At 71.7% G+C, this 57181-nt stretch carries 49 protein-coding genes and 1 tRNA gene (1 of these 50 cut by a window edge); 31 read left to right on the top strand and 19 right to left on the bottom strand.

The window, feature by feature from the left end:
• The first annotated feature begins 91 nt into the window (after nt 1–91).
• From ACYVK7_RS03230 to ACYVK7_RS03185, 10 genes are all read left to right on the top strand, one after another.
• The gene (locus ACYVK7_RS03230; protein WP_460886231.1) at nt 92–1153 is read left to right on the top strand and encodes a PQQ-dependent sugar dehydrogenase; all 1062 of its coding nucleotides are present in this window, start codon (nt 92–94) and stop codon (nt 1151–1153) included.
• A 146-nt stretch (nt 1154–1299) separates the two neighbouring features.
• Complete coding sequence (locus ACYVK7_RS03225; protein WP_460886230.1) at nt 1300–1665, top strand: hypothetical protein; 366 nt, start codon at nt 1300–1302, stop codon at nt 1663–1665.
• A complete protein-coding gene (locus ACYVK7_RS03220; RefSeq protein WP_460886229.1) occupies nt 1665–2321 on the top strand; it encodes a nucleotidyl transferase AbiEii/AbiGii toxin family protein in 657 nt (218 codons plus the stop codon). Before ACYVK7_RS03225 ends, ACYVK7_RS03220 begins: the two co-directional genes overlap by 1 nt.
• A gap of 104 nt (nt 2322–2425) precedes the next feature.
• Nucleotides 2426–4144: a methionine--tRNA ligase gene (gene metG / locus ACYVK7_RS03215; protein WP_460886228.1), complete on the top strand. Its 1719-nt coding sequence runs from the start codon at nt 2426–2428 to the stop codon at nt 4142–4144.
• A 7-nt stretch (nt 4145–4151) separates the two neighbouring features.
• Nucleotides 4152–5153, top strand: a complete 1002-nt coding sequence (locus ACYVK7_RS03210; RefSeq protein ID WP_460886227.1) for a TatD family hydrolase — start codon at nt 4152–4154, stop codon at nt 5151–5153.
• Between the two features lie 93 nt (nt 5154–5246).
• Nucleotides 5247–6416, top strand: a complete 1170-nt coding sequence (locus ACYVK7_RS03205) for an aggregation-promoting factor C-terminal-like domain-containing protein (protein WP_460886226.1) — start codon at nt 5247–5249, stop codon at nt 6414–6416.
• A gap of 224 nt (nt 6417–6640) precedes the next feature.
• A complete protein-coding gene (locus ACYVK7_RS03200) occupies nt 6641–7978 on the top strand; it encodes a ubiquitin-like domain-containing protein (protein WP_460886225.1) in 1338 nt (445 codons plus the stop codon).
• A gap of 371 nt (nt 7979–8349) precedes the next feature.
• Nucleotides 8350–9702 carry an aggregation-promoting factor C-terminal-like domain-containing protein gene (locus ACYVK7_RS03195; RefSeq protein WP_460886224.1) on the top strand — a complete coding sequence of 451 codons (1353 nt, stop codon included), beginning with the start codon at nt 8350–8352 and terminating at the stop codon, nt 9700–9702.
• A 61-nt stretch (nt 9703–9763) separates the two neighbouring features.
• Nucleotides 9764–10624 (top strand): 16S rRNA (adenine(1518)-N(6)/adenine(1519)-N(6))-dimethyltransferase RsmA, encoded by an 861-nt coding sequence (rsmA, locus tag ACYVK7_RS03190; RefSeq protein ID WP_460886223.1) that lies wholly within the window; start codon nt 9764–9766, stop codon nt 10622–10624.
• Complete coding sequence (locus ACYVK7_RS03185) at nt 10621–11574, top strand: 4-(cytidine 5'-diphospho)-2-C-methyl-D-erythritol kinase (protein ID WP_460886222.1); 954 nt, start codon at nt 10621–10623, stop codon at nt 11572–11574. Before rsmA ends, ACYVK7_RS03185 begins: the two co-directional genes overlap by 4 nt.
• Nucleotides 11575–11592: 18 nt before the next feature.
• Here the strand turns inward: ACYVK7_RS03185 and ACYVK7_RS03180 are convergent, their stop codons facing one another.
• Both ACYVK7_RS03180 and ACYVK7_RS03175 read right to left on the bottom strand, forming a co-directional pair.
• Entirely contained in the window at nt 11593–12402 is an 810-nt protein-coding gene (locus ACYVK7_RS03180; RefSeq protein WP_460886221.1) for an acetylxylan esterase, read from the bottom strand.
• Nucleotides 12403–12487: 85 nt separating this feature from the next.
• On the bottom strand, nt 12488–13477 hold the full coding sequence (locus ACYVK7_RS03175; protein ID WP_460886220.1) for an acetylxylan esterase: 990 nt from the start codon (nt 13475–13477) through the stop codon (nt 12488–12490).
• A gap of 202 nt (nt 13478–13679) precedes the next feature.
• Here ACYVK7_RS03175 and ACYVK7_RS03170 point away from each other — a divergent pair, with 202 nt between their 5' ends.
• Nucleotides 13680–15551, top strand: a complete 1872-nt coding sequence (locus ACYVK7_RS03170) for an ABC-F family ATP-binding cassette domain-containing protein (RefSeq protein WP_460886219.1) — start codon at nt 13680–13682, stop codon at nt 15549–15551.
• Nucleotides 15548–16015 (top strand): Lrp/AsnC family transcriptional regulator, encoded by a 468-nt coding sequence (locus ACYVK7_RS03165; RefSeq protein WP_460886218.1) that lies wholly within the window; start codon nt 15548–15550, stop codon nt 16013–16015. The genes ACYVK7_RS03170 and ACYVK7_RS03165 overlap by 4 nt, the downstream gene beginning before the upstream one ends.
• Nucleotides 16016–16049: 34 nt before the next feature.
• On the opposite strand, the gene ACYVK7_RS03160 is transcribed toward ACYVK7_RS03165, so the two are convergent.
• Entirely contained in the window at nt 16050–16976 is a 927-nt protein-coding gene (locus ACYVK7_RS03160; protein ID WP_460886217.1) for a S66 peptidase family protein, read from the bottom strand.
• Nucleotides 16977–17033: 57 nt separating this feature from the next.
• Nucleotides 17034–17576, bottom strand: coding sequence for a MarR family winged helix-turn-helix transcriptional regulator (locus ACYVK7_RS03155; protein ID WP_460886216.1), 543 nt, complete (start codon nt 17574–17576; stop codon nt 17034–17036).
• Between the two features lie 51 nt (nt 17577–17627).
• Between ACYVK7_RS03155 and ACYVK7_RS03150 the strand changes: the two genes are divergently transcribed.
• The 3 genes from ACYVK7_RS03150 (at nt 17628) to ACYVK7_RS03140 (ending at nt 19746) form a co-directional block, all read left to right on the top strand.
• Nucleotides 17628–18347, top strand: coding sequence for an SDR family NAD(P)-dependent oxidoreductase (locus ACYVK7_RS03150; protein WP_460886215.1), 720 nt, complete (start codon nt 17628–17630; stop codon nt 18345–18347).
• A gap of 183 nt (nt 18348–18530) precedes the next feature.
• Nucleotides 18531–19061: a peptidoglycan-binding domain-containing protein gene (locus ACYVK7_RS03145; RefSeq protein WP_460886214.1), complete on the top strand. Its 531-nt coding sequence runs from the start codon at nt 18531–18533 to the stop codon at nt 19059–19061.
• A 1-nt stretch (nt 19062) separates the two neighbouring features.
• Nucleotides 19063–19746, top strand: coding sequence for a hypothetical protein (locus ACYVK7_RS03140; RefSeq protein WP_460886213.1), 684 nt, complete (start codon nt 19063–19065; stop codon nt 19744–19746).
• Between the two features lie 66 nt (nt 19747–19812).
• Here ACYVK7_RS03140 and lat read toward each other — a convergent pair whose 3' ends face one another.
• Nucleotides 19813–21120, bottom strand: a complete 1308-nt coding sequence (gene lat / locus ACYVK7_RS03135; RefSeq protein ID WP_460886212.1) for an L-lysine 6-transaminase — start codon at nt 21118–21120, stop codon at nt 19813–19815.
• Between the two features lie 56 nt (nt 21121–21176).
• Nucleotides 21177–22448, bottom strand: coding sequence for an MFS transporter (locus tag ACYVK7_RS03130; protein ID WP_460886211.1), 1272 nt, complete (start codon nt 22446–22448; stop codon nt 21177–21179).
• 160 nt (nt 22449–22608) lie between these two features.
• On the opposite strand from ACYVK7_RS03130, the gene ACYVK7_RS03125 reads away from it, so the two are divergent.
• A complete protein-coding gene (locus ACYVK7_RS03125) occupies nt 22609–23037 on the top strand; it encodes a hypothetical protein (protein WP_460886210.1) in 429 nt (142 codons plus the stop codon).
• Nucleotides 23038–23153: 116 nt separating this feature from the next.
• On the opposite strand, the gene ACYVK7_RS03120 is transcribed toward ACYVK7_RS03125, so the two are convergent.
• A complete protein-coding gene (locus ACYVK7_RS03120) occupies nt 23154–23657 on the bottom strand; it encodes a MarR family winged helix-turn-helix transcriptional regulator (protein WP_460886209.1) in 504 nt (167 codons plus the stop codon).
• Between the two features lie 103 nt (nt 23658–23760).
• Between ACYVK7_RS03120 and ACYVK7_RS03115 the strand changes: the two genes are divergently transcribed.
• A complete protein-coding gene (locus ACYVK7_RS03115; RefSeq protein WP_460886208.1) occupies nt 23761–24804 on the top strand; it encodes a maleylacetate reductase in 1044 nt (347 codons plus the stop codon).
• Nucleotides 24805–25618: 814 nt separating this feature from the next.
• Here the strand turns inward: ACYVK7_RS03115 and ACYVK7_RS03110 are convergent.
• On the bottom strand, nt 25619–26221 hold the full coding sequence (locus ACYVK7_RS03110; RefSeq protein ID WP_460886207.1) for a TetR/AcrR family transcriptional regulator: 603 nt from the start codon (nt 26219–26221) through the stop codon (nt 25619–25621).
• A 221-nt stretch (nt 26222–26442) separates the two neighbouring features.
• Between ACYVK7_RS03110 and ACYVK7_RS03105 the strand changes: the two genes are divergently transcribed.
• From ACYVK7_RS03105 to pth, 6 genes are all read left to right on the top strand, one after another.
• Nucleotides 26443–26517, top strand: a tRNA-Gln gene (locus tag ACYVK7_RS03105).
• A 94-nt stretch (nt 26518–26611) separates the two neighbouring features.
• A complete protein-coding gene (gene glmU, locus ACYVK7_RS03100) occupies nt 26612–28192 on the top strand; it encodes a bifunctional UDP-N-acetylglucosamine diphosphorylase/glucosamine-1-phosphate N-acetyltransferase GlmU (RefSeq protein ID WP_460886312.1) in 1581 nt (526 codons plus the stop codon).
• Complete coding sequence (locus ACYVK7_RS03095; protein WP_460886206.1) at nt 28192–29178, top strand: ribose-phosphate diphosphokinase; 987 nt, start codon at nt 28192–28194, stop codon at nt 29176–29178. The genes glmU and ACYVK7_RS03095 overlap by 1 nt, the downstream gene beginning before the upstream one ends.
• Before the next feature lie 81 nt (nt 29179–29259).
• On the top strand, nt 29260–30465 hold the full coding sequence (locus tag ACYVK7_RS03090) for a glycosyltransferase (RefSeq protein ID WP_460886205.1): 1206 nt from the start codon (nt 29260–29262) through the stop codon (nt 30463–30465).
• Between the two features lie 220 nt (nt 30466–30685).
• The gene (locus tag ACYVK7_RS03085) at nt 30686–31291 is read left to right on the top strand and encodes a 50S ribosomal protein L25/general stress protein Ctc (protein ID WP_460886204.1); all 606 of its coding nucleotides are present in this window, start codon (nt 30686–30688) and stop codon (nt 31289–31291) included.
• A gap of 187 nt (nt 31292–31478) precedes the next feature.
• Entirely contained in the window at nt 31479–32087 is a 609-nt protein-coding gene (gene pth / locus ACYVK7_RS03080) for an aminoacyl-tRNA hydrolase (protein ID WP_460886203.1), read from the top strand.
• 76 nt (nt 32088–32163) lie between these two features.
• Here pth and ACYVK7_RS03075 read toward each other — a convergent pair whose 3' ends face one another.
• Nucleotides 32164–33831, bottom strand: a complete 1668-nt coding sequence (locus ACYVK7_RS03075; RefSeq protein ID WP_460886202.1) for a Coagulation factor 5/8 type domain-containing protein — start codon at nt 33829–33831, stop codon at nt 32164–32166.
• Nucleotides 33832–33990: 159 nt separating this feature from the next.
• On the bottom strand, nt 33991–34713 hold the full coding sequence (locus ACYVK7_RS03070; protein ID WP_460886201.1) for an SDR family NAD(P)-dependent oxidoreductase: 723 nt from the start codon (nt 34711–34713) through the stop codon (nt 33991–33993).
• Between the two features lie 109 nt (nt 34714–34822).
• Between ACYVK7_RS03070 and ACYVK7_RS03065 the strand changes: the two genes are divergently transcribed.
• Nucleotides 34823–35746, top strand: coding sequence for a helix-turn-helix domain-containing protein (locus tag ACYVK7_RS03065; protein WP_460886200.1), 924 nt, complete (start codon nt 34823–34825; stop codon nt 35744–35746).
• Here the strand turns inward: ACYVK7_RS03065 and ACYVK7_RS03060 are convergent.
• Nucleotides 35718–36824 (bottom strand): acyltransferase family protein, encoded by a 1107-nt coding sequence (locus ACYVK7_RS03060; protein WP_460886199.1) that lies wholly within the window; start codon nt 36822–36824, stop codon nt 35718–35720. The genes ACYVK7_RS03065 and ACYVK7_RS03060 overlap by 29 nt on opposite strands.
• A 172-nt stretch (nt 36825–36996) precedes the next feature.
• On the opposite strand from ACYVK7_RS03060, the gene mfd reads away from it, so the two are divergent.
• From mfd to ACYVK7_RS03030, 6 genes are all read left to right on the top strand, one after another.
• Entirely contained in the window at nt 36997–40617 is a 3621-nt protein-coding gene (mfd, locus tag ACYVK7_RS03055) for a transcription-repair coupling factor (RefSeq protein ID WP_460886311.1), read from the top strand.
• Between the two features lie 174 nt (nt 40618–40791).
• Nucleotides 40792–41667 carry an ABC transporter substrate-binding protein gene (locus tag ACYVK7_RS03050; RefSeq protein WP_460886198.1) on the top strand — a complete coding sequence of 292 codons (876 nt, stop codon included), beginning with the start codon at nt 40792–40794 and terminating at the stop codon, nt 41665–41667.
• A 290-nt stretch (nt 41668–41957) separates the two neighbouring features.
• Nucleotides 41958–42260 carry a helix-turn-helix transcriptional regulator gene (locus tag ACYVK7_RS03045; protein WP_460886197.1) on the top strand — a complete coding sequence of 101 codons (303 nt, stop codon included), beginning with the start codon at nt 41958–41960 and terminating at the stop codon, nt 42258–42260.
• Nucleotides 42261–42273: 13 nt separating this feature from the next.
• Entirely contained in the window at nt 42274–43569 is a 1296-nt protein-coding gene (locus tag ACYVK7_RS03040) for a type II toxin-antitoxin system HipA family toxin (protein WP_460886196.1), read from the top strand.
• 103 nt (nt 43570–43672) lie between these two features.
• The gene (gene kynA, locus ACYVK7_RS03035; RefSeq protein WP_460886310.1) at nt 43673–44476 is read left to right on the top strand and encodes a tryptophan 2,3-dioxygenase; all 804 of its coding nucleotides are present in this window, start codon (nt 43673–43675) and stop codon (nt 44474–44476) included.
• Between the two features lies 1 nt (nt 44477).
• A complete protein-coding gene (locus ACYVK7_RS03030) occupies nt 44478–45329 on the top strand; it encodes an amidohydrolase family protein (protein WP_460886195.1) in 852 nt (283 codons plus the stop codon).
• A 105-nt stretch (nt 45330–45434) separates the two neighbouring features.
• Here ACYVK7_RS03030 and ACYVK7_RS03025 read toward each other — a convergent pair whose 3' ends face one another.
• The gene (locus ACYVK7_RS03025; RefSeq protein ID WP_460886194.1) at nt 45435–48806 is read right to left on the bottom strand and encodes a discoidin domain-containing protein; all 3372 of its coding nucleotides are present in this window, start codon (nt 48804–48806) and stop codon (nt 45435–45437) included.
• 232 nt (nt 48807–49038) lie between these two features.
• Here ACYVK7_RS03025 and ACYVK7_RS03020 point away from each other — a divergent pair, with 232 nt between their 5' ends.
• Nucleotides 49039–50313 carry a kynureninase gene (locus ACYVK7_RS03020; RefSeq protein ID WP_460886193.1) on the top strand — a complete coding sequence of 425 codons (1275 nt, stop codon included), beginning with the start codon at nt 49039–49041 and terminating at the stop codon, nt 50311–50313.
• Nucleotides 50314–50365: 52 nt separating this feature from the next.
• On the opposite strand, the gene ACYVK7_RS03015 is transcribed toward ACYVK7_RS03020, so the two are convergent.
• The 7 genes from ACYVK7_RS03015 to ACYVK7_RS02985 all read right to left on the bottom strand — a co-directional run.
• A complete protein-coding gene (locus ACYVK7_RS03015; RefSeq protein ID WP_460886192.1) occupies nt 50366–52018 on the bottom strand; it encodes an AMP-binding protein in 1653 nt (550 codons plus the stop codon).
• Nucleotides 52019–52105: 87 nt separating this feature from the next.
• Entirely contained in the window at nt 52106–52894 is a 789-nt protein-coding gene (locus tag ACYVK7_RS03010; RefSeq protein ID WP_460886191.1) for a serine hydrolase, read from the bottom strand.
• A 57-nt stretch (nt 52895–52951) separates the two neighbouring features.
• Nucleotides 52952–53665 carry a type 1 glutamine amidotransferase gene (locus ACYVK7_RS03005; RefSeq protein ID WP_460886190.1) on the bottom strand — a complete coding sequence of 238 codons (714 nt, stop codon included), beginning with the start codon at nt 53663–53665 and terminating at the stop codon, nt 52952–52954.
• The gene (locus ACYVK7_RS03000) at nt 53662–54873 is read right to left on the bottom strand and encodes an ABC transporter ATP-binding protein (RefSeq protein ID WP_460886189.1); all 1212 of its coding nucleotides are present in this window, start codon (nt 54871–54873) and stop codon (nt 53662–53664) included. Before ACYVK7_RS03000 ends, ACYVK7_RS03005 begins: the two co-directional genes overlap by 4 nt.
• Nucleotides 54866–55978: an ABC transporter ATP-binding protein gene (locus ACYVK7_RS02995; protein WP_460886188.1), complete on the bottom strand. Its 1113-nt coding sequence runs from the start codon at nt 55976–55978 to the stop codon at nt 54866–54868. The genes ACYVK7_RS03000 and ACYVK7_RS02995 overlap by 8 nt, the downstream gene beginning before the upstream one ends.
• Nucleotides 55975–56904, bottom strand: a complete 930-nt coding sequence (locus tag ACYVK7_RS02990) for an ABC transporter permease (RefSeq protein WP_460886187.1) — start codon at nt 56902–56904, stop codon at nt 55975–55977. Before ACYVK7_RS02990 ends, ACYVK7_RS02995 begins: the two co-directional genes overlap by 4 nt.
• Nucleotides 56897–57181, bottom strand: the end of a protein-coding gene (locus ACYVK7_RS02985; RefSeq protein WP_460886186.1) for an ABC transporter permease. The gene runs 720 nt beyond the window's last position; 285 of the gene's 1005 nt are visible here — the last part of the coding sequence; its start codon lies off the right edge, out of view; the stop codon is at nt 56897–56899. Before ACYVK7_RS02985 ends, ACYVK7_RS02990 begins: the two co-directional genes overlap by 8 nt.

Genomic DNA, 57181 nt, shown 5'->3' with positions numbered 1-57181 from the left:
TTCGCCGAGCGCCTCGGGGAGCTCTACCGCCTCGGGAAGTCCCACCGCCTCGGGCGGGGCGCCGACCGGCGATGACCCCTGGGACGGCCCGGTGACGGCCGACGTCGAGGTCGTGGCACAGGAGCTGGCGGTCCCGTGGGGCATGGCCGCGCTGCCCGGCGACCGGTTCCTCGTCACGATGCGTGACGACGCGACGCTCGCCGTGGTGCACCCGAGCGGCGACGTGGAGCCGGTGACCGGGGCAGGCTCGCAGCAGCTCGCCGACCAGACCGTCGCCGGCGGCGAGGGCGGGCTCCTGGGGGTGGCCGTGGACCGGGAGGACACCGGGCCGCTGTTCACCGTCTTCCTGTACCGCACCGGGGAGCAGGACAACGCCGTGCTGCGCGCCGAGCTGGACCTCGACGACATGGTGCTGGGCGACCTCACGACGATCCTGGACGGCATCCCCCGCTCCTCCAACCACAACGGCGGCCGGATCGCGCTCGGCCCCGACGGGTTCCTGTACGCCGCCACGGGCGACGCCGGAGACACCGCCACCGCGCAGGACCCGGCGTCGCTGGGCGGCAAGATCCTGCGTGTCACGGACGACGGCGAGCCGGCACCCGGGAACCCCGACCCCGGCTCGCCCGTGTGGTCCATGGGGCACCGCAACGTGCAGGGCCTGGGCTGGGACCCGAGCGGGCGGATGTTCGCCGGCGAGTTCGGGCAGGACCACCTCGACGAGCTCAACGTGATCGAGCCCGGCGGCAACTACGGCTGGCCGGACGTCGAGGGCCCTGGCGAGGGCGCTGACGACCAGGACGGGTTCACCGACCCGGTCGCGTGGTGGCCCACGTCGGAGGCCTCGCCGTCGGGCATCGCCGTCACCGACGAGGCCGTGTACCTGGCGTCGCTGCGGGGCGAGCGCCTGTGGCGCGTGCCGCTGCTCGGGGACCCGTCCGCCGTGGCGGACGGCGAGAGCCCGGGGTTCGGGGAGCCACAGGCGCTGCTGGAGGGCGAGTTCGGCCGGCTCAGGGCGGTCCACGCGGCGGGCGACGGTGAGCTGTACGTGCTCACGAACAACACGGACGGCCGGGGGCAGCCGATGACGGAGGACGGTCGGCCGGTCGACGACCGGCTGCTGCGGATCCGGCTGACGCCGCCGGGGGAGTGACGTCGCCGAGTGACGTCGGCGGAAGCGGCTCGGGCCGCGCCGCACAGTTGCAGACGACTAGGGCTGTGCATAACCTGTCGGTGAGAGCCGGCCTCGTCGTAGGCTCGAGGCAGAGGTCAGCACGAGCCCGGGAGGGGGTGAGCAGGATGCCCGCAGAACCTCGCGTGCACCGCACGGTGCCGCGCGGCTACGTCTATGCCGACCACATCCCGTATGCCACCCCGGACTCGCTGAGCGACCTGCGGGGGCCGACCTCGGGGGTGGTCACGGTGGGGCCGCACATCGACACGAGCATGAACCCGGTGTACGAGGTCTCGAACGTGCGGCGGGCCAGGGAGCTCTACAGCGCGACCGTTCGCGATGGTTCGGTCGACGACCAGGTGGCGATCCTGGACCGAGGTCTTCTGCTGCGGCTGTGGCCCCGGTTGGACCTGCCCGCCAGGTGCCGGGCTGTCTGGGAGCACAGGTTCCCCGAGCTCGCGGCACGCTCCAGAGCGGCGCGGGTCGCCTGATGCTCCCGTTCCATGAGCGCCTCGCCCGGATCGGGCTCGAGGCGCTGGAGAGCTACGGCTTCGTGCTCGCCGGTGGTTACGCGATCTCGACCAACGGCATCGGTGACCGGCCGTCGGCCGATGTCGACCTGTTCACCAACGTCTACGAGCCCAGTCTCTTCGAGATCTCGGTCGCCAAGCTGCGTGCGGCGTTCCTCGGTGTGGGCATGTCCGTGCACGACAACCGGATCGGTCAGACCTTCGCGGACTTCAGCGTGACCGACGACGCGACGCACGAGACGAGCTCGATCCAGATCGGGGTGAACTATCGGGAGTTCGCTCCCGCGACGTTCGAGATCGGCCCGGTGCTCGATGTCCGGGATGCGGTGGCGGGGAAGATGAGCGCCCTGTGGTCGCGTGGCGAGACCCGTGACTTCATCGATATCGACGCGGTGGTGCGTTCGGGACGGTTCTCTCGGGACGAGGTGCTCGCGATCGGGGACAGGCAGGAAGCGCTGCCGTTCGACCGGGGAATGCTGGCCGATCGCTTCCGCTCGGTGCGGGCAAAGAGCCCCGAGTCTTTCGAGGCGTACGAGGTAGGCGCCCACTGGCGCCGCGAGATCGTCGACCGCTTCCTCGACTGGGCCGACGAGATCGACCCCGCCGTCGTCCGCTGACCCGGCGGGACCCGTCACCACAGCCACGCGCGTAACCGGCTGGTTCCGGGGCTCTAGGATTGGAGAGAAGTTTTTCCCGTCCTTACGAATTGGAGCATCCAGCGATGGCTCGCCACCTTGTCACCAGTGCGCTTCCGTACATCAACGGCATCAAGCACCTGGGGAACATGGTCGGGTCGATGCTCCCGGCCGATGTCTACGCGCGGTATCTGCGCCAGCGCGGCCACGACGTGCTGTACATCTGCGCCACGGACGAGCACGGCACGCCCGCGGAGCTCGCCGCCGCGAAGGCCGGCCAGCCCGTCGCCGAGTTCTGCGCCCAGGCGTACGAGACTCAGAAGGAGATCTACGACGGCTTCGGCCTGACGTTCGACTACTTCGGCCGCAGCTCGTCGCCGCAGAACGCGGAGATCACCCAGCACTTCGCGCGGCGCCTGCACGAGAACGAGTTCATCGAGGAGCGCGCCATCCGGCAGGTCTACTCGCCGGTCGACGGGCGCTTCCTGCCCGACCGCTACGTCGAGGGCACGTGCCCCCACTGCGGTTACGACAAGGCGCGCGGCGACCAGTGCGAGAACTGCACCCGCGTGCTGGACCCGACCGACCTGATCAACCCCCGCTCGGCGATCAGCGGCTCCACCGAGATCGAGGTGCGCGAGACGACGCACCTGTTCCTGCTCCAGTCGAAGCTGCAGGGCGAGGTCGAGGCGTGGATCGACGAGAACAGCAAGGAGTGGCCGCTGCTCTCGACGTCGATCGCGCGCAAGTGGCTCGCCGAGGGGCTGCACGACCGCGCCATCACGCGTGACCTGGAGTGGGGCGTCCCGGTCCCGGCCGACACCTGGCCGGAGCTCGCCGCCGACGGCAAGGTCTTCTACGTCTGGTTCGACGCCCCGATCGAGTACATCGGCGCCACCAAGGAGTGGGCGGACGCCGCCGACGGCGAGAACCGGGACTGGAAGTCGTGGTGGTACGAGGCCACCGACGTCCGCTACACGCAGTTCATGGCCAAGGACAACGTCCCGTTCCACACGGTGATGTTCCCGGCCACGCAGCTCGGCGTCCGCGAGCCGTGGACCATGGTCGACTACGTCAAGGGCTTCAGCTGGCTCACCTACTACGGCGGCAAGTTCTCGACGTCGCAGCAGCGCGGCGTCTTCACCGACGCCGCGCTGGAGATCCTCCCGGCCGACTACTGGCGGTACTTCCTGATCGCGAACGCGCCGGAGTCGGACGACTCCTCGTTCACGTGGGAGCACTTCGCCGGCACGGTGAACAAGGATCTCGCCGACACGCTCGGCAACTTCGTGAACCGGGTCCTGACGTTCTCGGCCAAGCGGTTCGGCGAGACGGTCCCAGCGGGCGGTACGCCGGGTGCGGCTGAGGAGAAGCTCGGGGCGGAGGTCGCGCGGCTGCTCGCGGAGCTCGAGGAGCACATGGAAGCACTCCAGTACCGCAAGGCCGCGGGCGCCCTGCGCGCGCTCTGGTCGGCGGGCAACGCGTACCTGGTCGAGAAGGAGCCCTGGAAGCAGGTCAAGACCGACCAGGATGCCGCGGCCGTCACGCTGCGCACCGCGATGAACCTGATCCACCTGTACGCCGTGGTGTCCGAGCCGTTCGTCCCGGCGAGTGCGGCGGCGCTGCGGGGCGTGTTCGCCCTCGACGGCGACACCGCCACCTGGGTGACGCCCGAGGCGGCGTCGTCGCTCGACGTGGTTCCTGCGGGGGCGACCTTCTCGGTGCCGCCCGTGCTGTTCGCCAAGATCAGCGACGAGGACCTGGAAGGCTTCCGCGAGCGTTTCGGCGCCGGGCCGGTGGACTGACCCGGAGATGGCGAAGCGCACGCGCGAGCGCGGGTTCCCGGCCGAGCCGGAGCCGCTGCCCGTCCCTGTGGTGGACAACCACACCCACCTCGACAGCATCGCTGCCGTGCTCCCGGCCACGGCGCCGGACGGCGAGCCGGGCGACGCCTGGCCGCCGACGGTGGCGGACCACCTGGCCCGCGCGGCGGCGGCTGGCGTCGACCGTGTGGTCCAGGTGGGCTGCGACCTCCCGTCGGCCCGCTGGACCGCCGCCCTCCTCACCTCGTTGAGTGCTGGCTTTTCGCCCCCTGTCGGGGCTGGAACAGGGCGAAAAGCCAGCACTCAACGGGTGGCGGGGGTGGTGGGGGCTCTTGCCGTGCATCCCAACGAAGCCGTGCTGCATGCCGGCGTGCTCGAGGTGGGGCCCGACGGGCTCACGCCCCAGCCCGCGGCGCACCACGCGGTGGGGCTCGACGACGCGCTCGCCGAGATCGCAGACCTCGCGAAGGGAAACGACCGCGTCCGCGCCATCGGCGAGACGGGCATGGACCTGTTCCGCACGGGCCCGAGGGGTGAGCAGGTACAGCGGGAGAGCTTCCGTGCGCACATCGCCCTGGCCAAGGAGCTGGGTCTGGCCCTGCAGATCCACGACCGGGACGCGCACGCCCAGGTCATCGAGGTCCTGCTGGCAGACGGGGCGCCCGAGCGCACCGTCTTCCACTGCTTCAGCGGGGACGCCGAGATGGCTCGTGTCTGTGCCGAGAACGGCTGGTACCTGTCGTTCGCCGGGCCGGTCACGTTCAAGGCCAACCACGACCTGCGGGCGGCGCTGACCGCCGCGCCACGGCAGCTGGTCCTGCTGGAGACGGATGCGCCGTACCTCACGCCGCACCCGTTCCGGGGCCAGCCGAACGGCCCGTTCGCGGCCGCGCATACGGCCCGTTTCATGGCGGCTCACCTCGAAGAAGACCTCCGAAAGCTGTGCGCGGACATTGCCGCGAATTCGGAGCGCGTCTACGGCAGCTGGTGAGAACGGCCGGTTGATGCGAAGAATGTGGCATTTCATTTCCTGCCCACATGCCTTTTCCCGCACGGTTTGTTCCGTTACGGTCTGGTGCTCGTGGTGAGGTACGCACGGCCGTGGCTCGCGAGCCGAGCGGCCCGCTGGGTGGTCCGAGGTGTCGTCGTCGGCACGCTCGCCGCTGTGAGCGGTGTGTACGTCGCCAACGCGAACACCCTGACGATCGACTACAACGGCAACGTGCGCACGGTCGGCGTCTACGGGAGCACCGTCGCCGAGGCGCTCGCGTCACAGCACATCGAGCTGGACCGGGACGACGTCGTGCAGCCCGTCGGCGGGTCCGCTGTCGGGTCGGGCGACACCGTGGTGGTCCGCACCAGCCGTGAGGTGACGGTCGAGCTCGACGGGCAGGTCATCACGCTCCGTACCACCGCAGGCACCGTCGGCGAGCTGATGGCGGCCCTCGGGCCGCGCGGCGACGGCGCGCTCGCCACGGCGTCCCGCAACACCCGGTTGGACCGCGACCCGGTCCGGTTCTCCACGGTCAAGCAGGTGAACATCGCCGTTGACGGCTCGGTGCTCGAGTTCCACACCGCCCGGTCGACGGTGCGCGACGTGTTCGAGGAGGCGGGCATCTCACTCGCCGGGGGCGACGTCACCTCCGTGCCGCTCGACGCGGCGGCGGTGGACGGCATGGTGATCATGGTCAGCCGCGACGTGTCGTCGTCGCGCACGGTGACCGAGGTGCTGCCCTTCAAGACCGAGACGGTCGAGGACTCGAGTCTCCCGCAGGGATACGAGTCGATCCGCACCGCGGGCGTACCCGGTGAGGTCGAGATCAAGTACGCGGTCAAGACGGTTGGTGGTGCCGTCATCGAGCGCACGGAGGTGGACCGCAAGGTGGTCCGGGAACCCGTCGACGAGGTGGTCGTGGTGGGGACGATGGACGTGGCGACCGCGCCCGTCGACCCGGGCTCCGCCAGGGCCCTCGGCCAGGCGATGGCCGCGGAGCGCGGCTGGGGCGCCGACGAGTTCTCCTGCCTGGACCAGCTCTGGCAGAAGGAGAGCGGCTGGCGCTGGAACGCCGACAACCCCTCCAGCAGCGCGTACGGCATCGCGCAGGCGAACCCGGGCTCCAAGATGGCGACCGTCGGCAGCGACTGGTTGACCAACCCGGCGACCCAGATCGAATGGGGACTCGGGTACATCTCGGGCCGTTACGGGACCCCGTGCGGCGCATGGGCGCACTCGGTCGAGATCGGCTGGTATTGAGCCGCCCTTTCACCCGAAGACATTTGGGGTATTGCCGAGCGTTCCGGGCCATTTGCCGGCCGAATCGCCGAAAATCATCGAATAGGGCTTGCATTCGGTAACGGCGGGGTTACCGTCTCAAGGACCGCCGGATCGGTCGGTCGGGCCCGCGCCCCGCGCGGGAGGCGCGTGCGAGTCGTGCCGCCCCGGCCTCCGTGCCCGGACCGCTCGAGGACTGGACTCGCGTGACATCTCCGCATCCGGCTCAGGGCAGCCCCAGCAACTCAGTCATCAACCCTGAGGTCGACGGCGACGTCGGCATCACCGAGCTCTTCGGCCCGCCACCACCGGCGGACGAGGTCTTTCCCGCCGCGATGTTCGCGGCGGCCGGCACCGAGGCCGGCGTCATGTCCGACGTGATGGCCAGCCTTCCACCCGGCCATCCCTCCGGTCCGATGCCGGTCGTGGCCGTCGACGGCACCGTGCTGGGGCCCCCGCCCCCGCCTCCGCCCCCGCCGCCGCCCGAGCCGGAGCCGCCCAGGCGCCGCCGTGCCGTGGCGGTCCTCGCGAGCGTCGCGCTGGTCGCGATCGCGGGCACCGGGGGCGTCGCCGCCTACGGCGCGGCCCACAAGACCGTCACGCTCGACGTGGACGGCACGGTCACCACCGTCGAGACGTTCCAGGGCGACGTGGCCGACCTCCTGACCGACGAGGGTGTCGAGGTCAGCGGACGGGACTCCGTGACACCGAGCCTCGACGGAACACTGCGGGAGGGTGGCACCGTCGTGGTCCGCTACGGCCACAAGGTCACCCTGCGGGCCGACGGCGAGCGGCGGACCGCCTGGGTCACCGCGCTCGACGCCGACGAGGCACTGGCCGGTCTCTCCGAGGGGGCCGACGAGGTGGTCCTGCTCCCGGCCCGGGCGGACGGGACCGTGACGCTCCCTCTGCGGCTCGACGCCGACAGTCCCGTGAACCTGGTGGTGCGCGGCAAGACGCAGCAGGTGGCCGACGGCGACGTGATGCTCGACGAGCTGCTCGCCGCGCAGGACGTGTCGGTCGACGGGGACGACCGGGTGGCCGTCGAGCGCGACCGGGCGGCGGAGGCGGGCGCGCCCACGCTGACCGTCGTGGTCACGGAGGTGCAGAGCGTGATCGAGGAGACCTCGAGCGAGCTGCCGTTCGACACCGTGACGGCGACGGACCCGAACCACTACGCGGACCTCGGCCCGTACGTGGCGTCCGAAGGTGCGGTCGGCAAGCGCGTCACCTCGTGGGACGTCACCAAGGTCGACGGCAAGGTCGTGGACAAGGAGAAGCTGAACAGCTGGGTCGCGCAGGCACCCGTGGACAGGGTGATCATGTACGGCACCAAGGAACGACCCGAGCCCGAACCGGAACCGAAGCCGAAGCCGAAGTCGGAGTCGAAGCCCGAGTCGAAGTCCGAGCCCAAGCCGAAGTCGAAGTCCGAGCCCGAATCCGGGTCCCGGTCGAAGCCGAACGACGAGCCAGCGCCGGACTCGAAACCGGGGTCCGACGCGAAGCCTGAGCCGGCCAAGAAGCCCACGCCCGGCCAGCACTGACCAGCAGCCGACCTTCTGTCGACCCCCCAGGTGTGCCTCGCGGACTTGGACGCCCGTCCAGGACGAGTGACCGAGAACACACCGGGAACATCTCAAGACACTTGGCCGAGCGGTAACAAATCAGTTACGTTCGGTTGTCCTCGCTGGCGTGGGGGTGTGACGTGGTGTAGGCCACACGCATCTCAACGGCGGCAGGGCGGCACTGGCCGCGGCACGTCGCGGGTAGTGCGAGACCGCCGGATCGGCCGGTCGAGACCGCGACGGCTCGCAAGAGTCGCCTGGCCCCCAGGCCGCATCGTGGTAGGGACTCCCGCGCACGCGGGCGCCCCGGCTCGCCGCCCGTGCCCGGGACGTCCGACGACTGGACACGAGTGAACCCCCGTTTTGAGCAGCAGAGTTCTGGCTCCATCCCCAGCATCAACTCAGAGTCCGAGGCCCTGACACCTCAGGCCGCACCCTCGAAGCGTCGCCGTCGCTGGCCGCTCGTCGCCGGCCTCTCGGCCGTCGCGATCGTCGCGTCCGGGTCGGTGGCCTTCGCCGAGGCACAGAAGACCGTCACGCTCGACGTGGACGGCACCTCCAAGACCATCACCACCTATGCCGGCTCCGTCGAGGGCATGCTCGAGTCGCAGGGCGTCCGTCTGGGCGAGCGCGACGTCGTGGCCCCCGGGACCGACGCCAAGCTTTCCGACGGCGATCAGGTCGTGGTCCGCTACGCCCGGCAGGTCACCATGACCGACGGCGACAAGGAGCGCGACGTCTGGGTCACCGTCACCGACGCGAACGAGGCCCTGACGACGCTCGCCGAGCGCGGCGGCGACGTCGCCCTCGTGGCGTCGCGTGCCGGCGACCGCGTCTCGCTCCCGCTCCGCCTGAACGACGACGGACCCGTCGCCGTCGTGGCGGACGGTTCCACCCGCGTGGTCGAGGACCACGCCGCGAGCATCGACAGCGTCCTGAAGGACGTCGACGTCGAGGTCCGCAAGAACGACCTCGTGAGCATCGTGCCGGTCGCCGACCTCGCCAAGGACAAGGCGATCAAGCCCAAGGGCGCGAAGCAGGCCAAGGAGGCCGGGGCCGACGTCGCGGTCCAGGTGCAGCGCGTGGACACCAAGAAGGTCACCAAGAAGACCGACCTGGACTTCGACACGAAGACCGTCCAGGACGACGACCGCTACGTGGACGAGGGCGACCTGGTCCGCACCGAGGGCAAGGAGGGTGTGCGCACCCGCGTCATCCTGGTGCGTACGGTCGACGGCGAGGTCGTGCACCGCGAGGAGCTCTCCGACAAGGTCACCAGCAAGCCGGTCGACCGCGTCGTCGTCGAGGGCACCAAGGAGCGCCCGGTCGTCGAGGAGGCTCCGGTCGAGCCGGAGGTCGAGGCGGCCACCGAGGCGAGCGAGCCGAGCGCGCCCGCGCCGTCGGGCTCCGTCAAGGAGATCGGCCAGCAGATGGCCGCGGCCCGCGGCTGGACAGGCCAGGAGTGGACCTGCCTCGAGCTCCTGTGGGAGCGCGAGTCCGGCTGGAACTACCAGGCGGCCAACCCGTCGTCGGGTGCCTACGGCATCCCGCAGGCGCTGCCCGGCTCCAAGATGGGCTCCGCGGGCTCCGACTGGGCCACCAACCCCGCGACCCAGATCGAGTGGGGCCTCGGCTACATCGCCGACCGCTACGGCACGCCGTGCGGTGCGTGGGGCCACTCGGAGTCGGTGGGCTGGTACTGAGCCTCGCTGCGTGCCACCTCCGAGTGCGCTCGCCGCGATCGCTCCGGATAGGCTCCCCTGCATGAACGAAACCTCAAGCGCCCTGCTCGGTCCAGCGGAGATCCGCGACCTGGCAGGGCGTTTGGGCGTTCGGCCCACCAAGACGCTGGGCCAGAACTTCCTGCACGACGGTGGCACGGTCCGCAAGATCGTGCGCATCGCGAACCTGCGGCCGGGCGAGCGGGTGGTCGAGGTAGGCCCGGGGCTGGGCTCCCTGACGCTCGGCCTGGCGGAGGCCGGCGCCTCGGTGGTGGCGATCGAGATCGACCCGCTCCTGGCCGGCCAGATCGCCGAGACCGTGCGGTCCCGGTTGCCGGACGCCGACTTCGAGGTGGTGCTCTCCGACGCGATGGACGTGACCGTCCTGCCCGGCGACCCGCCCACGGCGCTCGTGGCGAACCTGCCGTACAACGTGGCCGTGCCCGTGCTGCTCACCATGCTGCAGCGGTTCGACTCCCTGGAACGTGTGCTCGTGATGGTCCAGGCGGAGGTCGCCGACCGGATCGCCGCGGTGCCGGGCTCGAAGATCTACGGCATCCCGTCGGTGAAGGCCGCCTGGTACGCGTCGGCCCGTCGGGTGGGGACCATCGGTCGCAACGTCTTCTGGCCCGCCCCGAACGTCGACTCCGCGCTGGTCTACCTGGAGCGCCGCGAGCCGCCGTCCACCACCGCGGCTCGGGAGCGGGTGTTCGCCGTCGTCGACACCGCGTTCGCACAGCGCCGCAAGACGCTGCGCGCCGCACTCGCCGGGCTGTTCGGCTCGGGTGCCGCCGCCGAGACGGCGCTCCGCGCCGCGGGCGTGGACCCGAGCGCGCGCGGCGAGACGCTCGTGGTCGAGCAGTTCGCCCGCATCGCGGAACAGCTCCCCGAGGGGGTCGCGTGAGCGCGCACCTCAGCGCGGCTCCGCCGCCCTCCGTCCGCGTCCGCGCGCCGGGCAAGGTCAACCTCGCGCTGCGCGTCGGGCCCGTCGGCAGCGACGGGTACCACCCGCTGGCGACCATCTTCCAGGCCGTGTCCCTGTTCGAGGAGGTCACCGCCCGGCAGGCCGCGCCAGGATCCGGCATCTCGCTGACCGTCTCGGGGCCGCAGGCCGATGCCGTGCCGACCGACGAGTCCAATCTCGCGTGGCGGGCCGCCGCGCTGCTCGCGGAGCGCACGGGCCTGCCCGCCGACGTCGGGCTGCACATCACCAAGGGCGTGCCGGTCGCCGGTGGCATGGCCGGCGGCTCCGCCGACGCCGCCGCCGCGCTCGTGGCCTGTGACGCGCTCTGGGACGCCGGCCTGCCGCGTCAGGAGCTGGTCGAGCTGGCCGCCGAGCTCGGCGCGGACGTGCCGTTCTCGCTGCTGGGGCACACCGCGGTGGGCACGGGCCGGGGAGACCTCCTCACCCCGGCGATGACGCGCGGCGAGTTCCACTGGTGCTTCGCGACGCAGCGCACGGGTCTGTCGACGCCGAGCGTGTTCCGCCGGTTCGACGAGCTGGCCGGACCGTCGACGCCCCACGTGGCCCCCGCGGCCGACGACACCGAGCTCATGCACGCGCTGCGTGCCGGGGACGCCGTGGCGCTCGGTAAGGCGCTGCACAACGACCTGGCGGCGCCCGCACTGGACCTGCGGCCCGAGCTCGCCGCCGTGCTGGAGGTCGCCACCGACTCGGGCGCGCTGGGCGTGGTCGTCTCCGGTTCGGGACCGACGGTCGCGGCGCTCGGCCGCTCGCGGCAGCACGCGCTCGCGCTGGGCGCCGCGTGGACGGCGGCCGACGTCGTCGACGCGGTCTGGTGCGCGACCGGTCCGGCCCCGGGCACCCAGATCGTCACCTCGATCTCCCGCTGACCCCCGGCGCCACAGGGGTCAGTAGGCGACCTGGGGAACGAAGACGTCCTTCAGGTGGGTGTGCGCCGCTATCCAGCGGGCGCGCCGTGCTGCCGCGTTGCTCTCCGTGGTCAGGACGCACTCGACCACCCGCTCGACCGAGCCCGTCATCGCGGCAAGGGCCAGCGCCGCGTTGAAGCCCCACTCCTCCAGCAGCACCTGCGCTCCGGCACCCTGGGTGAGCTGCAGCGGCGTGCTCGCCCGGCGGGCGAACGCGACCAGCGAGTCCTTGTGCGCGGCGGGGATGTCGCCCTCGACCAGGGCGCACGCGAGATCGGGCAGCAGCCCGGCCGCGGCGACGACGGCCGCGGCCACCGGGCCGCTGCCGAGCACGGCGATCCGTGAGGGGTCCACGCTCGCGAGCGTCCGCAGCGCCTGCACCGCCCGGACGGCGTCGGTGAAGACGCCACGGTTGTACGGGTCGTCGAGGTCGTCCGGGGGCAGCTCGACCACCAGGTGGGCGAACCCGTCCGGCGCGAGCCACTCGAGGTCACGGCCGGCGGCACGGCCGGCGGGCCGCAGCTCGACCACGCCCGGCAGCGTGGCGTCGGCCTGCGACGGGGCGATGAGCCGACCCGTCACGGGGCGGCCCTCGAACCCGGCGTAGGTCACGGCCTCGGCCGTGAGGTCCTTGGCGCGGGTGGACGCAGCGGTCAGCACGGGCGCCACCTCGATGCCGCGGTGCGCGGCGAGGTTCTGCGTCCAGAACAGGTCGAAGCTCGCGGGCTCGTCGGTGGCGGGCGGCGTGGCCGGCGTCACCGTGACGAGCGGCAGATCGTACTCAGGCACGGGTGGACCTCCGGGGATGGGCGTGCGCTGGGAGCCTACCGCCCGGGCGCGACAGGCATTTTTCCGGTTCGAGCAGTCCCGGCGGTCAGATGATCTTGCCCAGCCACGCGAGCTTGCGCGGGAAGCGGTAGTCCCCGCCGCCCTCGTGGTTGTTGTACGGGTAGACGTCGATGTCCTTCAGCACCGGTTCGGCCTGCCCCGGAGCCCAGCTGTTGAACGCGGCGTACACGGTGGACGGCGGGCAGGTGGCGTCCATGAGGGCGACCGAGAACAGACCTGCCGAACGCGCCCGGCGGGCGAACGAGACCCCGTCCAGGTAGGAGAAGGTGCGCCAGACCTGCGCCTCGACCGAGGGATCGCGGTACACGGACAGGAACTTCGTGATCTCGCCGTACGGGAGGTTGTCCGTGATCGACACGGCGCGACGGTAGTGGCTCAGGAACGGCACGTCCGGCATCGCTGCCACGACGTCGGGCACCAGGCCGGCCACCGCGATGGTGATGCCGCCGCCCTGGCTGACTCCGCTCACCGCCACGCGCTCCGGGTCCAGTCCGGGGACGGCACGCACCGCGTCGACGGCGCGGACTCCGTCGGTGAAGACGCGACGGTAGTAGTGGTCGTGCGGGTCGAGCACGCCGCGGGTCATGAACCCGGGAGTCGCGGGCCCGGAGCCCACCGGGTCCGGCGTGTCCCCACCGGTGCCCCAGCCCGAACCCTGGCCGCGGGTGTCCATCCGCAGGTGCGCGTACCCGGCCGCCGCCCAGTGGATCTTCTCGTGCGGCAGACCGCGCCCACCGCCGTAGCCCTCGTACTCCACCACCACGGGGAGGTCGCCGTCGGCGTGCGCCGGCCGGGTGAGCCAGGCCTTGACCGGATGGCCGCCGAAGCCGGGGAACGTGACGTCGTCGACCACTACCTCGGTGAGCCCGATGTCGATGCGCTCCACGGTGGGTGCCTGGCCGAACGCGCGCGCCTCCGTGAGGGTCGCCGACCAGAACTCGTCGAAGTCGCCGGGCTCGTCGATCTCGGGGACGTACGTCTCGAGATCGGGCAGCGGCATGTCGAACTGGGCCACGTGGTGCTCCTCGGCATAGTCGTCTACGTGCTCGACGGGCCCACGCGGGCGCGGTCGCCGTCGACGGTGGACAGACTAGCCGGGGCATCCGACATCGAGTAGACGCCGTTCGCCGCCCGGCAGGGCGCCGTCCGCCGCCCGCCGGCGGACCGGATGGCGGTGGGTGTCCGGTTCCCGGCCCGTGGCGAACTACCCTTCTTAGGTGGCACATCTACTCGGCGCGGACGGCATCGCGCTGACCATCGGTACTCGCACCCTCCTGTCCGACGTCTCCCTCGGGCTCGACGACGGCGACCGCGTCGGCGTGGTCGGACCCAACGGCGCGGGCAAGTCGACCCTGCTGCGCATCCTCGCCGGCACCTCGCGGCCCGACGCCGGCCGCGTCACCCGGGTGGGCGGCTCGACCCTCGGCATGCTCGACCAGCGGGACGAGCTGGTCGAGGGCGCGACGGTGCTCGACATCGTGCACGGCGACGCCGAGACCCACGTCTGGGCGTCCGACGCACGGGTGCGCCAGGTACAGGACGGGCTGCTCGCCGACCTCGGCTGGGACGCGCCCGTCGCCAAGCTCTCCGGCGGCCAGCGCCGCCGCGTGGCGCTGGCGGCCCTGCTCGTGCAGGACCCGGACGTGCTGCTGCTCGACGAGCCGACCAACCACCTCGACGTCGAGGGCGTCGCCTGGCTCGCGGCCCACCTGCGGGAACGGTACGGACGGCCAGGGACGACCGGTGCCCTCGTGGTCGTGACGCACGACCGCTGGTTCCTCGACGAGGTCTGCTCCCGCATGTGGGAGGTGCGCGGGGACGACACCGGAGCCATCGACGGGTACGAGGGTGGCTACGCTGCCTACATCCTCGCGCGCGCCGAACGTGCCCGCCAGGCCGCGACGGCCGCCGAGAAGCGCGACAACCTGCTGCGCAAGGAGCTCGCGTGGCTGCGCCGCGGCGCGCCGGCCCGCACGTCCAAGCCGAAGTTCCGGCTCGACGCCGCGTCCGCGCTGATCGACGACGAGCCGCCGCCACGGGACTCGATGGAGCTGACCCGGATGGCGACGCGGCGGCTGGGGAAGGACGTGCTGGACCTGGAGTCCGTCAGCGTCACCGTCCCCGGCAAGGTGCTGTTCGACGACGTGACCTGGCGCCTCGGCCCCGGCGACCGGTACGGCGTCGTCGGCGTCAACGGCGCGGGCAAGACGACGTTGCTCGCCCTGCTCGCCGGCCGCCGCGAGCCCGACTCCGGCCGGGTCAAGCGCGGCAAGACGATCCACGTCCGCGAGCTCTCGCAGGACGTCGCCGAGCTGGACGAGCTCGGGGGCCTCACCGCGGTCCAGGTGGTCGAGCAGGAGAAGGGCCGGGTCGTCGTCGACGGCAAGGAGCTGACGGCGTCCCAGCTCACCGAGAAGCTCGGCTTCACCCGGGAGCGTGCCTACACCCTCGTGCGCGACCTGTCCGGCGGCGAGCGGCGCCGGCTCCAGCTGCTGCGCCTGCTGGTGGCCGAGCCCAACGTGCTGCTGCTCGACGAGCCCACCAACGACCTCGACACCGACACCCTCGCCGCGGTCGAGGACCTGTTGGACGGGTGGCTGGGCACGCTGATCGTCGTCTCGCACGACCGCTACCTGCTGGAGCGCGTGGCGGACCGGCAGGTCGCGCTGCTCGGCGACGGGAGCATCCGCGACCTGCCCGGCGGGGTCGAGGAGTACCTGCGGCTCCGCGCGGCGGCCAAGGCGGCCGGGGCGTCCGCCTCGGGCACACCGGCCGGCGCGGGCACGGGTGCGGCGGGCGGTCCGGCGGCGAGCGGGGCGGTGCCGGACGCCGCCCCGGTGTCGGGCGGAGCCCCCGGTGGGGAGGCGGTCAACCAGCGTGACGTTCGCGCGGCGAAGAAGGAGGCCTCCCGGATCGAGCGCCGGCTTGCGAAGATTGCCCAGAAGGAGGCCGAGCTGCACGAGAGCATCGCGCAGCAGGCAACGGACTACCAGGCTGTCGCCCGGCTGGACGCGGAGCTCCGCGACCTGGCGAGCGAGCGCGACGAGCTCGAGCTGGCCTGGTTGGAAGCGGCGGAGGTGGCGGGATGACCGACAACGATCAGGCACCGCTCGACGGGGTCGATCGAGCCCTCGTCGACGCGCTGCGCAAGGACGGGCGCACCACGCTCGCGGTGCTGTCCGAGATCTCGGGGCTGTCCTTGTCCGCGGTGCAGGTGCGGGTGCGCAAGCTGGAGGCCCGCGGCGTCATCACGGGCTACCGGGCCGTGGTGAACGCCGAGGCAGTCGGGCTGCCGCTCTCCGCCTTCATCGAGATCACCCCGCTGGACCAGGCGCAGGAGGACGACGCGCCCGAGCGCCTGCGCGGCATGCCGGGCATCGAGTCCTGCTACTCGGTGGCGGGCAACGCGAACTACCTGCTCACGGCCCGGGTGGCGTCGCCGCGCGCGCTGGAGGAGCTGCTGGGCCGCATCCGCCGCACGGCCAAGGTCTCGACGCGCACCACGGTGGTGCTGCAGACGTACTTCGAGGGGCAGACGACCGAGCCGGGCTGACGGCCGGCCGCCTCGAAGGAGAGAACGGGCCGACTCAGCGCTGTGCCAGGGCGGGCTGGTCCAGCGTGAGCGTGCCCGCGTCGGCGTCCAGCACGACCGGCACGCCGAGCGGCACGGTGAACGGGTCCGGCCCGTGGCCGAACCCGAGCTCGCCGACGATCGGGATGTCGAGCGGCCCCAGCAGGTCCAGGACCACGGGCTCGACCGGCTCGCAGTCCCGCCACGACCCGAGCACGATCCCCACCGCGCCGTCGAACCAGCCGGAGCGCAGCAGGAACGTGAGGAACGAGTCGACCCGGTAGGCCCGCTCGTCGACGTCCTCCAGCAGGACGATCCCGCCCGCGGCGGACGGCTGCGTCGGGCCGCGCCCGACGGACGTCGCCAGGAGCGAGAGGCAGCCGCCGGTCGTGATGCCGCGGGCCGTCCCGCCCACCAGGGTGTGCGCGAAGGGGCCGGAGACCTTCTGCGTGGTATCCGGCTCGAACAGCGTGCGCCGCAGGTGCTCGCGTGCCGTCGGTGACTCGAGGAACGACACGGTCCCCGACATCGGGCCGTGCAGGGACACGAGCCCGAGGTGGGTCGCGACCGCCTGGTGCAGCACCGTGCAGTCGCTGTAGCCGACGAGCACCTTCGGGTCGGTCGCGGCCAGCGCGTCCCAGTCGACGAGGTCGACCATCCGGCTCGCCCCGTAGCCGCCGCGCGCGGTGAAGACCGCCCGGACGTCGGGATCGAGCCACGCCTCCTGGAAGTCGGCGGCACGCGCCGCGTCGGAGCCCGCCAGATAGCCGTGTCTCGGGTGCGTGTCCAGGACATGGGGCATCACCTGCACGTCGAGCCCCCATCCGCGGAGGTGCGCGACGCCGTCGTCGAGCCGCTCCGGTGGTACCGGACCGGACGGGGCGACGACGGCCACGGTGTCACCGGGACGTAGTCGCGGCGGACTGGTCAGGGGCCGCAGCATGGCCTGAGACTACCTTTCGCGCGGGCGGGTGTCCGTGGGCTCCGGCACGCCGCGCCGCTATCCGGGTTCTCGTTCTGCCGGGCCGGCGGCCCCCCAGGCGGACGTGAGCCGGCCGAGCAGCTCGCCCAGCGTCCGGCGGTCCTGCGGGGACAGGCCGCCGATCAGCTCCTCCTCGTGCGCGAGCAGGGCGCGCACCGCGCGTTCGACCAGCTCGTGCCCGGCGGCGGTCAGGGTCACGGCCACCGCGCGCCGCCCGGCGTCGGACGGCGACCGCGTCACCAGGCCGGCCTGCTCGGCCCGTGCCACGCGCTGCGAGATCGCGCCCGCGGTCACGAGGGTCTGCGCCGCCAGCTCGCGCGTCGTCAGCGCCCACGGCTCGCCCGAGCGCCGCAGGGTGCTGAGCAGGTCGAGGGTCGCCGGGTCGATCCCGATCCGGTGCAGGGTCCTGCGCCGGTCGTCGGCGAGAGCCTTCGCGGCTCGCCACAGCGGGGTGATCACGCCGATGGACGACACCGGCACGCCCGGAAGCTCGCGTTCCCACGCGGTCGCGATCGACTCGGGCGGAACGGCCGACGTCGAGTCGAAGGGGTACTCGGTCACTGGACCCTCCTGTATGTTTAGATCTAAACGTACAGGATCGGAGGCAGTGGCATGCCCAGACTTGTTCTCGTCACCGGGGGTTCCGGTGGCATCGGGAGTGCGGTGGCGCGCCGTTTCGTCGAGCAGGGCGACCACGTCGTCATCACCGGCCGCGACGCGGTGCGGCTCGAGCGGTCGGCACAGGAGACGGGCGCGCGCGGGGTGCGCTGCGACGTCGGGCGGCCGGACGGCGTGGCGGAGCTGACGGAGCGGCTCGGCGCACCCGTCGACGTCCTCGTGGCCATGGCGGGCGGTAACACCGACTTCGACCGGCCGGAGCCGGTCGGCCTCGCGCAGCTCGCCGACGCCTGGCGCGCCAACCTCGACGCGAACCTGCTCAGCACCGTGCTGGTGGCCACCGCGGTCCTGGAAACCATGCCGCCCGGCGGGTCCGTGGTGACCGTCGGCTCGATCGGCGCCGAGTACGCGGGCACGTCGTACGGCGTCGCCAAGGCGGCGGTCCAGGCGTGGACCGCAGGGCTGTCCGCGTCGGTCGGCCCGCGCGGGATCACCGCGAACTGCGTGGCGCCCGGCTACATCGCCGAGACCGGCTACTTCAAGGACCGCCTCACCGAGCAGCGTCGAGACCGGCTGGTCGCCGCCACGCACGACGGCCGCGCGGGCCTGCCCGACGACGTCGCCGCCCTGGTCTCGTTCCTGGCCTCGCCCGGCGCCCGGCACCTCACGGGCCAGACGCTGCACGTCAACGGCGGCGCCCACACGACCCGGTGAGGGGGCAAGGCGGTTAACTGCACTTCGTCCTGGTGCGTCGCTTCCGTCTTGTAAGGGCGGATTGTTACGCTCGGCGTCGCCAGCACATCGTCCGGCGCCGTGCCCCACCCCGCGAAGCGTCCTCGCCTCGCGCGGGCCCCCGTGGGTGCCCCGGTGCCGGGCAGACGAAGGAGCCCCGAGTCAATGCCCACGACCCGAACCTGGCTGCAGGCGGGCGGTGGCACCGTGGCCGCTGCCCTGATCATCGCCGCCGTGGCGCAGGCGATGAACTCGAGCGCGATGTGGGTGTCCAACGATCCGGTCGGCGAGTGCGGCCGGACCTCCGGGGGCGCTGTGGTCGCGGTCCAGAACGTGCTGTCGGCCGGTACCGGGCTCAAGCCCGTGGACGGGTCGTGGGACGCGGACTCGGAGGCGGCGACCAAGGCGTTCCAGGCCTACAACGGGCTGCCGGTCAACGGGTGCGTGGACACCGGCACCTGGGTCACCATGCGCGCGCTGGTCGTCTCGCTGTGCGACCCGGAGTTCGACTGCCGCGGCCCCGACCACCGCGTGCGCTACGGCGCCCCGGGCGGTGCCCGGGAGGCCTACTTCGCCGAGAACGACTGCGACTGGGGGTCGTACGTGCTGCCGGGCGTGGCGCGCAGCCCGGTCTCGTCGAACAAGGTCATGGCGCTCTCGCGGAACGCAGTCACCGAGATCGAGTGCGAGGGCTGACGTGGTCACGACCATCGAGGAGCCGCGCATCCGGCCCGAATGGCTGCTCGGCGGTGCGGTGACGCTGCTCGGCGCGATCATCATCGTCGTGGTCACGCTGGTTCTCGGGGCGCGCGAGGACGAGCCCGTCGTCGCTCCGGTGGACGCCACCGAGCTGACGGCCGGCACCTGCGCCGAGGACCTGCGGCAGCCCCACTGGATGCCCGAGTCCGTCAAGAGCGCGGTGGCCGAGTGCCCCGCCGACATCTCGGCCCGGATCGGTCGCACGACGGCGGAGGACCACCTCGGCACCTGGATCGGCTACCCGCTGGACGGCGAGGAGAACGAGGAGACGTTCCCCGAGGGACCGGGTCAGGCGTGGCCGGAGGAGGAGGTCCGGGCCGGCGCGTACCACCCGCAGAACGTCATCACGTATGTGGCGTACCCGGGGTCGGCGGAACTGTCCGACGAGCTGTCCGGCGACAACGTGACGGTCGAGTCGGAGGACCTGCCGGAGTCGGGGCACACGGCACGGGTCACCCGCGTGGACAACAACGGGTTCGGCCCTGTGCGGGTCGAGTGGTCCGACGACCTGGGCTCGTACCTGCTGCTGGCCACGGTCGGCCGCACTCCGACCGGGAACGCGGGACCGACCGTGGCGGAGCTGATCCGCATCGCGGACAGCGTGGCGGCGGAGGACGAGTAGCCACGACGAGCAGCCCACGACACGTCAGACGCTCAGGTCACCCGAGCGACCTGAGCGTCCGACAGGTCAGAGGGTTTCCGTCAGGACCTCGTCCAGGGCCTGCACGCCCGCCTCGAGGGCCTCGGCGGAGACCGTCAGCGCCGGGCGGAACCGCACCGACCGCTCGCCGCAGCCCAGCAGCAGCACGCTGCGCTCGGTGAGCGCGGCGAGCACCTGGTCGCGGACCGCGCGCGACGGCAGCGTCATCGCGCACATGAGGCCCTTGCCGCGCACATCGGTCACGCCGTCGTGCCGGGTCGCCAGCTCGGTGAGCGCGTCGTGCAGGGTCTTGCCCATGGTGCGGGCCCGCTCGACCAGGCCCTCTGCCTCGTAGGTCTCGAGGATCCGGCGCGAGCGCACCATGTCGGTGAGGTTGCCGCCCCAGGTCGAGTTGATGCGCGACGAGACGGCGAACGCGTTGTCCGGGACCTCGTCGACGCGACCGCCGGCCATGATGCCGCAGACCTGCGTCTTCTTGCCGAAGGCGACGACGTCGGGCGTGACGCCCAGCTGCTGGTACGCCCACGTGGTCCCGGTGATCCCCGCGCCGGTCTGGACCTCGTCCACGATGAACAGCGCGTCGAACTCCCGGCACAGCGCCTGCATGCCCTGCAGGAACGAGGGGCGGAAGTGGTGGTCGCCGCCCTCACCCTGGACGGGCTCCATGATGAACGCCGCGACGTCGTGCGGGTTGGCCTCGAACGCGGCACGGGCGGCGCCGAGCGCCTCGGCCTCCGCCGCGTCCATGTCCTTGCCCTCCGCGATGTACGGCGAGGGGATGCGCGGCCAGGCGAACTTGGGGAACCGCGCCACCTTGCCCGGCTCGGTGTTCGTGAGCGACATCGTGTAGCCGGAGCGGCCGTGGAACGCGTGCTCCAGGTGCATCACCTGGGTGCCGAGCTCGGGGGAGCGGCCGTTCGCCTCGTTGAGGCGGGACTTCCAGTCGAACGCGACCTTGAGCGCGTTCTCGACGGCGAGCGCTCCACCGTCGATGAAGAACAGGTGGGGCAGCGCCGGGTCGCCGAGCACACGCGCGAAGGTGTCGGCGAAGCGCGCCATCTCGACCGTGTAGATGTCGGAGTTCGACGGCTTGTTGATCGCCGCGGTGGCGAGCTCCTCGCGGAACGCCGCGTCGTCGGCCAGGGCGGGGTGGTTCATGCCGAGCGGCGAGGAGGCGAAGAACGTGAACAGGTCGAGCCACTCGCGGCCGTCGCGCGCGTCGACGAGTGTGGAGCCGTGCGACCGGGTGAGATCGAGGACGAGGTCGAACCCGTCGACCAGGAGGTGCTCGCGGAGGGTGGGGAGCACTGCGGTGGGCTCAAGATGTGTCGTCATGCTGGAAAGGTAGGCAATCATCCTGCCAGGTTTCAATGACTCTGGAAATGTTCCTGTCAGGAACGCCTGCGCCTGGGGCGGCGTGTCGCGATCAGCTCGGCGGTGCCCAGGGCGAGCGTGGACCCGAGGATCACCAGGAGCGGTGCGTTCCACCCGCCGGACACCGAGAGCACCGCACCGATCACGGCGGGCGCTGTCGCCGCCACCGCGTAGCCGAACGCCTGGACGGCGGCCACCGTGCGGCGCGTCTGCGCGACGGTGCGGCACCGCTGCGCGACGAGTGTGAAGATCACCACGAAGTTCCCGCCCTGGGCGACCCCGGCGAGGCTCACCCACAGCAGCCACCACTGCGGCGCCAGCAGGAGGCCGGCGGGCAGGGCGAGCCACAGCAGCGCCATCGTCACCGCGGCCCACCGCATCGGGACCCGTGCGGCGAGGGCGAGCGGGACCAGCACGCTGCCCGCGATGGCCAGGCCCTGGAACGGCGCCGCGGCGTTGCCCGCCGTGGCCACGGACAGGTCCAGCAGGTCGCGCAGCAGCTCGGGCAGCCAGCCGGTGACCGCGTAGTACGAGAACGACTGTCCCGCGAACGCCACGGTCAGCGCCCAGGTGATCGGACGGCGCAGCACACCGCCCCAGGTCTCGTCGGGTTCCTCGGAGCGGTGCGGGGTGGGGGGCGTGGCGGGCACGACCCCGTCGTCGTCCACGTGCGGGTCCGGCGGGGGCGCCGCCCGGGCGAACTGCGGGTCCGGCAGCCGCCGGGTGGTGACGAGCCACACGACCAGCGCCACCGCCGCGACGAGCGACCACGACGCGATGGCGCCCTGCCACCCCAGCAGGGCCGCGAACGGTGCGGTCAGGGACGTGGCGAAGACCGACCCGAGGTTCATGGTCGACGAGTAGAGGCCCGTCGCCAGCGCCGCCCTGGCCGGGAAGTCCCGCGCGATGATGACGGGAACCACCACGTTGCCCACCGTGATCGCGGAACCCAGCACCACCGTCCCCGTGAACGCGGCGACCACACCGACCGTGCCGGTTCCCGCCGACCGGATGAGCGTCCCCGCGATCACGCCCACCAGCGCGACCGTGACCGCCGCGTACGGCCCCAGCCGGGAGATGAGCGCGGACGCCGCCGGCGCCACCACGCTGAAGCAGAGGGCGGGGATCCCCACGAGCAGTCCGGCGAGGGTCTGGTCCAGGCCGAGGCCGGCCGCGACGTCGGCCATGACCGGCGGGAGAGATGTGATGGGGGTGCGCAGGTTCAGCGCGAAGACAAGGACCGCGACGAGCAGCGCCGAGCCGCCAGCCGCTGTGCGGATGTTGCTCATGATGCTGCCATTGTCCGTGACGGGGTCAGCCGGTGTGTCAGGCGTCCAGCACATCACCACCCGGTGTGGTGATCGTCATGCGTGTTCCACAGGAGGGATCGCGGCATTCCCGTTAGATTGGGCGACCGGTCAACGGATCCGGAACGACGTCAGGTGTTTGATGAAGCAGCGGCAGGTCCTCCGAGGTGTGGGAGCACTCGTCGGTGTACTCACGGTGTCCGGCTGTGGGTTCGACATCGGCACGATCGACTACACGGAGCCCGAGTTCGTGGGCTCCTACGTGGGTGACGGCGCCACGACGGTCGTCGCGCTGGGCAAGGACCGCACGTTCACGGCGGTCGGGGTCCCGGACGAGGTGCTCGACGACGCGGCGGACGGTGCCGTCGAGGAGGTGCCCGCCGAGCTCGAGGGCACCTGGAGGTACGTCTCGGGAAGCGCGCCCGACCGCGTCGAGCTGACGGTCACCGACATCGACGGCGAGCCGGCCGAGCTCGGCGAGCTGCCGCTGTACGTCGCCGACGCCGACGACCTCTTCTTTCTGCCTGACCAGCTGGGCCGCGAGAAGATCGTGGTCAGCCGCAGCCGCTGAGCCGCCTCCCGAGCGTCACCAGCGCCGTCGCACGGTTGCCTTGCCTCCGGTCACCAGGCTCGCGGCCGGGACGTCGTCGGCCACCACCGATCCGGCGGTGATCACGGCGTCTACGGCTACTCGTCGAACTGGGCCGTCACCGTACGGAGCAGATCGGCGAGCTGCGGGCGCTCCGTGGGCGAGAGCGCGGCCAGCACCGTGGCCTCGATGTCGAGCAGGTCGCTCATCGCGGCGTCGACCCGTGCCAGCCCTTCCTCGGTGAGCTCGACCAGGACGCCGCGACGGTCGTCGGGGGAGCGGTGCCGTTGCACGAACCCGCGCGACTCCAGTCGGTCGATCCGGTTGGTCATGGTGCCGCTGGTGACCAGGGTCTGCGTGACGAGCGTGCCGGGCGAGAGCCGGTACGGCTCACCGGCGCGGCGCAGCGCGGAGAGCACGTCGAACTCCCAGGTCTCCAGGCTGTGCCGCGCGAAGGCGGTACGGCGCGCCAGATCGAGATGCCGGGCGAGGCGCGATACCCGGCTGAACACGGTGAGGGGTTCGAGCTCCAGGTCCGGGCGCACGTGGTGCCACGCGGCGACGATGCGGTCGACCTCGTCGGCGGGACCTGTGTGCTTCATGGCGAGAGGCTATCGGATGTCTCGATATCAAGAATCTCGACAGCGGGTCCGGCAGCCGTCGCCCATGGTCGCCGGCCTCATGGCGGCCGTAGGCTCGGGCCCCGTGGGAACAGACATCAGGGTGCACCAGGTGTACGCCGGTCGAGTGCTGCAGGGTTCGGGCGCGGTCTCCCTCGTGCCGGACGAGGTCGAACGGCTCGGGGCCCAGCGGGTCCTGCTGGTCGCGGCGCCGTCGTCGGCAGAGGTGGCCCAGGGCCTGGCCACGGCCCTGGCCGACCGGTATGCCGCGACGTTCGGCAGCCCCGTCCAGCACAGCCCGGTCGAGGTGACCGCCCGCGCGCTCGCCCTGGCCGGTGAGGTGCGGGCCGACGCTCTGGTCGCGGTAGGAGGTGGCTCGGCCATCGGGCTGTCGAAGGCGCTCGCCGTCCGGACCGGCATGCCGCAGGTGGCGGTGCCGACCACCTACGCCGGGTCCGAGGCCACACCCGTGCTCGGCGAGACCGAGAACGGCATCAAGACGACCCGGCGCGACCCTGCCCTGGCGCCGGGCACCATCGTCTACGACCCGGACCTCACGCTGTCGCTGCCCCGGGGGCTGACCCTGACCTCGGCTCTCAACGCGCTCGCCCACGCCGTCGAGGCCCTCTGGGACTCCCGTGCCAGCGCGGCGACCCGCGCCTACGCGGTCGAGTCCGCCGGCGGGATCCTCGCGGCGCTCCCCGTGGTGCTGGACCGCCCGGCCGACCTCCCCGCCCGCGCCCGGCTCCAGGAGGCCGCCTGGCTGGCCGGTGCGTGCCTGGCCCAGGCCCGGATGGGACTGCACCACCAGCTCGCGCACGCCCTCGGCGGGACGTTCGACCTGCCGCACGCCGAGCTGCACGCCCTGCTCCTCGCGTACGTCATGCGGTTCAACCTGCCGGCGGCGCCCGACGCCGCGGAGCGGCTGATCCGTCTCACGAGCGGCGACCCGACGCTGGCCGTCGCGGGGCTCGCGGCCCGGCACGACGGCCCGACGACGCTCCGCGCGCTCGGCGTGGCCCGCGAGGCGCTGCGCGAGGTCGCGGAGCGCGTGGCGGCGGACCCCTACCCCAACCCCCGTCCGGTGACGGCCGACGCGGTGGAGGAACTGCTGCTCGCCGCCTGGTGAGGCTCCGGGGCGTTGGCCCCGCGGCCGAGCCGCAACCTGTGCGTGCCGGTGGGTGGTTTGGGGTGCCGAACCGCAACCTGTGCGTGCCGGTGGGTGGTTTGGGGTGCCGAACCGCAACCTGTGCGTGCCGGTGGGTGGCCAACCGAAGCTTGCATGTCTACGGGGAGCTCGGTAGACGCACAACCTTCGCTTCGAGGCCGGTGATGACTCGGAGCTTGCGGTTCGGCGCGCCCGAGCCGGCCGCGCCCGAGATCGACGCGCACCCGCCCGCGCCCAACTGACTCAAGTTCAAGAATGTGTCCAGTTTATGGCGCTGCGTGGCCCGATTTCGGACCCAATATCACAGGGTGAAACAGGGTGCGCACCAAAAGCGAATATCCAATTCCCGTTGCAGAGTCCGTGTCGTGTGCTTAATGTATGGAACGCGAACACTGTTCCGCTCGCAGGTGATCATCCTGTGATTCCCGTTTTCTGGAAGGAATAGCACCATGACCCTCATTGACATCGTCTCGGAACTTCTCCACAACCTCGGCTGGAGCCTCGAGCAGATTCTGGCGCTTCTGGGCCTCTGATCTGCGGCGACGCGGCGCCGAATTGCCGGTAGCCGCGTAAGAAACATCCCCAGCTGTGCGAACACCCCTCGCGAGATATCGCGAGGGGTGTTCGTTATATAACTGGTCACGCACACATTCTTGCCCGAGGGCAAAACCGGTTGCGTTCGCGCAATGACGGGCAGCAGGGATCGGAGATTTCAGGTCCTCCGGGCATTTTGCCGGCCATGTTGAGGCAAGGTCAGTCGCTGCGCTCTTCGGCGTCAGCGCGTCATCCTCGTGAGTGCCGGCTTTCGCTCCATGTTGTGCAGGCCGTTCCATGCCAGGTTGACCAGGTGAGCGGCGACCTCGGTCTTCTTGGGGCTGCGTGCGTCCAGCCAGTACTGGCCCGTGAGCGCGATCATGCCGACCAGCATCTGCGCGTAGAGCGGCGCGGTCTTGGTCTCGAGCCCTGCCGCCTTGAACTGGTTCTCCAGGATCGTCTCCACCTGGGTGGCGACGTCGCCGATCAGGCTGGAGAACGTGCCGGTCGCCTGCGCGACGGGAGAGTCGCGCACGAGGATGCGAAAGCCGTCCTCCGACGACTCGATGTAGTCGAGGAGGGCGAGCGCGGTGCGCTCGAGGAGGACCTTGGGGTGCCCGCCCTTGCCGAGTGCGCCGGTGAGCGCGGTGGTCAGCGCCTGCACCTCGCGGTCCACGACGACGGCGTAGATGCCCTCCTTGCCGCCGAAGTGCTCGTAGACGACGGGCTTCGAGACCTCGGCGCGTGCCGCGATCTCCTCCACGCTGGTGCCCTCGAAGCCCTTTCCGGCGAACAGCCCGCGGCTGACCGCGAGCAGCTGCTCACGGCGCTGACTGGCCGTCATGCGAGGTCGGTGGGTACGTCGGTTGTCGGCGGCCATGGTGCTCATTGTGCCCGAGCGGCTGTTCCGGACGTGTCCGGAACGCGTCGGTCGGGTGAACGCTGTGGCTGACGACTCGCCGGTCTCGGGCAGGGGCATGCCCGAGGACCTGGCAGACTGTTCACGGACATGCGACGGTGGCACACGCCCGCTTCGGGTCACGACGGAGCCTCGCGCGCGCCCGGTCCGCCTTGGTGTAATCGGCAGCACAGAGGTTTTTGGTGCCTTTAGTCCAGGTTCGAATCCTGGGGGCGGAGCCATCCGGATCTGACGAACCCACCGATCGGAGCACTCGTGACCGAGACACCTCAGCCGGCAGCAGTCATCGTTCTTGCCGCCGGCCAGGGCACCCGCATGAAGTCCGCGTTGCCAAAGGTCCTGCATCCCCTCGGCGGCAAGCCGATGGTCGGGCACGCGCTCACTGCGGCTCGGGAGCTCGAACCGGTCCAGGTCGCCGTCGTGGTCCGGCACGAGCGCGAGCTCGTCGCGGAGGCGGTCGGCCGTCTCGACCCGGGTGCGATCCTCGTGGACCAGGACGACATCCCTGGCACTGGACGTGCGGTGCAGTGCGCTCTCGCGGCGCTCGACTCCAAGGCGCAGGCCGCGTCGGCCGCCGCGGGTCTCGCCGACGGCGAGACGGTGGGCGACGGCGTCGACGGCCCCGTCGTGGTCGTCGCGGGCGACGTCCCGCTGCTCGACGGCGCCACGCTCGGGCAGCTGCTGGCCGCCCACCAGGCCGACGGCAACGCCGTCACCGTCCTCACCACCGAGGTTGCCGACGCCACCGGCTACGGCCGGATCGTGCGTGAGCCGGACACCGGCGACGTGCTCGAGATCGTGGAGCACAGGGACGCGAGCGCGGACCAGCTCGAGATCCGTGAGATCAACTCGTCGGTCTACGTGTTCGACGCCGCCACGCTCCGCACGGGCCTCGGCGGCCTCGACAGCAGGAACGCGCAGGGCGAGGTCTACCTGACCGACGTCGTCGCGTTCGCCCGCACCGAGGGGCGGCACGTGCGCGCGCTGCTCGCCGACGACCCGATGCTGGTCGAGGGCGTCAACGACCGCGTGGCCCTCTCCGTGCTCGCCCGCGAGATGAACCGCCGGATCGTCGAGGAGTGGCAGCGCGCGGGCGTCACGGTGCAGGACCCGGCCACCACGTGGATCGACGTCGACGTCGAGCTGGCCCCGGACGTCACGCTCCTGCCGAACACACAGCTCAAGGGCGCCACGGTCGTCGCGACGGGAGCGACGATCGGCCCCGACACCACACTGACCGACGTCGAGGTGGGCGTCGGAGCCACGGTGGTCCGCACGCACGGTTCGCTCGCCGTGATCGGCGAGGGCGCGTCCGTCGGTCCGTTCGCCTACCTGCGCCCCGGCACCAGCCTGGGCCGCAAGGGCAAGATCGGCACGTTCGTCGAGACCAAGAACGCCGAGATCGGCGAGGGCAGCAAGGTGCCGCACCTGTCCTACGTGGGCGACGCCACGATCGGCGAGCACTCCAACGTCGGTGCCGCGTCGGTGACCGTCAACTACGACGGCGTGCACAAGCACCGCACCGTGATCGGCTCGCACGCGCGCACGGGCGCGGACAACATGTTCGTGGCGCCCGTGACGGTCGGCGACGGTGCCTACACCGCCGCGGGGTCCGTGATCCGTCGTGACGTGCCCGCCGGTGCGCTCGGCGTCACGGCGGGCCAGCAGCGGAACATCGAGGGTTGGGTCGCCCGCCGTCGGCCAGGGACGGCCGCGGCGGAGGCGGCCGCGACCGCCCACAGCGGGCCGTCCGGCCTCGGAGACCAGGCGCAGCGGCAGCTCGCCCAGCAGAATGCAGCTGGGGCCCCCACGGCCCCGCAGGCCGCGACCGCCCAGGCCGAACCGGCCGAACTGGCCCCAGCACCAGGGGCCGACAAGGAAGGAAAGTCCCACTGATGTCCAGCATCGCTCCCGTAGGCCCGAACCGTCATCCGCTCGTCCTCGCAGCGGGTCGAGCACACCCCGAGCTGGCGAAGAACGTGGCGAAGGAGCTGGGTATCGACCTGCTCGGCGTCTCCGCGTACGACTTCGCGAACAGCGAGACCTACGTGCGGTTCAGCGACTCCGTGCGGGGCATGGACCTGTTCCTGCTGCAGTCGCACACGATGCCGGTCAACCAGTGGATCATGGAGCAGCTGCTCATGGTCGACGCCGCCAAGCGGGCCTCCGCCCACTCGGTCACCGTCGTCGCTCCGTTCTTCGGCTACGCGCGCCAGGACAAGAAGAGCCGCGGCCGCGAGCCGATCTCGGCCCGCCTCATCGCCGACCTGTTCAAGACGGCGGGCGCCGACCGGCTGATGAGCGTGGACCTGCACACCGCGCAGATCCAGGGCTTCTTCGACGGGCCCGTGGACCACCTGTGGGCGATGCCGATCCTCGTCGACTACGTGCGCACCCGGGTGGACGTCGACAACGTCACCGTGGTGTCGCCCGACGCCGGCCGCATCCGTGTCGCCGAGATCTGGGCCTCCAAGCTGGGCGGTGGCCCGCTGGCGTTCGTGCACAAGACGCGTGACGTGACGCGGCCCAACCAGTCCGTCGCCAACCGTGTGGTGGGCGACGTCGAGGGCCGGGACTGCGTGCTGGTCGACGACCTCATCGACACCGGCGGGACCATCGCGGAGGCCGTCAAGGTGGTCAAGGCGGCCGGGGCCAAGTCGGTGACCGTCGCGGCGACGCACGGTGTGCTGTCGGGTCCCGCGAAGGAGCGGCTCACGGAGTCCGGGGCGCGCGAGGTGGTCGTCACGGACACCCTGCCGATCCCGGAGGACCGCCGGTTCGACTGCCTCAAGGTGCTCTCGATCGCCCCGCTGCTCGCCTCGGCGATCAACGAGGTGCACTCGGACGGGTCGGTGACCTCGCTCTTCGACGGTAACTCCTGATCAGTTCGGGTATACGGTCGGACACTTGACTCGGATACGGTCAACGGAGGACCGTGTCTTGACATCGATCTGGGAGGGTCAGTGGCCGTCACCGTCGTGGTGCCCACGTTCAACGAGGGGCCCAACGTCCGGGCGCTCACCGAGCGGCTGTGTGCCGCGTTCGGCGTGCTGCCCGACGACGGTCGCGCCTCGGGCGCCCCGCACGGCCCCGAGGGCGGCCCGGCCCCCGTGGGGGCGCCCGAGCTGGCGGAGATCCTCTTCGTGGACGACTCCACCGACGACACGCCCGACCTGATCCGTGCGGTGGCGGCCACCTCGCCGGTGCCGGTCCGGCTGCTCCACCGGGAGACGCCGCAGGGCGGCCTCAGCGGCGCCGTCGTGGCCGGGCTCCGGACGGTGACCACCCCGTGGGCGGTCGTGATGGACGGCGACCTGCAGCACCCGCCGGAGCTCGTGCCCGCGCTCGTCACGCGTGGCCGGGAGGCGGACTTCGACATCGTGGTCGCCTCCCGCTACACGGGCGACGGCGACGCGGGCGGCCTGGACGGCTGGTGGCGCCACGGCGTCTCGATCGCTTCGGCCCTGCTGGCCCGGTCGATGTTCCCGGTGCGCCTGCGCAACGTGACTGACCCGCTCACCGGGTTCTTCGCCACCCGCGTGGACCGGCTGGACCTCGACGCGCTGCACCCCCGTGGCTTCAAGATCCTGCTCGAGCTGCTCGCGCGCAACACCCTGGCCGTCGGCGAGGAGCCGTTCGTGTTCGGCGAGCGGTACGCCGGGCACTCGAAGGCCACCTTCAGGACCGGCCTGCGCTACCTCGAGCAGCTCGCAGCCCTGCGGTTCGGCCGGATGTCGCGGTTCGCGATCATCGGCGGCCTCGGTGCGGTGCTGAACGTCCTGATCCTGTGGGTCCTGACCGGCCTGGGCATGCACTACGTGGTGGCGGCCGTGGTCTCGGCCGTCGTCACCATCCTGACCAACTTCCTGCTGCAGGAGCGGTTCGTGTTCCGCGACCTGCGGAACGAGGGCCGCGGGGTCTGGTCGCGGTTCGCGCACTCGTTCGCGTTCAACGGGACCGAGGCCGCGATCCGGCTGCCCGTGCTGTGGTGGCTGGTCGAGCACACGGGCATGTGGCCGGTGCTGGTGCAGGCGGTGACGCTCGTCGTGGCGTTCCTGCTGCGGTTCGTGTTCCACGTCCAGGTGGTCTACAAGCCGCGCCGCACCCAGCCGACGATCGGCGTCACACCGCCACTCGGTGCGGACCGCGCCGACGAACGGGTACAGTAGTCAGGTTGCCTCGGCGAGGGACGCTTGACGGCCGCGGCGGGACTCGATTCCCGTCAGCACTCGGCCGGCGTCCGTGATCGACTGGGCGGCCGTCGGCGGCCTGGGTGGAGTTCCCTCCAGCACTTCGCCCCACGTGCCCGCTCCGCGCCCGTCACGTGTCCCGCGCCGACGCAGCCGCCGACCCGAGTTGCACACACAGACATTCCAGGAGTGAATTCCCATGGCCGAGATCAAGCTCGCCGCTGAGCCCCGTACCGAGTTCGGCAAGGGCGCGGCCCGCCGCATTCGCCGTGACCACAAGATCCCCGCCGTCCTGTACGGGCACGGTGGCGACCCGGTGCACGTCACCCTCCCGGGCCACGAGTCCATGCTGGCGCTGCGCCAGACCAACGTGCTGCTGAACATCGAGGTGAACGGCAAGGGCCAGCTCGCCGTCGCCAAGGACGTCCAGCGCGACCCGGTCCGCAACGTCATCGAGCACATCGACCTCCAGGTCGTGCGCGCCGGCGAGAAGATCACCGTCGACGTCACCGTGAACATCGTCGGCGAGTCGGCTCCGGGCACCATCCACCTGGTCGAGGAGCAGGTCCTGGTCGTCGAGGCCGAGGCCACCCACCTCCCCGAGTCCGTCGACGTCTCCATCGAGGGCCTCGAGGCCGGCGCGCAGGTCCTGGCCGGCGACGTCGAGCTGCCTGCGGGCACCACGCTGATCACCGACCCGACGTACGCCGTCGTGCTCGTCACTGAGCCGCGCGGCGAGGTCGGCGAGGACGAGGAGTCGGCCGCGTCCGCCGAGTCGCCCGCCGAGGCGGCCTCGGAGGGCTGATCCCCAGCCAGAGCGTCCCGGCGTGAGCCGGACCGCACCGGGCCGAGGTAGAACAACCGGGCGCGTGTACGAGAGGATCGTGCGCGGCGCGGGGGTCCTACCTCGGCCCGAGCTGTTTTCGCTGGTTCCCTCGCCGCGGCCGATGCCGGCGGCGACGGAGCCTTCGCTGTCGTGAAGGAGTGTGGCAATGAGCGACCGGCCCTGGCTCGTCGTCGGGCTCGGTAACCCCGGGCCCAAGTACGCCGGCAACCGGCACAACGTCGGCCAGATGGTGCTGGACCTGCTCGCCGAGCGCACCGGCGCGCGCTTCTCCAAGCATCCCCGCGCGCAGGCCGTGGTCGCGGAGGCGCGGCTCGGCGTGCTGCCGGGCGGAGCGCCGGGGCCGCGGGTGGTCCTCGCGAAGCCGACCACCTACATGAACGTCTCGGGCGGACCGGTCAGTGCGCTCGCGAAGTACTACGACATCGACCCCGAGCAGGTCGTCATGGTGCACGACGAGGTGGACATCCCCTTCGACACGATCAAGCTCAAGATCGGCGGGGGCGAGGGCGGCCACAACGGGCTGCGCGACACCACGAAGGCGCTCGGCACCAAGGAGTACCACCGGGTGCGGGTGGGGGTGGGGCGCCCGCCGGGCCGCATGGACACCGCCGACCACGTGCTCCGGGACTTCTCCGGCACCGAGAAGAAGGACCTGCCGATCCTGGTCGACGACGCCGCCGACGCCGTCGAGCTGCTGGTCACCGAGGGCCTGCTGGCCGCACAGGGCAAGTTCCACACGGCCTCGCCGAGGTAGTCGTCTGGCGAGGTAGTCATGTGGCGAGATAGTCACCCAGCTGACTACCTCGCCACATGACTACCTCGCCAGACGACTACCTCGGGGGGTGCGACTCGGCGCCCGCCCAGGTCCTCAGGTAGGTCTCCGGGCCCCGCGCCAGGTCGTCGATGACCTCCTGGCCGCCTACGAGGCGCAGGTCCTCGACATAGTCGGGTACCAGGCCGTAGTGCGCGACGCCGTCGACGTTGACGTCCCACGTGCGCTCGCCCGTGGTCTGCCGGTCGAGCACCGCCCCGCCGTCGAACGACCGGAACGGGTAGGTGACGGGGTTCGCGGCGGCGTCGTCCCGCGGCGGCGGCGTACCGCCGAACCCGTTCATGTCGAAGCCGAACCCGATGCCCGCGCCGTACCGGTCGCGAACGGGGGCGGTGCGCTCGTACTCCTCGACGAACTCGTGGGCGGCGTGGCCGTAGATCGTGGCGAAGCCGCCGAGGGCGTAGAGGCGGTCGAGGTACCGCTCGTCCATCCAGGAGTGCGTCGACAGGACGCCGGGGTAGTCCTCGGCCTCCAGGAGGTCGAGGGTCTGGTCGGCGGCCTTCGCGCTCATGTGGTCGATCTCGACCATCATCCCGCGTTCGACCAGGCCGCGGACGGCGTAGGCGCCCAGCCCGGTCAGGCCGCGGGTGTTGCAGAGGGTCCCCGGCGGGTAGAGGGGGAGGACGGGCGGCAGGTCGTCCTCCAGCCCGGGCGGCAGCTCGCCGTTGCCGGGGTTGTTGTCGTGCGGCTGGTCGGCGGGGCAGGTGCGGGCGTCCCACCAGGTGCCGGTGGAGAGGAACTGGCCGGCGTTGATGATCGTGCCCATGGACCCCTCGTCGAACCGCACGCCGCACAGCGCGTTGTCGAACTTGTGGCACAGGTACATCGAGCGCACGCCCAGGTCATAGAGCTCGTCGAGGCCCGCGTCGATGTCCGCCCGCGAGCAGTTCGGGATGCGGAGGGTCTGCTTGCAGCCGAACGGCTCCGACGTCTCGACGCCGAGCACCACGGCGAGCTTGCCCTCCTCGATCACCTGCCGCGCCTGCGCGCTGCTGGTGACGACCCGGAACCAGCCCCTGCCCGGCCCGCCGTACTGTGCGTCGACGTAAGCCTGCAGGTCGTAGGTGTCCTGCGCCTGGCGGCGGATCGCCGTCATCTCGTCGCAGCTCTGGTAGGTACCCGGGTTGATGCTGCACAGCAGGCCGTTGGTGACCAGGTCGTTGACGAGCACGCGCTGCCCGCCACGCCAGGCCCGCTCCACCCAGCGGTGGTACATCTGCTGGTGGGTCAGCGAGTCGTGCGCGGGCCAGTCGGCGAACGTGGGCCAGCCCGTCGTGTCGTGGGTGCCGATCGGGGAGCCGTCCCGCGTCAGGTTCTCCAGGAGGGCGCCGAGCCCATGGGGCTCGTGCGACGGGCAGTCCCGGAGCGCCGTCGCGATCCCCTCCTCCGAGAAGACCTTGCCGCAGACGGCGGCGCCGCCCATGCCGTCCTGCATGAACAGGTGGCTGTGCGCGTCGATGAGGCCGTACACCGTCCCGTCCGGCCGGGTTCCGGTGAAGGGGGCGCCGGTGACGTTGACCTCCGCCTCAGGGCCGGATCCCGAGCCGGATCCTGAACCGGGGAGCGTGGCCGACGCCGGTACCACCAGTGCCGAGACGCTGACGCAGACGATCGCGACAGCGGCCGCCAGGACCGTCGTTCGTCTGATGCGTCGCAGGCGTTGCACGAGACCTCCCGCTGGGCCAGAGGCGAGGCCGGGGCTCCGCCGGTCGCTACGGCGCCGTTGCCGTTGCTGAGTTCGACACAGTAACAGGAAAGGTCACGCACGGGGTAGATGTCGGTCAAGTCGCCTTTGAGGCTGCTGCCCTGTGCGGGCCGTCCCGCGTCAGGACTCGAACTTGTCCGCCAGGCCCCTTTCCAGGTAGTCGGCCGGGAGGTCCTGGACCAGCAGCTCGGCCTCGGCGCGCTCGGTGTGCAGGCGCCAGTAGGCGTCGGCGAGCGTCGCCGGCTGGGAGGCGTGGCCGCCCTGGCCGATGAAGGCGGCGATCGCCACGTGGGCGGCGTAGACGCCGGTGCCGGACAGCGCGGCGTGCAGGTTGAGGATCCAGTTGCGCATCCCACCGGTGGCGATCTGCACGTTCGCGACGTGCGGCGCGATGATCGGGCCGGAGCCCGCACCACTGGTGACCAGGACCGTCCCGGTGCCCCGCTCCAGCATGCCGGGCAGCACGTGCTGCACGGCCGCGACGCCACCGAGCAGGTAGAGGTCCAGCTGGTCGAGCACCGAGTCGACGGTGACCTTCGTGGCCTCGACGAGCGGCGCCCTGCGCAGGTCGGCCGGGGCCGGTGCGGGCGAGTACTCCAGCACGTCGATCGGCCCCAGCCGCTCCTCGGCGGCGGTCAGCGCCGCGTGCAGGGCAGGGCGGTCGGTGACGTCGGCAGGAAAGGCCTCGGCCCGGACGCCCTCCGCGGACAGGCTGTCGGCCACGCCCTCCAGTGTCGTACGGTTGCGGGCGATCAGCGCCACGTCGAACCCCTCGGCGGCGAACCGCCTGCCGATGGCCTGACCGAGCTGCGGACCCGCGCCGACTATCGCGATCGTGCTCATCTTTCCACCTCGGTGCTCTCGTTCCGGTTCACGTCGACACCGTAGGGAGGCAGTGGCCGAGCGGGCTCGGACCAGCGCGACAACCCGGATGGAAGATGCGCGACAGACGATGGACGGTACGTTCTCGGTGAGCCCGAGCGGCGGGAACGCCTTCAGCGACTTCGTCCGCGAGTGGCAGGCCCGGATGGGCGAGAGGTTCGCGCTGCCGGCCTACAGCCGGGCGACCGTCGCCGGCTTCCGGGCACGCTCCCGCGGGTTCCGGCTGTGCGACATGATCTTCAACGACTTCGAGAACGCGTCGGCCCTCCGGACGGAGGGGCCGAGGGCCGGGGCGGAGGACCACCTACGCCTGTGGATCGTCCGCCGGGGCGGCTGGCGGTTGGGTGTGCCAGGGGGAGCCGAGCACGGGGCACCGGCCGGCCGGTTCCTGGTGCAGGGAGGGCGGCTGTCGCACTTCGCCGCGCTGCCCCGCACGTCCGCCCAGGTGCTCGTGCTGCCCGCCGCCGAGGTCCCGCGCACGAGGGGCGCGGTGGCGTCCGGCCGGGCCGACGCCGCGGAGGTGCGCCTGCTGACCGCCCACGCCACGATGGTGAGCCGGGTGCTGGGCGACCTGGAGCCGGCCGGCGCGGACGCCGCGCGAGAGACCCTGGCGGAGCTGGCTCGGGCCGTGGTCCACGGCGGTCTCGACGACGTGGAACCCCGGCTGGCACCGGCGCTGGCCCAGGCCGCGCGGGAGCTCGCCGACCGGCGGCTCACCGATCCCGCGCTCTCGCCCGCGGCCGTGGCACAGCAGCTGAACGTCTCCGTGCGGACCCTGCAGCGGGCGTTCGCGGCCGAGGGGCAGTCGGTGAGTGCCTACATCCGGGAGCGCCGCCTCGACGAGGCGCGTCGCGCGCTCGTCACCCGGCCGCGGCGGATGACCGTCACGGAGATCGCCGCCCGTTGGCAGTTCGCCGACGGCAGCCACTTCACGCGCGCCTTTCGCGACCGCTACGGCCGGACCCCTACCGACTACGTCGCGGCTGCCCGCTGAGCCGACGCGGCGGCGCGAACAGCCAGCGTGCGCCGATCCGCGGCACCAGGGCGCCCAGCCCTAGGCCGACGGCGACCGCCACCAGCCAGAGCGCGACCGGCAGCCACTGTGACTGGGGCGCCGGGATCCACACGGCGTTCCGCCACAGCACCGACAGCAGCGCGAGGACCACGGACGTGTGCGTCACGAAGACGGGCAGCGTCCGGGACCCGATCCACTCCAGCCCGAGTGACCTGGGCAGATACCGCGCCCCCGGGATCCGCGAGGCCAGCACGCTCACGGCGATCCCCGCAGGGACGCCCGCGACGTTGGCCAGCAGGTAGAACCCGGGGTCGTCGGCCAGGCCGAGCTGCCGCACCGCGGTCTGGACGCCCAGCCAGACGGCGACGGCGACCACCGCCCAGAGCCAGGTGATCCGCTCGGCGAACCGTTCGAGCAACGTCCGCAGGTGCAGCCCGGCCAGGAAGAACACGAGGAACTGTGCGGTCCCTCGCCAGGCGATGGACTCGGGCTCCCAGCCGGCCAGCGCCCAGCCGCTCAGCGCGGCGGCGGCCAGGAGCTGCACCGGCGCCGGGATCCGGCGCAGCGCGCGTGCGATCACGAAGAAGGCCGCGAGCGTCCAGAGGAACCAGAGCTCGGAGCGGGGGACCAGCAACGACCAGGTGAGGTGGTGCGCGAGGGTTCCCCAGTCGGCGTCGGCCACCTGGTAGTAGCCGGTGAGGAGGCGCACCACCAGGGAGATCGGCTCCCAGAGCACGAAGACCCAGGCGAAGAACAGCAGCTTGCCGCGGGCCAGCCGGGACCACGGCGCCGCCACCCACTTGGCGGCGAACATCCCGGAGATCGCGAAGAACAGGGGCATGCGCAGGCTGCGCAGCGTCTCGTTGATCTCGCGCAGCATGCCCACCTCGTATCCGGTGGACCACGTCCAGTTGGTCGCGTGGTAGAGCACGACGAGGCCGATCGCGAGACCGCGGGCGGCGTCGGGCCAGGCGAGGCGCACGGCTGGGCGCGGCCCGGTGGCGTCGTGCCCGCCTGGCACGCCTGCGTGCCGCGGGAGCTCTGATGGGGTGAACATCGCCGGTCATCGTACGTGCCCCGGGCCGCCATGAGCGCGACATGGTGGCGGCGGAGGGGCACTGTCGGTGGCCGGGAGTAGCCTGGGACCAGCCCCTCACTCCATGACCCGTACCCGGGTCGTGCTCGTGGTGGGCCCGTCGTCGTGCGCCATCGAAGGACTTAGAGCTCCCATGAACCTCACCGGCCTGCTTCCCACTCTCCTCCGTGATCCTGGCGCGTCCGCCGCCGTCGAGCACGTACGTGCCCGCGGCTTCGTGGACGTGGTGGGGCCGGCAGGGGTGCGTCCGCCGCTGCTGGCCGCCGCGGCGGGGGAGCGCCCGCTCGTCGTCGTGACGGCCACCGGGCGGGAGGCCGACGAGCTGGCGGACAGCCTGCGCGGCTACCTCCCGGACGACCGGGCCGACGACGTCGCGGTGCTCCCGGCCTGGGAGACCCTGCCGCACGAGCGGCTGAGCCCGCGGGCCGACACCGTGGCCAAGCGGATCGCGGTGTTCCGCAGGCTCGCCCATCCGGCCGAGGGGCACGGGCAGGACGGCCCGATCCGGACTCTCGTGATGCCGGTCCGTGCGCTGCTGCAGCCCGTGGTCGAGGGCCTGGGGGAGCTCGAGCCGGTCCAGCTCGACGTCGGTACGACGGTCGACCTGACCGACGTCGCCGAGCGGCTCACCGCCGCCGCCTACACGCGCGTCGACATGGTGGAGCGCCGCGGGGAGTACGCCGTCCGCGGTGGCATCCTCGACGTGTTCCCGCCCACCGAGGACCACCCGCTCCGCTGCGACTTCTGGGGTGACGAGGTCACGGAGATCCGCTGGTTCGCCGTCGCCGACCAGCGCAGCCTCGAGATCGCCGAGCGCGGCCTCTGGGCTCCGCCCTGCCGCGAGATCCTGCTGGACGACGCGGTCCGTGCCCGTGCGGCCGAGCTCGTGGAGAGCCTGCCCGGCGCGGTCGAGATGCTCGACAAGCTCGCCGCCGGCGTCGTGGTCGAGGGCATGGAGTCGCTCGCGCCCGTGCTGGTGGACCGCATGGTCCCCGTCCTGGAGCTGGTGCCGGACGACGCGCTGCTGGTGGTCAACGAGCCGGAGCGCGTGCGCCGCCGCGCGCACGACCTCGTCGCGACCACCGAGGAGTTCCTCGCCGCCGCCTGGACCGGTGCCGTGGCCGGCGGCGCCGCGCCGATCGACCTGTCCGCCGCGTCGTTCGAGACGTTCGCCGAGGTGCGCGAGATCGCCGCGCGGCGGGGCCTGGGCTGGTGGACCCTCTCCTCGTTCACACAGGACACCGAGCTCACCGACGGCGCGGCCGCCGAGGGCACCGGAGTGACCTCGGCGTCCGACACGTCCGGCGAGAGCGTCTTCACGATCGGTGCTCGCGATGTCGAGTCCTACCGGGGTGACCTGGCGCGGGCGCTGGACGACGTGCACGGGCTCCAGGTCGCGAGCTGGCGGCTCGTGCTCACCACTGAGGGCCACGGGCCGGCGAAGCGCATGACGGAGCAGCTGTCGGCGGCGGGGACGGCGGCCCGGCTGGCGATCTCGCTCGACGAGGAGCCGGAGCCCGGCGTCGTGCACGTGGTTGCGGGCGGCGCCGGCAAGGGCTTCGTGGCGCCCGACCTGCGGCTCGCCGTCTTCTCCGAGCAGGACCTGACCGGGCGGGCCGGCTCGGGCACGCGCGACATGCGCAAGATGCCCAGCCGGCGGCGCAACGTCGTGGACCCCCTCCAGCTCAAGGCCGGCGACTTCGTGGTGCACGAGCAGCACGGTGTGGGCCGGTTCGTCGAGATGGCGCAGCGCACCATGGGCACCGGCGGCAACCGGGCCACGCGCGAGTACCTCGTGATCGAGTACGCGAGCAGCAAGCGGGGCCAGCCGGGCGACCGGCTGTTCGTGCCGACGGACCAGCTCGACCAGGTCACCAAGTACACCGGCGGAGAGTCGCCGTCGCTGTCCAAGATGGGCGGCGCGGACTGGAAGAACACCAAGGCCAAGGCACGCAAGCACGTCAAGGAGATCGCGAGCGAGCTCATCCGGCTCTACAGCGCGCGCATGGCCACGCAGGGCCACGCGTACGGCCCGGACACCCCGTGGCAGCGCGAGCTGGAGGACGCCTTCGCGTACGTCGAGACCCCCGACCAGCTCGCCACGATCGACGAGGTCAAGGCCGACATGGAGAAGTCGGTGCCGATGGACCGGCTGGTGTGTGGTGACGTCGGCTACGGCAAGACGGAGATCGCCATCCGGGCGGCGTTCAAGGCCGTGCAGGACGGCAAGCAGGTCGCCATCCTCGTGCCCACGACCCTGCTGGTGCAGCAGCACTTCGAGACCTTCTCCGAGCGGTACACCGGGTTCCCCGTCAACGTCCGGGCGCTGAGCCGCTTCCAGTCCGCCAAGGAGTCCGAGGAGACGCTCGCCGGCCTCAAGGACGGCAGCGTCGACGTCGTCATCGGCACCCACCGGCTCATCACGGGCTCGGTCGTGTTCAAGGACCTCGGGCTCGTGGTCGTCGACGAGGAGCAGCGCTTCGGCGTCGAGCACAAGGAGACGCTCAAGCAGCTGCGGACCAACGTGGACGTGCTGGCGATGTCCGCCACCCCCATCCCACGCACGCTCGAGATGGCGGTGACGGGCATCCGCGAGATGTCCACGCTGGCCACCCCCCCGGAGGAGCGGCACCCGGTGCTCACCTACGTGGGGGCCTTCGAGGAGAAGCAGATCGCCGCGGCGCTGCGCCGCGAGCTGCTGCGCGAGGGACAGGTCTTCTACGTGCACAACAAGGTGGAGACCATCCAGCGCACGGCGTCCCGGCTGAACGAGCTGGTGCCGGAGGCCCGCATCGGCGTGGCCCACGGCAAGATGAGCGAGCAGCAGCTCGACCAGGTCATCCGCGCCTTCTGGGAGAAGGAGCTCGACGTGCTGGTGTGCACGACGATCATCGAGACCGGCCTGGACATCTCCAACGCCAACACCCTGATCCTCGAGCGCTCCGACATGCTCGGCCTGTCCCAGCTGCACCAGCTCCGCGGGCGAGTGGGCCGCGGGCGGGAGCGGGCGTACGCGTACTTCCTCTACCCGCCGGAGAAGCCGCTCACCGAGACGGCGCACGACCGGCTCGCCACCATGGCCGCCCACACCGACCTCGGTGCGGGCATGCAGATCGCCATGAAGGACCTCGAGATCCGCGGTGCGGGCAACCTGCTCGGCGGCGAGCAGTCCGGCCACATCGCCGGGGTCGGGTTCGACCTCTACGTGCGCATGGTGGGCGAGGCGGTCTCCGCCTTCCGCGGCGACGCCGAGGAGGAGACACCCGAGGTCACCATCGAGCTGCCCGTCGACGCGCACCTGCCCGAGGCGTACATCGCCACGGAGCGCCTGCGGCTGGAGGCCTACAAGAAGATCGCCACGGCGCACGACGCGGCGGCGCTCGACGAGGTGCGTGCCGAGCTCACCGACCGCTACGGCGCCCTGCCCGACGTCGCGGACGCCCTGTTCGACGTCGCGAGCTTCCGCAACCACGCCCGCGAGGCAGGGCTCACGGACATCACGGCGCAGGGCAAGTTCATCCGGTTCGCGCCCCTGAACCTCCCGGAGTCCGCGCAGCTGCGGCTGAAGCGGCTCTACCCCGGCACCGTGCTCAAGCCCGCCATCCGCGCGATCCTCGTGCCGTTCCCGACCACCGCGCGGATCGGCGGACGGCCGCTGCGCGGCACCGAGGTGCTCGAGTGGGCGCGCGGCCTCATCGACGCGGTGATTCTGGCGGACGTCGGCGCTGCCGCTAAGGTCGGGACCAACGTCTGAGCCTCGGTGTCGCCCTGTGGGCGTAGGTGAAACTCGGATTCACGGCAATTCGCCCGGAGCGTATAGGCTCCACCCGCGTAACTCGCTCATCATGTCTTTTTGTGTGGAGGACCCCGCATGGCTCTCGGATATCGCGTGCGTGGACGCCGCGCGCGTATGGTCATCGGCTCGATCGTGGCTACAGCCGCATTCGGCGCCCTGATGGCCGGCTGCTCGACCAGCTCGGACGAGACGGCGGACGCCGCGGAGCAGACGGTAGAGGTCGATCCGGAGCTGCGCGCGATGCTGCCGGGCGAGCTGCTGGCGGAGTCGACGCGCATCACGGTCGGTACCGAGTCGGGCTACCCGCCCTTCGAGTACACGAACGAGGCGGGCCGGATCGTCGGGTTCGAGATCGACCTGTTCGACGCCGCCTCGGACCGGCTGGGTCTGAAGTACACGTTCCACGACATGCCGTGGGACTCGCTCGTCGAGGAGCTGTACGCCAGCAACGTCGACATCGTCGCCGCGGCGATGTCGGACACCGCCGAGCGCCAGGTCGACTCCGATTTCGTCGACTACTACAACGACAGCGACGCGATCATGGTCCCCGCCGGTAACCCCGAGGGGATCAAGACCCTCGCGGACCTGTGCGGTCGCAAGGTCGCGGTGCTCGTCGAGACGACACAGGCTGAGGCGCTCGTCGCGCTGAACGCCGAGCAGTGCAAGGGCAAGCCGGTGGAGGTGCTGACGTTCGAGACCGACGCCGACGCGCTCGCCGAGGTCCAGGCGGGCAACGCGGACGCCGAGCTGACGCAGTGGTCCACCGGCGCCTACAACGCGAAGCAGGTCGGGTCCGGCGACATCTTCGAGGTGGCGAACACCGAGGTCATCAACCCGACGCCCCTGGGCTTCCGGTTCCTCAAGGGCGACGTCGAGCTGGTCCGCGCCTACCAGGCGGCGGTGCAGAGCATCATCGACGACGGCACCTACGCCGAGATCCTCGAGAAGCACGACCTCTCGGTCGGCGCCATCGAGACGGCCACGATCAACAACCAGCCGGCGTCCTGACGCACGACTGAGCATCACGCACGACGGGCCGTCCCACACACCGTGGGGCGGCCCGTTCTGCTCTGCCGGTGGCGGGCGCCGGGGTTTGTGCAAGGCAAGTCCGCTTCGAGAATGCGATCTGGCATGGACCTGCGGCCGGAGTCATGCCTGATCGCATTATGGGAGCGAACCTCTACGGGGTCCGCGTGGGCCCTCGCGCCACGTCGCGCAGACCGGGCGACCGAAATAGCGGTCAGTCTAGTGACCGTTAGGTGCCCCGTCGGTTAGCCTGGTAACCGAAAGGAGCAGTCATGGCCAGAACGTCCCTCCGTACCCAGCGCGACCTCGCCGCCCTCGGCGACCACGTCCGCGCCTGGCGCAAGATCCACGGTCTCACGGCCCAGCTCGTCGCCGACCGCGCGGGCATCACGCGCACCACGCTGCGTGCCCTCGAGACGGGCACCGGAACGGTCAGTCTCGAGAACACGTTCGCGGTGCTACGTGTGCTCGGCGTGGCGGACGCCGTCGTCGGCGCGAGCGACCCGCTGACCACCGAGATGGGCAGGTTCCACGCGGAACGTGCCCTGCCGCAACGGGTGAGAGTGCCCAGCTGAGAGGGTGAGTCGCATGTCGATACATGTCGAGGTCGAGCTGCCGGGCGGCGGACGGACCCGCGCCGGTGATCTCGACATGCATCTCAACCGCGGCGGCGCCCTGGTCGGCTGTACGTTCCGGTACGACCCCGCCTACCTCCGCGACCCGCGTGCGTACGCCCTGTGCCCCGAGCTGCCGCTGACGCCCGGAAACATCCCGTCGGGCAGCGACCGGCCCCTGTTCGGCGTCCTTGCCGACTGCCAGCCCGACCAGTGGGGCCGCACCCTGCTGTTTCACGCGGAACGGCGGGCCGCGCGCGCGGAGGGGCGTGGGTTCACCACGCTGACCGAGGTGGACTTCCTGCTCGGCGTGCAGGACGAGACCCGCCTGGGGGCGCTGCGCTTCTCGCTCGACGACGGCAAGACCTTCATGGGACCGCCGCGGGCCGAGGTTCCCGACCTGGTCGAGCTGCCCGCGCTGACCGACGCGGCGGACGCCGTCGCGCAGCACAAGGAGACCGACCGGGACGTGCGGCTGCTGGTCGCGGCGGGCACGTCGATGGGCGGTGCCCGGCCCAAGGTGACCGTGCGGGACAGCGCGGGCGACCTGTGGATGGCCAAGCTGCCCGAGGGCGGCGACCGGTGGGACGTCCAGGCCTGGGAGTACCTGACGCTCCGCCTGGCCTCCGACGCGGGCATCGAGGTGCCCGTGGCGCGGCTGCACCGCATCGGCCCGGCGCGGTCCATCCTGCTGACGCGCCGGTTCGACCGGCGGCCGGTCTCCCGGGTTTCCCGCGAGGACCCGCAGGACGCCTCGTCGGCCGGGGGACGCATCGGCTTCCTGTCCGCCGACAGCCTCACGCAGAAGGCGTTCTTCGAGGTCATCGACTACCGCACCCTCGCGGAGACGCTCGCCGACCACTCGGGGCGGCCGGCCACGGACGGGCACGACCTGTTCCGCAGGGTCGCGTTCACGCTCCTCGTGCGCAACGTGGACGACCACATGAAGAACCACGGGTTCCTCCGCCGCGCGGACGGCTGGTCCCTCTCGCCCTTGTTCGACGTGAACCCCAACCCGTTCGCCGTGGTCGAGTCGACGCCGCTGCGCCCCGGCGGGAACCGCATCGACCGGGACGTGCGAGAGCTGCTGGCCACGGCGGACTCCTACGGCCTGCGCCCGGACGATGCCCGACGGGTGCTCGGCGAGGTGGCCGCCGCGACGTCGGGCTGGACGCGGGTCGCGCGCGAGATGTCGCTGCCGCCCGAGGAGATCGCGCTGATGGCCGAGGCCTTCGAGAACCCGAACGGAGACGAGGCCCGGGCCGCCTGACCTGCGGGCGGACGAAGGTGTGACCGCGCGGGTCTACGCTCGACGAGTGACTGGTAACACCCGGCCCATCGAGGCCTCCATCCGCACGGACTTCCGCGACGAGATGGACTACGGCTCCTACCTCGGGCTCGACGAGCTGCTCTCGGCGCAGCACCCGATGAGCGACCCTCCGCACCACGACGAGCTGCTGTTCATCATCCAGCACCAGACCACGGAGCTGTGGCTCAAGCTCGTCGTGCACGAGCTGCGCGCCGTGCGGGGCTTTCTCGACAGCGACGACCTGTCCCGCGCGCTCAAGGGCCTGGCCCGCGTGAAGCACATCCAGCGCACGATCACGGAGCAGTGGTCGGTGCTGGCCACCCTCACCCCGAGCGAGTACGCGGAGTTCCGGGGCTCGCTGGGGCAGTCCTCCGGCTTCCAGTCCCACCAGTACCGCGCCGTGGAGTTCCTGCTGGGCAACAAGAACGCCGGCATGCTCCAGGTCTTCCGGGACAAGCCGGAGATCCACGCCCAGCTGGAGCGCCTGCTCGGCGAGCCCACCGTGTACGACGCGTTCCTGCGCCTGCTTTCCCGGCGTGGCCACGCGGTCCCGGCCGAGGTGCTGGAACGCGACGTCACCCAGGCGTGGGTCGAGCACCCGGAGCTGGTCACCGTGTTCAAGACGGTCTATGAGGACCCGCACGCCCACTGGGAGCTGTACCAGGCCTGCGAGGACCTGGTCGACATCGAGGACGCGTTCCAGCTCTGGCGGTTCCGCCACCTGCGCACCGTGCAGCGCACCATCGGCTTCAAGACCGGCACCGGCGGCTCCAGCGGCGTCGGCTTTCTCAAGCGTGCCCTCGACCTGACGTTCTTCCCGGAGCTCATCTCGGTGCGCACCGAGATCGACGGCCCGCTCGGTGCGTGAGGTGCCCGACGACGTGCCGGAGGTGACGCTCCCCGGCGTCGTCGACCGGCACGTGCACCTGGGCCTGGTCGATCGGACGCTCCTGGCCGGCGGGCCGGTCACCGAGGTGCACGACCTGGGCTGGGACCCGCGTGAGGTGGCCGCCTGGGCGGCCACGCCGCCGTCGGGCGTCCGGGTGCGGTACGCGGGACCTTTCCACACCGCGCCGGACGGGTACCCGAGCGGCCGGAGCTGGGCGCCGGACGCCGCCGTGCGGCACGTCGCCTCGCCGCGCGCCGCAGCCACGGCGGTGGCCGACGTCGTCGCAGGAGGCGGCTTCGCGGTCAAGGTGGCCCTGCACGCGGGCATGGCCCTGCTGCCCGACGACGTGCTGCGCGCCCTGGTCACGGAGGCCCACGCGGCCGGCCTGCCGGTGCTCGTGCATGCCGAGGGCGCAGGCCAGGCGCAGCGCGCCGTCGACGCGGGTGCCGACACCCTGGTGCACGTGCCCTGGACGGAGCCGCTGCCGCCCGAGGCGATCGCCAGGGCCGCGCACATGACCTGGATCTCGACCCTCGCGATCCACGACGGCCCGGGCGGCGAGGCCGCGCTCGCGACCGCCGTCGGCAACGCGCGGCAGTTCGTCGCGGCGGGCGGCACGCTCGTGTACGGGACGGACCTGGGCAACGGTCCGGCGCCGGTCGGCGTCAACGAGCGGGAGATCGTGCTGCTCGGCGAGGTCGGGCTGGCGGGGGAGGCGTTGCTGCGCGCGGTCCTGGGGCCGCCCGACGCGCCGGCGCTGACGGCCCGGCTCCCGGTGCCCGGCACGGCGGCGGAGCTGACCGCCTGGCTCCGGACCGCCACGAGGCTGTAACGCTTCGCCCGAAGAAGCCCCCGGACGTGTCAGACGCACAGGTCACCGGAGTGACCTGTGCGTCTGACACGTCGCGGGGGTTCTGACAGGTGGGGCGGGCCCTGTTCAGTTGCGGTTGATCGTGAACGTCGACGTGTCGTTCACGATGTCGCGGTAGTTGTTCTCCAGAGTCAGGCCGTCGAACGTCACCGAACCCACGGCCGGTCCCTGGCCTTGCTCGGGCATCGGGTTGGCCCAGATGCCGTACCCGGACCGGTCGTCGTACTGGTCGCCGCTGCGCTGGGCGCCCGTGACCGACACGTCCGTGAACACGGTGTCCTCGATCGGGTTGACCGGCTGGCCGCCGACGTACTGGGTCTGGAACATGATCCCCGAGTACGTCGGGTCGGCGATGTCGAGGTCGTTGATCCTGATCGCCGTGAACGGCTTCGACGCCGAGAACAGCCACACCGCGGGGAAGACCTGGTCACCCCAGAAGTGCCCGCCCGAGCGCACCACCGAGATGCCCTCGAAGGTGGTCGGCGCCGGTCCGAACCCCTCCATCGGGTACCCGAAGTCCAGCGAGCTGATCGTCATGCCGGAGTAGACCAGCGTGTCGGCGATGTAGATGTTGCGGAACGTGTTGTCCTGCCCGCCGTAGACCGCCAGGCCGGCGGCACGCCACGTGTTCGTGGACGTCAGGTTCTCGAACACGTTGCCCCGCTGGCCGCTGCCCCCTGCGTCGGTGGCCGCGAACAGCGCGAACGAGTCGTCCCCGGTGCCGCGCGCCTGGTTGTTGTGCACGTGGTTGTTCGCACTGCCGTTGGTCATGTTCAGGGCGTCGGCGAACGTGTTGCGGATCCGGGAGTCCTTGATCTCCGAGTCGTCCATGTTGGCCGCCCAGAACATGCAGATCATGTGCTCGACCCAGATGTTGTCGATGGTCATGTCGGAGATGTTGGCGAAGTCGAAGACCTTGCCGGGGCCGTCGATCCGCGAGGTGTAGTTGCCGAAGTAGGCGAAGTCGCGGAACGTCGAGCCGTTCGCCGTCCCCTCCGCCCGGAACCCGATGTCGGTGTTCTCCTGGCCGGCCGGTGCGTGGAACCGCGTGAACCACGGCCCCGCGCCCACGATGTCGACCGCCTTGCCGTAGACCTGGAACTTGCTGGCGGTCTGGTAGTCGCCGGCAGGAAGGTAGACGCCGGTCAGGTTGCCCGTCGAGTCCATCCGGAACCGGTCGAGCGCGTCCTGGACGTCCTGGTGCGAGAACCCGTCGGGCTCCACGTACCGGGCCGGGTCCGGGTTGGCCTGGGCCGCCACCTGCTCCAGGTCGACGAAGTCGACGGTGTACCGGCTCGTGCTGCTCGCCGTCTTCTGCAGGCGGATCGTCGAGCCCGCCTCGACGGTGGTGCCGAGCAGGGTGTTCGCCTCGTCGTACACGTGCCGGGGCGCGCCGGCGCCCGGCTGGTTGCCCGGGTTCGCCTCGTTGCCGTACAGCCACGCGTAGCGCGAGGTCAGGTCGATGTTCTTGAGGAACTCGCCGTCGACGTAGACGGCCAGCGTTGCCTCGGTGCCGCCGCCACCTGCCGCGTCGGGGATGGAGAACCGCACCACCAGGGAGTTGGCCGACGCGCGCGTGGTCCACTCGACGTACGCACCCGTCTGGTCGAGCGTGACCGCCCGGCGGCCGGACGCCTCGCCCGCGAGGTCACCGACCACCCGGTTGGGCCCGACGCCGACCGCCCCGCCACCCGCGACGCCGTCCTCCGCCTCGTAGGTGTCGAAGGGCATGTTCGCACCGCGCCCTATGAACAGGGACTGCGTGACCTCGTTGTTCGCGCGCTTGGCCGCGACCTCCGTCGAGTCCGCCGCCGCCGTCACCGTCACGTCGTACGCGCCGTCGGCGGCGGGCCACGAACCCAGGTCCACGCTCTGGCTGGTACCGCCCGCGGCGATCGTGCCGGGGACCGAGCCCGTCAGGGTGCGGACGACCGTTCCGGCGTCGTCCTTCACGGTGAGCGTCAGGTCGTGCGGGCCGGAGCCCGTGGGGAGCGTGCCGCGGTTCGCGATCCGGGCCGAGAACGTCACCGTCTCGCCGGCCGCGGGAGTGGTCGGGGTCCAGGACACGGTCGGAACCAGGTCCGAGCTCGCGACCTCGGTCACCACCAGCGGGTCCGGGTGTGCGTACGAGTTGTCGCTCTCCGACTGCTCGACGACCGCGCCCGACGGATCGACCGCCGCCCCGATCTCGTACGATCCCGCCGCGCGCGAGCCGATGTCCGCGGTGACCGTGGCCTCGGCGCCCGCCTCCAGGGCACCCACCTCGGCGGTACCCACCTCGTCGCCGTCGACGGTGAACGAGACGTCCGTCGCGGACGACGGCTCGGTGCCGATGTTCTTCACGACGGCGGACAGCGTCACGTCGTCCGATTCCGTGGGCGACGCCGGGTCGGCGGTGACGCCGGTGACGGTCAGGTTCGGGTTCGCCGCGGGGGCGCCGTACACCTGCAGCTCGGCCACCTGCCCGTTGCCCGACCCCGTGTTCCCCGTGAACCGGAGCCGCACCTCGCGCGCCGTACCGGTCACGGGAACGGTCACCGAGTTGCCCGTCGCGGGCGAGAAGGCGTGGCCGGCCGACGGTGCGAGCGTCGCCCACGCGTCACCGGAACCCGTGCGGCCCTGCACCTCGAACGTCTGGGTGCGCGGCCCCCAGGCTGCCGCGGGCGGCACCTTCACGACGACGGCGTCCAGCTCGGCCGCCGGCTCCAGGGTCACCGCAAGCGTGCTCGGATACTGCCCGCCGGCACCCTCCCAGTACGTCGAGACGTCCCCGTCGTTGGCGTTCGCCGCGACATAGGTCCACTGGGTCGACGACGCCTCGATCGTGCGGCCCGCCGCGAGATCGGTCCCCTCCACGGGCTCGTCCGGGTCCGGCGCCGCCCGCGTGCCGCGCACCTCGAGCTCCGAGAGCTGACCGGCCGGCCAGCCGCTGTTGGCGGTCACGGCCACCCGGACGTACCGCGCCTCCGTGTCCGGAACGTCGATCGTCACCGTGTTGCCCCGCGCCGGGTCGAACCGGCGCTCGGCGCTCGCTGCCAGGGTGGTGAAGGTGGAGCCGTCGGTGCCGGCCTGGACCGACATCGTCTGGGTGCGGGCCTCCCAGGTGCTGGGCAGGCTGAGCACCACCTCCTCGACGGTCGCGCCGGTACCGACGTCGACCTGCGCCCACTGCGGGAGGCTGCCGTTGGTCGACTCCCAGTAGGTGCCCTGGTCGCCGTCGGTCAGGTTGCCGGCCAGGTAGGGCGCGTTGTTGCTGCTGGCCGCCGCGGGGGCGGCGTCGGACAGGGTGGTGGCCGCGGCCGATTCCGCTGCGGCCGACGGGGGCACGAGAAAGGCCGCCGTGAGCGTTGTGATGGTGAGCGCGGCCAGGAGAGCCGGAGCCGATCCCGGTCTGCGCGCCCGATCCGGCGCCTGGCGTGGTGCTGTGGTGCGGAACATCGTCGTCCCCGATCTCCCGTCCTCTTTGACGGGCTCGTCGTCAGGATGGAACTTCGGTACTTGCTACCTGCTGTTAATAAAAGTGCATGATTCTGTCGAGTTTTTGCAGGCGTGGTGGCACGGACATTACTGACGCCGCAGCGTGGGCGCAAGGGTTCGACTGCACGGACCGGTTCAGGCCGTGCTGTTCAGGACGTACGCTCGGGCCGAAGCCGAGCGACCTGGAGCACCTGTGACCGATCCCGCTGCACCCGCCGACCTGGACCTGTCCGTCAGCCTGCCCGCTTATCTGCCCGCCGAGCTGCGCGAGCGGGCCGCCGCGCTTGACGCGGCCGATCCCCTGGCCCGGTACCGCGACCTCTTCGTCCCGAGCGAGGGCCTGATCGCCTACCTTGACGGCAACTCGCTCGGCCGGCCGCTGGCCGCGACCCGCGAGCGGCTGGCGTCCTTCGTGGACGGGCCGTGGGCCGCACGCCTGATCCGGTCCTGGGACGAGGGCTGGATGGACGCGCCGACCGAGCTCGGTGACACCCTCGGCCGGGCCGTCCTGGGTGCCGCGCCGGGGCAGACCGTCGTCGCGGACTCGACGACGGTGCTGCTCTACAAGCTGGCCCGCGCCGCCGTCGACGCCCGGCCGGGGCGCCGCGTGATCGTCGCCGACACGGAGAACTTCCCCACGGATCGGTTCGTGCTGCAGGGCATCGCCGCCGAGCGCGGCCTGGAGCTGCGCTGGATCACGCCCGACGCCGAGGCGGGCGTGACACCGCAGGACGTCGCGGCCGCCGTCGGACAGGACACGGCCCTGGTGCTGCTCAGCCACGTCGCGTACAAGTCCGGCTACGTCGCCGACCTCCCCGCGATCACGCGGATCGTGCACGACGCCGGGGCGCTCGTCCTGTGGGACCTCTGCCACTCCGCGGGCTCGGTGCCCCTGGACCTGGACGCGGACGGCGTGGACATCGCCGTCGGCTGCACGTACAAGTACCTGAACGGCGGGCCGGGCTCGCCCGCCTTCGCCTACCTCGCCGCCGGTCTGCAGAACGAGGTGCGTCAGCCGGTCCAGGGCTGGATGGGGGCCGCCGACCCGTTCGCGATGGGGCCCGAGTACGAGCCCGCCACCGGGATCCGCCAGCTCATCAGCGGCACTCCGCCGGTGATCGGGATGCTGCCGATGCGCGACATGCTCGAGCTCGTCGAGGAGGCGGGGATGCCGGCCGTGCGCGCGAAGTCGCTGGCGCTGACCGGTTTCGCGATGGAGATCGCCGACGAGTACCTGACCGGCGTCCGGGTCGCCTCTCCGCGCGACCCGGAGCGCCGGGGGAGCCACATCATGCTCGACCACCCGGACTTCAAGCGTGTGGTCGCGCAGGCCTGGGAGCGCGGGGTGGTGCCGGACTTCCGCCCGCCCCAGGGCCTGCGCGTCGGCCTGTCCCCGCTGAGCACGAGCTTCGCAGAGGTGGCGGCAGGCCTCTGGCAGATCCGCACCCTCCTACCCACCCCTCGTTGAGTGCTGGGTTCTTGCCCTGTCAAAACGTTTCGACAGGGCAAGAACCCAGCACTCAACGAGAAGGGGGTGTGGGGAGGGCTCGGCGGAGGACCTTGCCTGTCGGGTTGCGGGGGAGCTCCGGGAGGAAGAAGACGTCGCGGGGGAGCCCGAAGCGCGGCAGCCGGTCGCGGAGGCGGTCGACCAGGGTCTCGGCGGTGAGCGTCGCCCCGTCCTGCAGCACCACGTACGCGGCGAACCGGTTGCCGAACGTCTCGTCGGGCACGCCGAAGACGGCGACGTCCGCGACCTCCGGCATGGCGGTGATCGCGTCTTCCACGGGGCGCGGAAAGACGTTCTCGCCGCCAGAGACGATCATGTCGTCGGCCCTGCCCTCCACGTAGAGGCGGCCCTCCGTGTCGAGGCGGCCACGGTCCCCTGTGGCCATGAGGTCGCCGAACATCGGCTTGCCGGTGCCGTTCGTGTAGCCCTCGAACAGCATGCCGTTGCCCACGCAGATCTGGCCGACGGCGCCGCGCGGCACCGGCCGGCCGTCGTCGTCCAGGATGCCGATGCGGGTGCCCAGGGGCGGGCGTCCCGCCGTCGTCGGCTCCGCGGCCAGGTCCTCCGGCGTGGAGATCGAGGCCCACGAGGCCTCGGTGGAGCCGTACAGGCCGTAGAGGACGGGGCCGAACTCGGCGAGGAACTGGGTGATCCGGGCGGCTGGCATGGCCGAGCCGGAGTAGGCGACGACGCGGAGCGACGACGTGTCGTACCTCGCCCGCACCTCTGGCGGCAGGTCGAGGATGCGCTGCAGCATGACAGGCACCGCGATCAGCGCGGTCACCCGTCGCTCCTCGATCGTCCGGAGTACCTGCTCGGGATCGAACCGGCGCTGCAGGACCAGCTCCGCGTGCAGTGCCATGCCGAGCTGCAGGGCGGCGAGCCCCCAGGTGTGGAAGATCGGCGTGGCGATCATCATCCGGTCGCCGGTCCGGAGCGGGATGACGGACAGCAGCGACGCCGCCTCGCTCAGCCCGTGCGGTTGCGGACGGCGCGCCCCCTTGGGCGTGCTCGTGGTGCCGGACGTCATGACGACCGTCCTGCCCGGCCGCTCCGGGACGGGCACCCGGGTCGAGGCGCCCGAGGCGATGAGGGTGTCGAGGTCGGAGGCGCCTTCGTCGGTCCAGGTGTCGCGGGCCCGGAGCCCGGCCGGCAGGTCCGGCTGCTTGTCGAGGAACTCCTGGTCCGCGAGGAAGAGGGCCGGCTGCTGCTCGGCAACGATGGCCGAGACCTGCACGGGGGACAGGCCGGAGTTGAACAGCAGCGTGGTGGCGCCGAGCTTGGCCAGCGCCACCATGGTCTCGATGAGTCCGCCGTGGTTGCGGCACATCAGGCCGACGGGGGTGCCGACGCCGATCCCCAGGGCCGCGAGGGCGTTGGCGAGCCGGTCGGTGCGGTCGTCGAGCTCGCCGAACGACGAGCTCCGCCGCTCGTCCACGACCGCTGTCTGGTGCGGGGCGCGCACGGCGCTGGCGCGGTAGCCGCCCGCGATGGACGGGCCCCAGGTGATGAGCTGCCAGATCGCGCCGACATCCCGGTGCACGCGGAGGCCGGGGGCGAGGACGCCCGACCGCACGAGATGGAAGCCCTGGTTGAACAGGTTCTCCCTGCGGTCGACCTGCACCAGGCTGCCGGGTCGGGTCTGTGTCGCGCCGGTGGTCAGCACGTTGCCTCCTTTGGCTCGCCGCTATTGCAGACGCATTCAATAGCAAACGGATGCGCGAGGCAACCCCGCCGGTGCTGGAGGGGAGGGCTACGCGAGAGCGAGGGCCAGGGCGCCCAGAGCCTTGAGGGTCTCCTCGGCGGCCCGCTCGTCGTAGCCACGGGTGCACACGGAGACCACCAGGGTGTCCGGGCCCGGCTCGCCCACGAACGCGACGTCGTGCCTGATGCCGTCCACCCACCCGGACTTGGATCCGAACGGGACACCGTGCGGTACCGAGGCCGTGAGCTGGCGATCGGTCTGGCGGCCGAGCAGCTCGCACATCCAGGCGGTCCGTTCCGGGCCCGCGAGCTTCCCGGCCACCACGGCCGACATGAGCAGGCACAGGTCGGCCGCCGTCGTCCGGTGCGAGGCTCCCGCCTCTTCCGCGGCCAGGTCCGAGTACTTGCGGCCGAAGACCGAGCCGGTCGCACCGGCGTCGGCGAGGACCTTGTTCACGGCGGGCAGCCCCACCCGGTCGGCGACCATGTTGGTCGCCTCGTTGGACGAGACGGTGATCATGCGTTCGACGACGTCGCCCAGCGGCATCGGGGTGCCGTCCGGCGGGAGCCCGTCGTCCACGTCGTCGGGCTCGATGGTGTACTCGCCCGCTCCGGGCACCTGTGACGTGAAGGTGCGGGTCGCGGTGCAGACCTCGTCGAGGCTCGCCGTCCCGGCGTCGAGCTCACGCGCCGCGGCGACCAGCACCGCGAGCTTCACGGTGGAGGCGGCGTAGAAGTCCAGGTGGTCCTGGCGTGCGGCCAGCACCTCACCCGACGCCCTGGCGATCCGGTAGGCCACCACCGGGATCCCGTCGCTGTGCGTTCCTGTCGACACCATGTCCTGGCTCCTTGCGTCGGTTGGTTCGGCGGCGCCGGTACGCGGTCCTGGCGCCGGCTACTTCGCGTGCTCGTGGACGACGTCGGCCCAGGCCCGGGCGAGCGCACGCGACTGCGCCTCGTTCTCGGCAGCGTGGACCATCGCCGCCTCGGCCAGCGCGGCCCGGTCGATGCCCTGTTCCGACAGCGCGGCCTCGTCCCACGTGGCCACGCGCTCCGGACGGGCCTCGGGGTGGAACTGCAGGCCCCACGCCACGTCGCCCACGCGGAAGGCCTGGATCGGGCAGTCCCCGCTCGAGACCAGCAGCGTCGCCGACGGCGGGAGGGCGGTCACCGAGTCCTCGTGGTTCTCGATCATCCACAGCGGCTCGTCCGGCACACCCGGCAGGTCACCGAAGACCCGGTCGCGGGACGCCGCGGGAAGCACGGTGAGCGGGCACATGCCGCGCTCGGTCTCGCCCGACCGGGCGGTCACGTCACCGCCCGTGACGTGCGCCAGCAGCTGGCCGCCGAGGCACAGGCCGAGCAGCGGCACACCGTCGGCGAGCGCCTGGGTGGTCAGCCGCCGCTCGCGGGCGAGGAACGGGTGGTTCGTGTCGTCGTCCGGCATGAAGCCCCCGCCGAGCAGCACGACGCCGGCGAACCCCTCCAGGCTCTCGGGAAGCTCCGCACCGGGGGTGAGGACAGGTTCGAGGCCGGCTTCGGGAAGCCACTGTTCGAGCCGGCCCATCAGGCTGGTGGGCGAGTTCAGGACAACCAGGACACGCGTCATGCGTCGACCCTAGGTGCCACCAGCTCTCGCGCGAAGTGGCAGGCCACCACGTGGTCAGCGGCGGCCGGCTCTGCGCCGGCAGCGCCGACAGCGCGCGAGGATCCCGCGGCGCGGCGCGCGACCAGTGCCGGCTGCTCGGTCTCGCACACCGTCGGGACCGGGCGAACGCCGCCGCCAGGGTGGCCGGTCGGGTCTCCGGACGCACTCGAGTCCCGGTGCGCCTCCGGCAGCGTCGGGGCGAGCCAGCAGCGGGTGTGGAACGGGCAGCCGGACGGCGGGTCGACCGGAGAGGGCGGGTCGCCCTCCAGGACGATCGCGCCGACGGCGCGCACCGCGCTGCCGGGTTCGGCCGTGCCGGCGGCTCGGGGTGCGCCCGCCCCGGTGGCCGGGGTGCCCGCCGTGACCAGCCGGACGGACGGGTCGGGCACGGGCACCGCCGACAGCAGCGCTTGCGTGTACGGGTGCTGGGCCGCGTCGTACACGCCGGCCTCCGGCCCCTGCTCGACGATGCGACCGAGGTACATCACCGCGACGTCGTGGGCGATGTGCCGCACCACGCCCAGGTCGTGCGCCACGAACAGGTACGACAGGCCCAGCTCGGCCTGGAGGTCCTCCAGGAGGTTGATGACCTGGCCCTGCACCGAGACGTCCAGCGCGGAGACGGGTTCGTCGCACACCAGGATCTTGGGTCGCAGCGCGAGAGCGCGGGCGATCCCGACGCGCTGCCGCTGGCCGCCCGAGAACTGGTGCGGGTAACGGTTCGCATGGTCGGGTTCGAGGCCGACGAGCTCCAGCAGCTCGCCCACGGCGGCCCGTCGTCCGCCCGCGGGGTCGATGCCGTGGATCGCGAACGGCTCGCCCACGATCTCGCTCACCGACATCCGCGGGTTCAGCGACGTGTACGGGTCCTGGAACACCATCTGCACGTCGCGGCGGAGCTGCTTGCGGCCCGCGCGGGACAGGTGCAGCACGTCCTCACCGTCCACGAGCACCTGGCCGCTGGTCGGCCGCTCGATACCGACGAGTACCCGGGCGAGCGTCGACTTGCCGGAGCCGGACTCGCCCACCAGGCCCAGGGTGCGGCCCCGGTCCAGGCGCAGCGAGACGCCGTCGACGGCCTTCACCGAGGCGACGGAACGGCGGAACAGGCCGTTGCGCACGGGGTAGTGCTTGACGAGGTCGCGCACCTCGAGCACGGGGTCAGTCATCGTGGCCTCCGGTGTCGGTGTCGGTACCCGCGCCGTCGTCGGCCGCCGGGTCCCTGCCCGCCATGATGTCCGCGGCGAAGTGGCACGCCGACATCCGGCCCTCTGCCGGGACAGCCGCGGGCGGCACGACGGTGCGGCAGACGTCGCGGACCGCGTCGCAGCGCGGGTGGAACGGGCAGCCCGCCGGCACCGCCGCAGGGCTGGGCGGGCGGCCCGGGATCACGGACAGCCGTCCGGTGCCCGACGCCGAGGGGATCGACCGCAGGAGCGCACGCGTGTAGGGGTGCGCCGGCGTCGTGTAGACGGGCCCGACGGGTGCCTGCTCGACGGCGGTCCCTGAGTACATGACCGTGACGTCGTCGGCGACGCCTGCCACGACGCCCAGGTCGTGCGTGATGAGCACGAGGCCCATCTGCCGCTCCGCCTGGATCTCGGCGAGGAGCCGCAGCACCTGCGCCTGCACCGTGACGTCGAGGGCCGTGGTGGGCTCGTCCGCGATGAGCACGTCAGGGTCCATCGCCAGAGCCGAGGCGATCATGACGCGCTGGCGCATGCCGCCCGAGAACTGGTGGGGGTACTCCTTGACGCGGGCCCTGGCGTTCGGCACCTTGACGAGGTCGAGCAGCTCGACGGCGCGCTTGCGGGCGTCGGTCCGCGACATCCCGCGTCGCGCCCTGAGCGCCTCCGTGAGCTGGTAGCCCACGGTGTGTACCGGATTCAGTGCCGCCAGGGCGTCCTGGAACACCATCGCCACCTGGTCGCCGCAGCGCGCGCGGTGCTCCTTGCGGCTCAGGCCGAGCAGGTCGGTGCCGGCCAGGCGGACGCTACCGCGCGTGACGCGCGCCGTGTCCGGGAGCAGGCCCAGCACGGCCAGCGACGAGACGGACTTGCCCGAGCCGGACTCGCCCACGATCGCGAGGGTGCGGCCGGCCTCGACCCGGTACGACAGCCCGTCGACGGCCAGGACCCGGCCTGCCGCGGTACGGAACTCGACGGCGAGATCGCTGACCTCGAGCAGGGCGCCGCCCGACGCCGCGCCGCTCGACGCCGCGCCGGGGGCCGAGTCCGAGGCGCCGTTCGGGACCGGCCTCGTGACGGCGCTCATGCCGTGAGCCTCGGGTCGAGGGCGTCGCGCAGGGCGTCGCCGAGCACCACCAGTGCGAGCACGGTCGCGACCAGGCAGATCAGGGGCGCGAGGAGGATGTGCGGGGCGCCGCCGAGCACCCACTGCGAGCCCTGCTCGATCTGGATGCCCCAGCTCGTCGCGGGCGGGCGCACCCCGATGCCCAGGAAGGACAGCACGGCCTCGGCGCTGATCACGCCGGCCACCGACGTGGGCAGCAGCGCGGTGACCGTCCCGATCGCGTTCGGCAGCACGTGCCGCACCATGACGCGCAGGTCGGAGGCGCCGAGGGAGCGGGCGGCGGTGACGTAGTCAAGGTTCTTGGCCTCCAGGGTGCTGGCCCGGACGTACCGGGCGTACGGCATCCAGCCGAAGAGGATGAGCACGACGGCGGGCAGCAGGATCACGTTGAACGTCCCCGCACCCAGGTCGATCCCCTTGAACAGGGAGAGCACCAGCAGGGCGGCCAGCAGCAGCGGGATCACGAGGAACACCTCGACGGTCCGCGAGACCAGGTAGTCCACCCAGCCGAGGTAGTACCCGGCGAGCAGGCCGAGCGTGACACCGATGACCAGCGAGACGCCGACCACGACGACCGCCAGCAGCAGCGACGGCCGCACGCCGTGCACCATCGTGGCCAGCACGTCGCACCCGAGCGCGTCGGTGCCGAGGGGGTGGTCGCCGCCCCAGCCCTGCGGGTCGGTGCGCGCCTCCCTGATGGGGCACGACCGCGGGCTCGTCGTGGTGAAGAGCCGGGGGAAGGCCGCCATCACCGCGAAGAGCAGGAGGACGGCGGTCGCGATGATGGTGTCGGGCCGGCGGCGCAGCGTGCGCCAGGCCTCGGCGAGCGGGTTCGACGGCCCTCCGGCCGGCCCCGCCGTCGGCGTGGGGGTGGCTGCGTCACTCATAGCGGATCCTCGGGTCGAGCAGGGCGTAGGCGATGTCGACGACGATCATCACGACGACGGTCACGGCGGCCAGCAGGGTCACGATGCCGAGCACGAGGCCGACGTCGTCGTCCCGCACGGCACCCCACAGGACGCCGCCCATCCCGTAGATGTTCATCAGGCCCTCGGTGATCACGGCCCCGCCCAGGGCCTCGGTGAAGGTCAGGCCGACGGCGGTCACGACGGGCACCGACGAGTTGCGCACCACGTGGTGCACCACGACGTGCCGCTCGCCGAG

It is taken from the genome of Promicromonospora xylanilytica, from assembly GCF_054782895.1.
Note: the sequence above shows the minus strand (reverse complement) of the source record. Positions and strands in the feature narration are given on the sequence as shown.

What these genes read in the sequence shown, in the direction of transcription:
- ACYVK7_RS03225 (WP_460886230.1), top strand. Translation starts at nt 1,300, where the DNA reads ATGCCCGCAGAACCTCGCGTGCACCGCACGGTGCCGCGCGGCTACGTC.
- ACYVK7_RS03160 (WP_460886217.1), bottom strand. Translation starts at nt 16,976, where the DNA reads ATGCTGCGGCCCCTGACCAGTCCGCCGCGACTACGTCCCGGTGACACC.
- ACYVK7_RS03010 (WP_460886191.1), bottom strand. Translation starts at nt 52,894, where the DNA reads ATGGTGTCGACAGGAACGCACAGCGACGGGATCCCGGTGGTGGCCTAC.
- ACYVK7_RS03025 (WP_460886194.1), bottom strand. Translation starts at nt 48,806, where the DNA reads ATGTTCCGCACCACAGCACCACGCCAGGCGCCGGATCGGGCGCGCAGA.
- ACYVK7_RS03000 (WP_460886189.1), bottom strand. Translation starts at nt 54,873, where the DNA reads ATGACTGACCCCGTGCTCGAGGTGCGCGACCTCGTCAAGCACTACCCC.
- rsmA (WP_460886223.1), top strand. Translation starts at nt 9,764, where the DNA reads ATGAACGAAACCTCAAGCGCCCTGCTCGGTCCAGCGGAGATCCGCGAC.
- kynA (WP_460886310.1), top strand. Translation starts at nt 43,673, where the DNA reads ATGGACTACGGCTCCTACCTCGGGCTCGACGAGCTGCTCTCGGCGCAG.
- ACYVK7_RS03145 (WP_460886214.1), top strand. Translation starts at nt 18,531, where the DNA reads ATGCCCACGACCCGAACCTGGCTGCAGGCGGGCGGTGGCACCGTGGCC.
- ACYVK7_RS03045 (WP_460886197.1), top strand. Translation starts at nt 41,958, where the DNA reads ATGGCCAGAACGTCCCTCCGTACCCAGCGCGACCTCGCCGCCCTCGGC.
- lat (WP_460886212.1), bottom strand. Translation starts at nt 21,120, where the DNA reads ATGACGACACATCTTGAGCCCACCGCAGTGCTCCCCACCCTCCGCGAG.
- ACYVK7_RS03110 (WP_460886207.1), bottom strand. Translation starts at nt 26,221, where the DNA reads ATGACGGCCAGTCAGCGCCGTGAGCAGCTGCTCGCGGTCAGCCGCGGG.
- ACYVK7_RS03060 (WP_460886199.1), bottom strand. Translation starts at nt 36,824, where the DNA reads ATGTTCACCCCATCAGAGCTCCCGCGGCACGCAGGCGTGCCAGGCGGG.
- ACYVK7_RS03220 (WP_460886229.1), top strand. Translation starts at nt 1,665, where the DNA reads ATGCTCCCGTTCCATGAGCGCCTCGCCCGGATCGGGCTCGAGGCGCTG.
- ACYVK7_RS03095 (WP_460886206.1), top strand. Translation starts at nt 28,192, where the DNA reads ATGTCCAGCATCGCTCCCGTAGGCCCGAACCGTCATCCGCTCGTCCTC.
- ACYVK7_RS03125 (WP_460886210.1), top strand. Translation starts at nt 22,609, where the DNA reads ATGAAGCAGCGGCAGGTCCTCCGAGGTGTGGGAGCACTCGTCGGTGTA.
- glmU (WP_460886312.1), top strand. Translation starts at nt 26,612, where the DNA reads ATGAAGTCCGCGTTGCCAAAGGTCCTGCATCCCCTCGGCGGCAAGCCG.
- ACYVK7_RS02990 (WP_460886187.1), bottom strand. Translation starts at nt 56,904, where the DNA reads ATGAGTGACGCAGCCACCCCCACGCCGACGGCGGGGCCGGCCGGAGGG.
- ACYVK7_RS03085 (WP_460886204.1), top strand. Translation starts at nt 30,686, where the DNA reads ATGGCCGAGATCAAGCTCGCCGCTGAGCCCCGTACCGAGTTCGGCAAG.
- ACYVK7_RS03130 (WP_460886211.1), bottom strand. Translation starts at nt 22,448, where the DNA reads ATGAGCAACATCCGCACAGCGGCTGGCGGCTCGGCGCTGCTCGTCGCG.
- metG (WP_460886228.1), top strand. Translation starts at nt 2,426, where the DNA reads ATGGCTCGCCACCTTGTCACCAGTGCGCTTCCGTACATCAACGGCATC.
- ACYVK7_RS03210 (WP_460886227.1), top strand. Translation starts at nt 4,152, where the DNA reads ATGGCGAAGCGCACGCGCGAGCGCGGGTTCCCGGCCGAGCCGGAGCCG.
- ACYVK7_RS03165 (WP_460886218.1), top strand. Translation starts at nt 15,548, where the DNA reads ATGACCGACAACGATCAGGCACCGCTCGACGGGGTCGATCGAGCCCTC.
- mfd (WP_460886311.1), top strand. Translation starts at nt 36,997, where the DNA reads ATGAACCTCACCGGCCTGCTTCCCACTCTCCTCCGTGATCCTGGCGCG.
- ACYVK7_RS03070 (WP_460886201.1), bottom strand. Translation starts at nt 34,713, where the DNA reads ATGAGCACGATCGCGATAGTCGGCGCGGGTCCGCAGCTCGGTCAGGCC.
- ACYVK7_RS03065 (WP_460886200.1), top strand. Translation starts at nt 34,823, where the DNA reads ATGGACGGTACGTTCTCGGTGAGCCCGAGCGGCGGGAACGCCTTCAGC.
- ACYVK7_RS03005 (WP_460886190.1), bottom strand. Translation starts at nt 53,665, where the DNA reads ATGACGCGTGTCCTGGTTGTCCTGAACTCGCCCACCAGCCTGATGGGC.
- ACYVK7_RS03120 (WP_460886209.1), bottom strand. Translation starts at nt 23,657, where the DNA reads ATGAAGCACACAGGTCCCGCCGACGAGGTCGACCGCATCGTCGCCGCG.
- ACYVK7_RS03150 (WP_460886215.1), top strand. Translation starts at nt 17,628, where the DNA reads ATGCCCAGACTTGTTCTCGTCACCGGGGGTTCCGGTGGCATCGGGAGT.
- ACYVK7_RS02995 (WP_460886188.1), bottom strand. Translation starts at nt 55,978, where the DNA reads ATGAGCGCCGTCACGAGGCCGGTCCCGAACGGCGCCTCGGACTCGGCC.
- ACYVK7_RS03040 (WP_460886196.1), top strand. Translation starts at nt 42,274, where the DNA reads ATGTCGATACATGTCGAGGTCGAGCTGCCGGGCGGCGGACGGACCCGC.
- pth (WP_460886203.1), top strand. Translation starts at nt 31,479, where the DNA reads ATGAGCGACCGGCCCTGGCTCGTCGTCGGGCTCGGTAACCCCGGGCCC.